General features: G+C 69.0%; 54 protein-coding genes and 1 pseudogene (1 of these 55 running past the window's edge). 23 read left to right on the forward strand and 32 right to left on the reverse strand.

All coding sequences use genetic code 11. The features are described 5' to 3' along the window. Positions 1-748: 748 nt before the first annotated feature. Positions 749-1222 (reverse strand): MerR family transcriptional regulator, encoded by a 474-nt coding sequence (locus A6A06_RS10500; protein WP_338015881.1) that lies wholly within the window; start codon positions 1220-1222, stop codon positions 749-751. A 271-nt stretch (positions 1223-1493) separates the two neighbouring features. Here A6A06_RS10500 and A6A06_RS41540 point away from each other — a divergent pair, with 271 nt between their 5' ends. Both A6A06_RS41540 and A6A06_RS10510 read left to right on the forward strand, forming a co-directional pair. Further along, on the forward strand, positions 1494-1631 hold the full coding sequence (locus A6A06_RS41540) for a hypothetical protein (protein ID WP_199930800.1): 138 nt from the start codon (positions 1494-1496) through the stop codon (positions 1629-1631). Positions 1632-1730: 99 nt separating this feature from the next. After that, positions 1731-2654: an NmrA/HSCARG family protein gene (locus tag A6A06_RS10510; protein WP_073761007.1), complete on the forward strand. Its 924-nt coding sequence runs from the start codon at positions 1731-1733 to the stop codon at positions 2652-2654. A 275-nt stretch (positions 2655-2929) separates the two neighbouring features. Here the strand turns inward: A6A06_RS10510 and A6A06_RS42640 are convergent. The 5 genes and pseudogenes from A6A06_RS42640 to A6A06_RS43710 all read right to left on the reverse strand — a co-directional run. Beyond that, positions 2930-3266 (reverse strand): annotated as a pseudogene (locus tag A6A06_RS42640) (Tn3 family transposase); the annotation flags it as partial. Between the two features lie 835 nt (positions 3267-4101). Next, positions 4102-4278 (reverse strand): hypothetical protein, encoded by a 177-nt coding sequence (locus A6A06_RS42650; protein ID WP_242440665.1) that lies wholly within the window; start codon positions 4276-4278, stop codon positions 4102-4104. Positions 4279-4414: 136 nt separating this feature from the next. Then, complete coding sequence (locus tag A6A06_RS10520) at positions 4415-5005, reverse strand: lytic polysaccharide monooxygenase auxiliary activity family 9 protein (protein WP_031000625.1); 591 nt, start codon at positions 5003-5005, stop codon at positions 4415-4417. Positions 5006-5309: 304 nt separating this feature from the next. Next, positions 5310-6230, reverse strand: a complete 921-nt coding sequence (locus A6A06_RS10525) for an endo-beta-N-acetylglucosaminidase H (protein WP_073760950.1) — start codon at positions 6228-6230, stop codon at positions 5310-5312. Between the two features lie 221 nt (positions 6231-6451). Then, complete coding sequence (locus A6A06_RS43710; protein WP_338015882.1) at positions 6452-6607, reverse strand: hypothetical protein; 156 nt, start codon at positions 6605-6607, stop codon at positions 6452-6454. Between the two features lie 231 nt (positions 6608-6838). Between A6A06_RS43710 and A6A06_RS43480 the strand changes: the two genes are divergently transcribed. Continuing rightward, a complete protein-coding gene (locus A6A06_RS43480; RefSeq protein ID WP_274535876.1) occupies positions 6839-7537 on the forward strand; it encodes a hypothetical protein in 699 nt (232 codons plus the stop codon). Positions 7538-7867: 330 nt separating this feature from the next. Beyond that, positions 7868-8341 carry a hypothetical protein gene (locus tag A6A06_RS10535; protein ID WP_073760952.1) on the forward strand — a complete coding sequence of 158 codons (474 nt, stop codon included), beginning with the start codon at positions 7868-7870 and terminating at the stop codon, positions 8339-8341. 748 nt (positions 8342-9089) lie between these two features. Here A6A06_RS10535 and A6A06_RS41550 read toward each other — a convergent pair. From A6A06_RS41550 to A6A06_RS10560, 7 genes are all read right to left on the reverse strand, one after another. Further along, positions 9090-9332, reverse strand: coding sequence for a hypothetical protein (locus tag A6A06_RS41550; protein ID WP_199930801.1), 243 nt, complete (start codon positions 9330-9332; stop codon positions 9090-9092). 787 nt (positions 9333-10119) lie between these two features. After that, positions 10120-11412, reverse strand: coding sequence for a BlaI/MecI/CopY family transcriptional regulator (locus A6A06_RS10540; protein ID WP_073760953.1), 1293 nt, complete (start codon positions 11410-11412; stop codon positions 10120-10122). 533 nt (positions 11413-11945) lie between these two features. Beyond that, entirely contained in the window at positions 11946-12395 is a 450-nt protein-coding gene (locus A6A06_RS10545; protein WP_073760954.1) for a hypothetical protein, read from the reverse strand. Between the two features lie 7 nt (positions 12396-12402). Beyond that, positions 12403-12921: an integrase gene (locus tag A6A06_RS41555; RefSeq protein ID WP_242440666.1), complete on the reverse strand. Its 519-nt coding sequence runs from the start codon at positions 12919-12921 to the stop codon at positions 12403-12405. A gap of 9 nt (positions 12922-12930) precedes the next feature. Beyond that, complete coding sequence (locus A6A06_RS42655; RefSeq protein ID WP_242440667.1) at positions 12931-13068, reverse strand: hypothetical protein; 138 nt, start codon at positions 13066-13068, stop codon at positions 12931-12933. Continuing rightward, entirely contained in the window at positions 13065-13379 is a 315-nt protein-coding gene (locus tag A6A06_RS10555) for a hypothetical protein (RefSeq protein ID WP_073760956.1), read from the reverse strand. The genes A6A06_RS42655 and A6A06_RS10555 overlap by 4 nt, the downstream gene beginning before the upstream one ends. Before the next feature lie 444 nt (positions 13380-13823). Further along, on the reverse strand, positions 13824-14240 hold the full coding sequence (locus A6A06_RS10560) for a nuclear transport factor 2 family protein (RefSeq protein ID WP_073760957.1): 417 nt from the start codon (positions 14238-14240) through the stop codon (positions 13824-13826). A gap of 250 nt (positions 14241-14490) precedes the next feature. On the opposite strand from A6A06_RS10560, the gene A6A06_RS41560 reads away from it, so the two are divergent. Further along, on the forward strand, positions 14491-14829 hold the full coding sequence (locus tag A6A06_RS41560) for a hypothetical protein (RefSeq protein WP_073760958.1): 339 nt from the start codon (positions 14491-14493) through the stop codon (positions 14827-14829). Between the two features lie 316 nt (positions 14830-15145). Here A6A06_RS41560 and A6A06_RS43485 read toward each other — a convergent pair whose 3' ends face one another. Both A6A06_RS43485 and A6A06_RS10575 read right to left on the reverse strand, forming a co-directional pair. Then, positions 15146-17449 carry an nSTAND1 domain-containing NTPase gene (locus A6A06_RS43485; protein ID WP_199930802.1) on the reverse strand — a complete coding sequence of 768 codons (2304 nt, stop codon included), beginning with the start codon at positions 17447-17449 and terminating at the stop codon, positions 15146-15148. A 299-nt stretch (positions 17450-17748) separates the two neighbouring features. After that, on the reverse strand, positions 17749-18852 hold the full coding sequence (locus A6A06_RS10575; RefSeq protein ID WP_073760960.1) for an RICIN domain-containing protein: 1104 nt from the start codon (positions 18850-18852) through the stop codon (positions 17749-17751). A 205-nt stretch (positions 18853-19057) separates the two neighbouring features. Here A6A06_RS10575 and A6A06_RS10580 point away from each other — a divergent pair, with 205 nt between their 5' ends. Next, positions 19058-20152 (forward strand): Mu transposase domain-containing protein, encoded by a 1095-nt coding sequence (locus tag A6A06_RS10580; protein ID WP_242440668.1) that lies wholly within the window; start codon positions 19058-19060, stop codon positions 20150-20152. On the opposite strand, the gene A6A06_RS10585 is transcribed toward A6A06_RS10580, so the two are convergent. Together A6A06_RS10585 and A6A06_RS10590 are read right to left on the reverse strand one after the other, a co-directional pair. Next, complete coding sequence (locus A6A06_RS10585) at positions 20118-20327, reverse strand: ISAzo13-like element transposase-related protein (protein WP_079193933.1); 210 nt, start codon at positions 20325-20327, stop codon at positions 20118-20120. The genes A6A06_RS10580 and A6A06_RS10585 overlap by 35 nt on opposite strands. A 256-nt stretch (positions 20328-20583) precedes the next feature. After that, positions 20584-21027, reverse strand: coding sequence for a MarR family winged helix-turn-helix transcriptional regulator (locus A6A06_RS10590; protein WP_073760961.1), 444 nt, complete (start codon positions 21025-21027; stop codon positions 20584-20586). A gap of 189 nt (positions 21028-21216) precedes the next feature. Between A6A06_RS10590 and A6A06_RS10595 the strand changes: the two genes are divergently transcribed. Next, the gene (locus A6A06_RS10595) at positions 21217-22455 is read left to right on the forward strand and encodes an MFS transporter (RefSeq protein WP_073760962.1); all 1239 of its coding nucleotides are present in this window, start codon (positions 21217-21219) and stop codon (positions 22453-22455) included. Between the two features lie 138 nt (positions 22456-22593). Here the strand turns inward: A6A06_RS10595 and A6A06_RS10600 are convergent, their stop codons facing one another. From A6A06_RS10600 to A6A06_RS10620, 5 genes are all read right to left on the reverse strand, one after another. Then, positions 22594-23982, reverse strand: coding sequence for a phenylacetate--CoA ligase family protein (locus A6A06_RS10600; RefSeq protein WP_073760963.1), 1389 nt, complete (start codon positions 23980-23982; stop codon positions 22594-22596). Beyond that, a complete protein-coding gene (locus A6A06_RS43490) occupies positions 23979-24635 on the reverse strand; it encodes a TetR/AcrR family transcriptional regulator (RefSeq protein ID WP_199930803.1) in 657 nt (218 codons plus the stop codon). The genes A6A06_RS10600 and A6A06_RS43490 overlap by 4 nt, the downstream gene beginning before the upstream one ends. Before the next feature lie 136 nt (positions 24636-24771). After that, positions 24772-25407 (reverse strand): GNAT family N-acetyltransferase, encoded by a 636-nt coding sequence (locus tag A6A06_RS10610; protein WP_073760964.1) that lies wholly within the window; start codon positions 25405-25407, stop codon positions 24772-24774. A 191-nt stretch (positions 25408-25598) separates the two neighbouring features. After that, positions 25599-26390 (reverse strand): hypothetical protein, encoded by a 792-nt coding sequence (locus A6A06_RS10615; RefSeq protein WP_242440669.1) that lies wholly within the window; start codon positions 26388-26390, stop codon positions 25599-25601. A gap of 331 nt (positions 26391-26721) precedes the next feature. Further along, positions 26722-28002 (reverse strand): glycosyltransferase family 4 protein, encoded by a 1281-nt coding sequence (locus A6A06_RS10620; protein ID WP_073760965.1) that lies wholly within the window; start codon positions 28000-28002, stop codon positions 26722-26724. Between the two features lie 291 nt (positions 28003-28293). On the opposite strand from A6A06_RS10620, the gene A6A06_RS10625 reads away from it, so the two are divergent. Genes A6A06_RS10625 through A6A06_RS10635 form a run of 3 tightly spaced genes read left to right on the forward strand, consistent with a single transcriptional unit; the run spans position 28294 to position 32154 of the window. Further along, the gene (locus A6A06_RS10625) at positions 28294-28986 is read left to right on the forward strand and encodes a response regulator transcription factor (protein WP_073760966.1); all 693 of its coding nucleotides are present in this window, start codon (positions 28294-28296) and stop codon (positions 28984-28986) included. Continuing rightward, positions 28979-30607, forward strand: coding sequence for a sensor histidine kinase (locus tag A6A06_RS43495; RefSeq protein WP_199930804.1), 1629 nt, complete (start codon positions 28979-28981; stop codon positions 30605-30607). Before A6A06_RS10625 ends, A6A06_RS43495 begins: the two co-directional genes overlap by 8 nt. Continuing rightward, a complete protein-coding gene (locus A6A06_RS10635; protein ID WP_073760968.1) occupies positions 30604-32154 on the forward strand; it encodes a glycosyltransferase family 39 protein in 1551 nt (516 codons plus the stop codon). The genes A6A06_RS43495 and A6A06_RS10635 overlap by 4 nt, the downstream gene beginning before the upstream one ends. Before the next feature lie 25 nt (positions 32155-32179). On the opposite strand, the gene A6A06_RS10640 is transcribed toward A6A06_RS10635, so the two are convergent. Continuing rightward, a complete protein-coding gene (locus A6A06_RS10640) occupies positions 32180-33097 on the reverse strand; it encodes an AraC family transcriptional regulator (RefSeq protein ID WP_073760969.1) in 918 nt (305 codons plus the stop codon). Positions 33098-33238: 141 nt separating this feature from the next. On the opposite strand from A6A06_RS10640, the gene A6A06_RS10645 reads away from it, so the two are divergent. After that, on the forward strand, positions 33239-34063 hold the full coding sequence (locus A6A06_RS10645) for an alpha/beta fold hydrolase (protein WP_073760970.1): 825 nt from the start codon (positions 33239-33241) through the stop codon (positions 34061-34063). 160 nt (positions 34064-34223) lie between these two features. Here A6A06_RS10645 and A6A06_RS10650 read toward each other — a convergent pair whose 3' ends face one another. Then, complete coding sequence (locus tag A6A06_RS10650) at positions 34224-35087, reverse strand: poly-gamma-glutamate hydrolase family protein (RefSeq protein WP_242440670.1); 864 nt, start codon at positions 35085-35087, stop codon at positions 34224-34226. Between the two features lie 363 nt (positions 35088-35450). Here A6A06_RS10650 and A6A06_RS10655 point away from each other — a divergent pair, with 363 nt between their 5' ends. The 8 genes from A6A06_RS10655 to A6A06_RS10690 all read left to right on the forward strand — a co-directional run bounded on the left by A6A06_RS10655 (position 35451) and on the right by A6A06_RS10690 (position 45151). Then, complete coding sequence (locus tag A6A06_RS10655) at positions 35451-36029, forward strand: helix-turn-helix transcriptional regulator (RefSeq protein WP_199930805.1); 579 nt, start codon at positions 35451-35453, stop codon at positions 36027-36029. Between the two features lie 41 nt (positions 36030-36070). Continuing rightward, positions 36071-36541: a hemerythrin domain-containing protein gene (locus A6A06_RS10660; RefSeq protein ID WP_073760972.1), complete on the forward strand. Its 471-nt coding sequence runs from the start codon at positions 36071-36073 to the stop codon at positions 36539-36541. 364 nt (positions 36542-36905) lie between these two features. Continuing rightward, positions 36906-37331 carry a hypothetical protein gene (locus A6A06_RS10665; RefSeq protein WP_073760973.1) on the forward strand — a complete coding sequence of 142 codons (426 nt, stop codon included), beginning with the start codon at positions 36906-36908 and terminating at the stop codon, positions 37329-37331. Between the two features lie 292 nt (positions 37332-37623). After that, complete coding sequence (locus A6A06_RS10670) at positions 37624-38682, forward strand: NADH:flavin oxidoreductase/NADH oxidase (protein ID WP_073760974.1); 1059 nt, start codon at positions 37624-37626, stop codon at positions 38680-38682. A 587-nt stretch (positions 38683-39269) separates the two neighbouring features. Next, entirely contained in the window at positions 39270-40547 is a 1278-nt protein-coding gene (locus A6A06_RS10675; protein WP_073760975.1) for an LAETG motif-containing sortase-dependent surface protein, read from the forward strand. Positions 40548-40749: 202 nt separating this feature from the next. After that, positions 40750-42324: a hypothetical protein gene (locus A6A06_RS10680; protein WP_073760976.1), complete on the forward strand. Its 1575-nt coding sequence runs from the start codon at positions 40750-40752 to the stop codon at positions 42322-42324. Between the two features lie 131 nt (positions 42325-42455). Then, on the forward strand, positions 42456-43703 hold the full coding sequence (locus tag A6A06_RS10685) for an AAA family ATPase (protein WP_073761011.1): 1248 nt from the start codon (positions 42456-42458) through the stop codon (positions 43701-43703). Between the two features lie 194 nt (positions 43704-43897). Further along, on the forward strand, positions 43898-45151 hold the full coding sequence (locus A6A06_RS10690) for a vWA domain-containing protein (protein ID WP_073760977.1): 1254 nt from the start codon (positions 43898-43900) through the stop codon (positions 45149-45151). Between the two features lie 116 nt (positions 45152-45267). Here A6A06_RS10690 and A6A06_RS10695 read toward each other — a convergent pair whose 3' ends face one another. The 4 genes from A6A06_RS10695 to A6A06_RS10710 all read right to left on the reverse strand — a co-directional run bounded on the left by A6A06_RS10695 (position 45268) and on the right by A6A06_RS10710 (position 48609). Then, a complete protein-coding gene (locus A6A06_RS10695; RefSeq protein ID WP_242440672.1) occupies positions 45268-46116 on the reverse strand; it encodes a methyltransferase domain-containing protein in 849 nt (282 codons plus the stop codon). Between the two features lie 266 nt (positions 46117-46382). Next, complete coding sequence (locus A6A06_RS10700) at positions 46383-47651, reverse strand: hypothetical protein (RefSeq protein ID WP_242440673.1); 1269 nt, start codon at positions 47649-47651, stop codon at positions 46383-46385. A 61-nt stretch (positions 47652-47712) separates the two neighbouring features. Continuing rightward, positions 47713-48021: a chaplin family protein gene (locus tag A6A06_RS41565; RefSeq protein WP_242440674.1), complete on the reverse strand. Its 309-nt coding sequence runs from the start codon at positions 48019-48021 to the stop codon at positions 47713-47715. 240 nt (positions 48022-48261) lie between these two features. Further along, positions 48262-48609: a MarR family transcriptional regulator gene (locus tag A6A06_RS10710; protein WP_073760979.1), complete on the reverse strand. Its 348-nt coding sequence runs from the start codon at positions 48607-48609 to the stop codon at positions 48262-48264. 400 nt (positions 48610-49009) lie between these two features. Between A6A06_RS10710 and A6A06_RS10715 the strand changes: the two genes are divergently transcribed. After that, on the forward strand, positions 49010-49519 hold the full coding sequence (locus tag A6A06_RS10715) for a hypothetical protein (protein ID WP_073760980.1): 510 nt from the start codon (positions 49010-49012) through the stop codon (positions 49517-49519). A 72-nt stretch (positions 49520-49591) separates the two neighbouring features. Here A6A06_RS10715 and A6A06_RS10720 read toward each other — a convergent pair whose 3' ends face one another. Genes A6A06_RS10720 through A6A06_RS10730 form a run of 3 tightly spaced genes read right to left on the reverse strand, consistent with a single transcriptional unit; the run spans position 49592 to position 51518 of the window. Then, on the reverse strand, positions 49592-50413 hold the full coding sequence (locus tag A6A06_RS10720; protein WP_073760981.1) for a hypothetical protein: 822 nt from the start codon (positions 50411-50413) through the stop codon (positions 49592-49594). Next, the gene (locus tag A6A06_RS10725) at positions 50410-51318 is read right to left on the reverse strand and encodes an RNA polymerase subunit sigma (RefSeq protein ID WP_073760982.1); all 909 of its coding nucleotides are present in this window, start codon (positions 51316-51318) and stop codon (positions 50410-50412) included. Before A6A06_RS10725 ends, A6A06_RS10720 begins: the two co-directional genes overlap by 4 nt. After that, on the reverse strand, positions 51315-51518 hold the full coding sequence (locus A6A06_RS10730; protein WP_242440675.1) for a hypothetical protein: 204 nt from the start codon (positions 51516-51518) through the stop codon (positions 51315-51317). The genes A6A06_RS10725 and A6A06_RS10730 overlap by 4 nt, the downstream gene beginning before the upstream one ends. Positions 51519-52402: 884 nt before the next feature. Here A6A06_RS10730 and A6A06_RS10735 point away from each other — a divergent pair. Continuing rightward, the gene (locus A6A06_RS10735) at positions 52403-53572 is read left to right on the forward strand and encodes an acyltransferase family protein (RefSeq protein WP_073760984.1); all 1170 of its coding nucleotides are present in this window, start codon (positions 52403-52405) and stop codon (positions 53570-53572) included. 286 nt (positions 53573-53858) lie between these two features. Then, complete coding sequence (locus tag A6A06_RS10740; protein ID WP_199930807.1) at positions 53859-54191, forward strand: STAS domain-containing protein; 333 nt, start codon at positions 53859-53861, stop codon at positions 54189-54191. Between the two features lie 69 nt (positions 54192-54260). On the opposite strand, the gene A6A06_RS10745 is transcribed toward A6A06_RS10740, so the two are convergent. Next, positions 54261-55664, reverse strand: coding sequence for a cytochrome P450 (locus tag A6A06_RS10745; RefSeq protein WP_073760986.1), 1404 nt, complete (start codon positions 55662-55664; stop codon positions 54261-54263). A gap of 347 nt (positions 55665-56011) precedes the next feature. Here A6A06_RS10745 and A6A06_RS10750 point away from each other — a divergent pair, with 347 nt between their 5' ends. Further along, a protein-coding gene (locus A6A06_RS10750) for a phosphoenolpyruvate synthase (protein ID WP_073760987.1) crosses the window boundary here: on the forward strand, positions 56012-56714 show its 5' end (the start). It continues 2033 nt past the right edge of the window; 703 of the gene's 2736 nt are visible here — the first part of the coding sequence; its start codon is at positions 56012-56014; its stop codon lies beyond the right edge, outside the window.

Here is a 56714-nt window from a genome sequence, read left to right on the forward strand (position 1 = left end):
TCCGAGAAACAGCGCCTAGGGGGCGGGCGATCTGTGAGGGGGCGCGGGTGCTGGCCAGCCTGGCCTCGTGACCGGGCCCGCGGCAGACGGCAGACGGCAGACGGCAGTGCGGCGTACGGCCAGGCGCTGCCGCCCGGCCCGGCTTGAAGCGCGGCGGGCCCGGCCTCCGGCTTCGGCAGCGCAGTGCGGGATACCGGCTCACCGACCCGGGCGGTCGTCAGCGAGCGCTCATGGGGCCGTCTCCAACGACGATCGCCGGGGACGGGCGATTAACCTCTGAGGCCGTCGCACTCGATGATGCTCTCGGGTCTGGCGGAGGTTGATCCCCTTGGGGGTGAGCGGGTCCCCGGGCCGACGGAAGCGTACGGGCTTGGGCCGCAGGAGTAGGCCGTCATCGGCCGCGGTGGCCTCGGTGGCCGCGACGGCCTCGGTTTCCGCGGTGGCCTCGGTTTCCGCGAGCGCCCGGTAGAGCGAGGCGACCGGCGGGGGCTTGCCCGCGTTCTTCCCCACCTTGCTGATCAGCTTCGTCGCGATCTCGGGGACCGGGATGCCTTGTCCTTGAGCGCGACGGAGAAGGTGAGGATGTCGCCGTCAATGACCTTCGGGCGTCCGCCGTGGTTGCCCTTGGACGCGGCGATGGCCTGGTCTGGCCTGGCGGCCTGGCCATCGAGGGGCTTCTCGCGGATGTAGTTGCGCTCGATCTGACCGGCAACGGCGAGGACTGCCCGCTCGGGCCACCGCCCCTGCCTCAGGCTGGACTTCCCGTTCCGTCACGATTGCGCGCCTCGGTGATGCAGTCGTGCAGCCGGTTGCGCACGTCCCGCAGGTCCGTCATTTGCCGGTCGAGGCGGTCGAGTTCGGCCGCGAGCAGCTCCAGCAGTTCCGGTGACGCGCCACCGGAGTCGACGAACGGCAGCACCTCGCGGATGGTTTTGCTGGGCAAGCCGACGGAGTAGAGCTGTTGGATAAGCCTGACCCGTTCGACGGCGCCGGCCGGATACTGGCGCTGACCACCCGTATTCCGGGTGGAGTGCAGCAAGCCCTGCTGCTCGTAGTAGCGCAGAGCCCTGACGCTGACGCCCGCCTTCGCGGCGGCCTCTCCGATCCGCATCCCGGCCTCCTGACCCGATTCCACGTCCGCCTTGCACCTGACGTTGGCGTCAGGTTTTAGCGTAGCGGACACGTCGCGGGCAGCCCCTTCCGATCTCTGAAGCACGCCCATGACCAGCACGTTTCCGTAGCCGACCGCAATTGGGAGATGTTTGCACGATGTACGAGGCCGCCGACAGCGGTGCGCTCGATCAACTGGGCACATACCTGTCCGACGGCTACCTCCTCACCCGAGCGGCCGACGGCCCTTTGCGCCGGCAGTGGGCGGGAGCTGACGCCGATACCGCCCTAAGTCGGCTGTTTCCGATGGTCGGCCCCCACAGAGTGAGCGTCCGCGAGATCGTCGCCCGAACTGCGTTATCGGCCTGATCGACACCCCTGACGTGATCCCGATCCCGGCCGACGAGTCCTGGACCATGCCCGTCGCTGAGCTCTCCCGGGCCGAAGACACGAAGACCACCGACATCCGCCCCCACTACCAGGGCCCCGCCGAGTTCGGCCGCATCGTCGGCACGGACTGAGCGGCGGCCTGCTCCGACTCACTTCTCAGTACCCCAGGAAGGTTCAGCAATGTTCATCAGGAACACGTCCGTGATCGCCGAGAGCGCAGCGTGGTCGGCATGACCAGTATCAACAAAATCGTCGTCGTCTTGGGCGCCACGGGACAGCAGGGAGGAGCGGTCGCCGCTGCGCTGCGGTCCGACGGCTGGGCGGTGCGCGCGGTCGTGCGGGACCCGTCCGGCCGCCGGGCCCGGTCCCTCTCCGCCACCGGCATCGAAACCTTCCGCGGTGACCTCGGCGATCCGGAGTCGCTCCGCGCGGCCTTCTCCGGCGCCCACGGCGTCTTCAGTGTCCAGCCGAACTCCGGCCAGGCCGGCGCCGGCGTGACCAACGAGGACGAGGTCCGCTTCGGCACGGCGGTGGCCGACATCGCCGAGCGCTGCGGCGTCGCCCACCTCGTCTACAGCTCGGCGATCACGGCGGGCTCGACAACGGGCGTCGACCATCTCGACACCAAGAGCCGTATCGAGGCCCATGTCCGGAGTCTGGACATCGCCAGCACCATCATTCGGCCGGCCACGTTCATGGAACTCCTGCTAACCCCCGAAATGGGGCTCGACCGGGGGCACCTGTCCTTCCTGATGCGCCCCGACCGGGCCATGCAGTTCATCGCGGTACGCGACATCGGCCGCATCGTCGCCGCGGTCTTCGGCTCACCCGGTCGTTACGTCGGCCGCACCATGGAGATTGCCGGTGACGCGCTCACCGGCAAGGCCCTTGCCGAGCATCTGACCCAGGCCGCCGGCCAGCCGATCAGCTACAGCCGCCTGCCGACGACGCAGTCGGCACAGGGCGAGGTCCTCGGCAAGTTGGCAGCACTCGTTGACGATGGCAGGCTGACGGGAAACGCGAACCTCGACGCGTTGCGCGCGGAGTTTCCCTTCTTGCTGCGCTTCGACCGCTGGCTTGCGGGCCCTGGTGCGGGTCTCCTCGATGAGGCGCTCCGTCCCACGGCCAAGGACACGGGCATAGCTCCGCGCTAAACGAGGTTCAGCGTGCGATCCGGGCAGATCCGGGCGGCCGGCTTCACCTCGACCAGCAGTTCGGGGAAAGCCAATCGAGAGATACCGATCGTCGTGCACGCCACCCGCGGACCAGGCCGTGGCGATCTCCCAGGGAGTGGACCGCCGCGGCCTCGAAGCGGGCGGCCCAAGGCGGCCGACCACAAGCTGATGGGCGTTCTGGCCGGCTCCTGACGCCATCAGCCCGCGCCGTCCTCCTCCTCGTCGTCGTCGCGCCCGGCGGCGTCTGGGTCCGGTCACGCAGCGGGGGCCAGGGCGCCGGCGGCCGGAGTTGGAAGCGGCGAAGCTGCAGCGACCGAGCAGGTTGAGATTGCGGTGCTTGAGCGGGGACAGCTGGGCGATGTCCTCGTCCCGGGGCGCGTGACCCTCGGCCTGGAGCCGGGCAACGGCGTCGATGTAGCGCGTCGTCCAGAACACGCTGGCGTTGAGGACCAGGCCGAGCGATCCGAACTGGTCCTCCATCCCGTCGCGGTACGCCTGGTGGATGGTGCCGCGCTTGGTGCCGCGCTTGCCGTGGCAGACGTCGCGGGCGAGCTTGTGGCGGGACTCCTGCACGGTGAGCTGGCGGTCCATCGCCGCCGCCCGCCGGTCGGTGCCGGCGGCTGCACGATGACCTCAGCCGGAGAGCGTCCGCCGCCCCACCCTGCGACCACCGCCGCCCCGAGGAGTACGACTCCCTGGGAGCCTCCTCACGCGGAACCCTCTGCGGCAACGAGCCGGTGGCCACGTCCAGCAGGACGTAGCTGCCTCCAACGGTGATCAGCTCTGCGGAGGGAGCGGCGAGCTGGGCGACGAAGCGGCCGACCGTGTCAGTGAGCAGGTTCGGGGTGATGCGGGTGGGGCGGGTGTCGCCGGGGTGGCGGTAGAAGGTGGGGCGGGGCGGGCGTTCGGGGGGGGCAGGCGAGCATGTACGAGACGGCGTGGCCGCCGGCCAGGACGCGGCCGTGGGCGTCCCCGTTCTCGTGGAGGGTGGGGCGGATCATGCCGGAGGCGAGCATCCAGCCGCTGAGGGTGCAGGTGATGTTGCCGCTGTCGCTGATCTGGACGAGCCAGGAGCGGGGGGATGCAGCGCACAGAGCAGGTGGCCACGATGGCGTCGTATTCGGCTGCGTCCAGGTGCCCGCGCAGGCCGTCGCCCTGGACGAGGGTGGGGGTGTAGCCGGCCGCGTTCAGGTGCTTGGCGGCGCGGCGGGCGATGTCGGTGCGTCATCGATGGCTCGGGAGAGGGCAGTTGGTCCGTACATGGCACTGCCGTGGCCGTCTCGGCCCGGGCGCCGTGCGCTGTTCGCTGTTCGCGCAGTTGCTCCAGCCGCGTCGCGAGCAGGTACTCGGCGGTGCGCTCCCGGGCCGTATCGGCTGCCTTGGTCGCCGACGCTATAGCGTCCGCGCCGTTCGGGTTGTGCCTGTATCAGCGGCGCCCCTGCTCGGTCCTGTACGCACGGTACGCACGGCGGGCCTCCGCTTCGGCATCCTCGGTGCGTCCCAGCCACGCGAGGGCGCTGCTGCGGTACGCCAGCAGGGCCGCCGCCACCGCGTTCTGCGTACGAGGCAGCGGCAGCGGCAGCCCACCGTCGACGTGGTGCACGGCAGTGCACTCACGACCTCATCCGTTGCGGTGGCCTTGAGGCCTTGGCAGAGGCTGGCTAGGCCCCAGGCCGACTACCGGCCCGGGAGGGGCGGGGAGGTGGCCGGCGATGTGTGCGCCCCGGTCCGCGGACGCGTCAGAAGCGCACGTCGGAGCAGGCGTAGAAGGCGTTGCCGGTGTCGGCGATGGTCCAGACGCCGAGGATGAGGTGCCGTCCGGTCTTCTGGGGCAGGACGCCGGCGTGGGTGACCGTGGAGCCGGGCAGACGGCCGCCGAAGGGCACCGTGAGGAACGGCTGCGGGTCCAGGTCGGCTCTGGTCAGCGGCTTGGTGGGGTCCCAGCCGTCCTTGGTGATGTAGTAGCGGAAGTCGGTGGTGGCGTGGCGGGCGGTGATCCGCCAGGTGAAGTTGTGGCTCTGGCCTGCGGTCAGCTTGGTGGCCGGCCAGTTCCCGCCTCGCGGGTCGTCCAGTTCGGAGAAGCGCCCGATGCCACCCGCGCAGATGCGCCCGTCGGCGGGCCCGCGCGCGGGGAATCCCTTGGGCCCCTCCACGCTCGGCGGCTCCCACTGGATCTGCCCGCAATTGCGGACGGTGCCGTTGCCGCACAGCTGCTGACGGCTGACGGGCGAGTCGGTGTAGCCGTGCCCCTGAGCGCTGCCGCTGGTGGCGAGCAGGGCCGTTCCGGCGAGGCCGAGGCCGAGGAGTAACGAGGTGAGCTTCCTACGCATGGCGTGCTCCCGTGGTCCAAGGTTGCGGATGGGACGGGCGCGTACCTCGGATGCGTGGGCGAACGGCGGGGACGAGGTGGCAGTTCGGAAACACCCGGAGGACACACGTCCAATGCGGTCTAGACCAAGTCCGAGACTAGCCCGGCGATTTGAACATGTCCATATCAATGGCGGTCGGGGCCTGCGCCAGCCGCTCGGTGGCCGCGCCCCGGCATCGTTGCCAAGGCGCGGCCTGCGCAAGGCATACCTCTACTGAATGTGGTGGGCCCCGCGGGGGCACCGTATGCCGAGGCGGGCGGTCGCCTTACGGCGTGTATACGGCGTCACTGCCGTACAACTCCCTGGTGAACGCGGAGACATCGGCGCTGCGGTCGGTGCCGTCGAGGTTGTACGTGAGATACACGCCGTACCCTTCGCGGACGGTGCGGCGAGCGAAGCTGGTGACCGTGCTCTGCGAGGTCCGGCCGATCTCGACAGCCGCGGGTGAGAGCTTCGACTTGGGCAGTGCCATGCCGGGGACCTGCCAGGAGCCGTAGTACGGGTTCCAGGCGTAGTCGAACTTGGAGGAGATGTTGACGCCGCCGTAGGAGAGGCTCGACGCGGCCGGACCGATGTTGTAGAGGCTGATGATCTTGTTCGGCATGTTCGCGCGCAGCGCCGTCACCAAGTGCACGAACGAGCTGCTGTTGGGCTGGCCGGTGCCGTTGGTGCCGTACTTGGCGTACTCGTCGTCGAAGTCGATGCCGTCCAGACCGTACTTGCTCACGGCGTCCGACAGTTGTTTCGCGAACGCCGAAGCCGTCTGCTGCGACGCGAAGTTGGCGAAGCCCGCGCCCTGATGGTTGCCGAGCACTGAAAGGACGACCTTGATGCCCTTCCGTTGCAACGGCCGCACTTCGGTAGCAACATTGTCAAGGACGCGCTGCACGTTCTCGTTGAAGTGCAGGTACGCCGTCTTCGTGTCCGTGTTGTAGTTGATGTTCGCTGCGAAGATCACGGCGACGTCGAAGGCGTTGCCGCCGCCGTTGGCAAGGGTGTACTTGCCCACGTTGAGCATGCTGTGGTTGTTCACCTCGACGTAGGCCACCGAGGTCGGTCCCTGCTTCTTGGGAGCGGGGGTGGGGGCCGCAGTCGCGCCGGCCGGGGCGGTCGCACCGAAGGCGAGGGCCGCGATGGTCGAGAGCGCGAGCGCGGCCGTCCGCACTCTGCGCCGTAGATTTAACATGGGTGATCGATCTCCCGTCGTAAGGGCCGGCGCCCGACCTGCTCGATAGCGCCGGGTGAGCCCTGTGAGTCTCACACTCCATTCAGATGTTCCGGTAGAGGCCCTCAGCCACCAGTGAGCTGGCCGTGGGCCGTGTGGCTGGTGAGAGTGGCCGACAACAGCACCACCGGGGCGCCGAACGCGCCGAGCCACTCCAGCAGATGTGACAGCATCTGATGCATCTACGGCACGTACGCATACGCCTCGTCGACCACGAAGGCCTTATCGGACAGGCCGAACAGGCGCAGCGCGTTGTAGGTCAGTGGCAGCGCGGCCCCGAGCGCCTGATCGATCGTGCCCGCGGCGAGCGGCGCGAGCAGCCCCCGCCGGGGCCCCACAGCCAGGCTCCCGCGTCCACCGCGGTGACCGCATCCGCGCTCGCCTCCCCTGCACCGGGTTCCCGGCGTCTGGCTGACCGTTGTAGGCCGGGCTGAGCCACGCCATCGAATACAGCAGCGTCAGCACCCGTTCCCGCTCCCGCTTCCGCTCCCCGGCCAACGTCTCCTGCGCGAACCTCCGCACGGGCGGAGGGTATCGGTGTCTTCCGGTCTCTCGTGCAGGCGGGGACGATGGTGTGGTGGTACGGAGCCTGGTGTTGCGGTGTGTCGGCACCGAGCGGACAGGGCCCGAGCCCGCAGGCCCCGGAGGAGATTCCCAAGGTCCGTACCTGCAGGAATCCCAGCCGAACGGGCACCGCACCGGGACGACGCCCGGTTCCTTCCCTCCCTCTCAGAGCGGCGACGACCTTTGATGTCCGAACCGGACTTCGGGCCGGCTCCGCAAGGAGCGCGCCCAGAAGATCGGCCAACGCGGCTACTTTCACCAGGCCCCACGCCTGCGCAAAGCCTCCGAGGCAGTGCCCCGCGGACGCTACGTCCCTGATCACACAGCTCGACGACCACTCCCCCACCCAGCCCGGACCGGCCACCGGCCTGTTCACCTCCTCCGCCTCATGCAGCTCCATCGTCATCAAGATGCGGCAAGTTCTCGGCCCGCAGCCCGGCGAGCACATCCTCGAAATCGGCACCGGCACCGGCTACACCACCGCCCTGCTGTGCACCCTCGCCGGCGACGCCTCGGTGACGACCTGCGAGATCGGCCCCACCCTCGCCGACACCGCCCGCCACACCCTCACCACTAACGGACACCAGCCCGACATCGTCACCGCGGACGGCGAACACGGCGTCCCGCACCGCGCCCCGCCCCTTCCCTCGTTGACCGGCTGCGTCTCGTACTCTCCGCGCGAGCGAGCGGAGGTGACTCGCTGACGGCGGCGAAGGTGCTGCGGGAGGCTAAGCGTTCTCCGCGCGAGTGGAGGTGAGTCGTCCGTGGGGCGGGCTGTGTACAGCAACACAGACAATGACTGCGAGAAAGCGTAGCCGTCCAAATGAGGAGTCGAGCCTATGACCGAGCGAGCTATCTGATTCGATCCCGATTCGAGTGACTGGAATTCCCGGCAGATCCGCGTCCGGGCTTATCGCTGGTACGTCGCCGTCGCCGTCGCCGTCGAGGTCGACCGCGACGGGCACGTCGACGCCACAACCAGGCTCGGGCACGCCCCCGAACTACCCGCCGCCTACACAGAAGCCGTCAACAGAGTGCGCGGCGCGTCTATCGACCGCATCTGGTACGACGGCTACTCAGGCGACTTCTCCTGGGGGGACAGCCCGCGCTGGGTCATTCTGTACATGCAGTCCCCCATCGAGGCTGCGGTCGAAGCCTTACGCGCCGCTGAACTCGACCAGGACTACAGCGGGCTTCACGCGCTCGCGCACCGGTTGGCCCTCTCCTGCGATGATTGGCTTGCTCGCGGCGAAAGGCAGCTGATCCGCGGAGTCGATTTCGCCCCACCGCCGCACGCGTTTCTGTGTTTCCTGCGAGGCAAGGCCAAGGAGCGCGGAGTACGCCTCAACGGTCGGGCAACCGCCGCAAGGGTGTGGGTTCGCCCGACGCTGCCGCCCACCCAGAAGCAGATGCGCCAAATGTTCCCCGAGCGCTACCCCGGGTGGGTGGACCGCTGGACCGAGCACGCCAAACTAGAGGCGCGACACCTGTCCAGTTCCGTACGGTGAAAACCCCGACCGGCGGCAAGTGTCCCTGCAGCATGAGCCTGCAGAACTCCTGGGGCGACGGCAAGGAACACTTCGCCCACCACGCGAAATGGGCCCTCGGCATCCGGGCACCGAAAAAACCTGGACTGGTGGAACGGCCTGGCTCTCGTGACGCCCCAGTCGCCGATCGCGTGGCGAAAGCTGGCCTACTGGGTGGCGCGAATCCCACAGAAAGAGAACCACTACGACTTCAGCTCCTGGACCCACCTCCATGGGCTTTAAGTGACCCCGGACAACGTACGTATACGTGCCTACCTATACAGGCGAACGGATTCGTCATCGGCTACCTGGCCGCCCACGACACCGGCCGGCACCTCCGCTGGGACCTGAGCGACGAGTCGCAGTACAGCGACGACGAGGACACCACCCTGCGCCCACGCATCAACCTGATTGGGGTGGCAGATACCTACCGCCGCCAGGGCGCCGGCGCCACGCCCGCCGGATCTCCTAGGCAGGCATCTGGGTCAGCTGACCCGCCGACAGGCTACGGACCACGAATCCGACACCTCGGAGAAGATGGGTGGTCGCCGCCGCGAAGCACCACCGCGGCGCCAGAGCTCCCCTGCCAGCCGGTAGGTTGCATCCTTAGGTGTGCTGTCCCGGCACCTTGGCGACAGGACAGCACACCTAGGGCCTGAATCGAGGCGCGGTCGGCTGCGGCGATCTGCTCCCAGACATGTCTGTCATCCCGCCTCGGCCTGGTACGAGATCACGTACCCGACGGGCCTGCCAAGCCCGCGACCGCGGCTGCGAGGGCGGCCGGCTGTGCCAGGAACGGCAAGTGCGAGCTGGCGAGTGCGAGACGGCGGGCTGGAGACGGCGGGCTGGAGACGGCGTCGATTTCGCGTATGAAGCGACGTTGCAGGGCTGCCGGGATCACGTTGTCCTTCGCGCAGACCACGCAGGTGTGCGGCGCATCGGCTTTCGGGCAATCCATAATGCTGTCCAGCACGAAGACCGAGGCAGCCCGCGCCCCCGCCCACTCGCGTCAGCGAATCCCGGCCGTACCGTCATTCGGGCTGGGCCATCCCCTGTGTGGTCCAGCCAGATATTCGGGTGTAGGCCGTGGCTTGCCGCTGCGCACAGCGGGGGCTACCTGGTGGCGGTGGCGCGCGTCCGGTGGCCGGCACAAGTCGCGCAGAAACCACCGGTGCTCCCCGAGTGCAATGGGTGATCTCACTGTCCAGGAAGTGCCGCTGCACAGGCGGGTGTTTCCGTGCCCGATGGTCACGGTAATCCAAAGCATGTGCGGCGTGCTTGCAGAACGTCGGGCAAGTGAGCGGCCCAAAGGTTTGATTGGTCGCGGACTTTTTGGAGTCTGTGTCATTGGTGACCGTCCCTTTTCGCAGAGGGGCAGCCACCGATAGCGCCTGTGCCAACAGGACGGCCACCGGACTTGCACGCGGCGCTCTCCCCCGTGGGCATCGCCGCGTTCCGCTCTCATGTCATTGTGGTCTCCCCCTGAGGTCCGGCCGGCTCGCGCGCTCAGCGGGCCGACCCTTTGGTCGATCTAACGCCGACTGGGTCTGAGTCGACGTTCATGGCGTCACCTCCCAGGCTGGACGGGCGCGGAGCGCGCCTTGCCCTGCCCCCGTTTCAGCTGGGCTGTGTGCGAGGTGGCCGGAACCATCATGGCTGGTCCGGAGCGCTCATGCCACGAAATGGAAGGCAACTTTCTCGTTCGACGATGACGCGTAGTAATCCCGGTTGCTGTGCGTGCTACCGGGTGAGCGGCGTAGTCAGTCGTCGCCCTCATCCTCGTCAACGACGTCGCCCTCGATGATCCAAGTGGCATGCTGCAGCGGACTGCCTGGATGCGCCTCGGTCAGCACCTGGGCCCGCGTGACGCGCCCTTCGCCGCGCGGGTCGAAGAACGGCCGCGGCTCGCTGCTGACGGCGATGTCGCCGTGCTCCCGAATCAATTTTGCGACGCTTTCGTAGGAAGCGTAGAGGCTGGGACATTTTTCGATTTCGTGCAGAATGTATTGCAACTCGGGGTGGTCCCGGTTTTCCTGGTACACCGCCGCAAAGTGAGCCAGGGCGAGCGTGCGCCAGTGCCGGTGGTACGCATCCATGCTCCCGGCGCCCAGGAGTCGGGCAGCGTTCGGGTGTCGAAGCATGTACAGGACGCCGTTCTCCAGCGGCATGACCCTGGGAAATACGGGGATGTGGGGCCCCGGCGAGAAGAGCTCGCGATATGCCTTATTGCAGTACACCACGCGCCATCCAATGCCGTACAGAACAGATGGGCGCTTGATGCTGTCCAGGTAAGCCCGGTAGGCGGGCAGGTCCGAGGAGAGCCAAGGGGCAACAACCTTCCCGGGCGGAGCGACGCGCCCGGCGAGCCGGAAGATGGCGGCCCTGATATCGTCCGGCGTCTCCAGGGCATCGACCAGTTCCCCCAGCACGTCCAGGGGAAGTCCGGCAGCCCGCGCCATTCGGTTCGCGACCGTCTTCTCGTGGATCCCGATATGGTTCGCGACCGCGCGTTTGGTGGTTCTCCGGGCCTTCAGCTGGAGCTCAAGCAGACCGCTGATCAGTACGTTCGGGTCATTCTGGTCCTCACCGTGCCGCTCCCTTCCGCCGGGAGCCGGGGGCAGGAGCCGCCCCGGCGGCGTCAGTTGCTCACTCGCCAACGGCTCCTCTTGCGGGGCAGCGGGGTGTGCGCGCGCGGAGGCGAGAGCGCGCTCGATGCGGCCCAGCTCTTCTTCGGTCATGCCCGACAGGAAGTGCCGCACAGCCGCATCGGGGTCGGGGGCCCGCTTCCACGCCTCTTCCATCCGGTCCCCCGCTCGCGCCTCCAGAGCGTAAACGGGACGGTAGCCGTCGAGCCGGCCGCCAGCATTCTCCACTGCCCCCTTGCCCTTGAGGTTCTGCACCACCGTGGCCACCGTGGTGTAGGCATACGGCTTTTCGCCATCGGAGGCACGAGACTTATTAATTTCCTTCCATAAATCACGAATTCGCACTGATTCATCAGGCTTAAGCCACATATGTTCCAGGATGTCGTCTTCTTGCCCAGTGAGGTTCATGGAAGCAGCGTAATAGGAGGGGGACACGCCATTCCGCTTCACACCCCTCGCCCGGCACCCACTCCCACCTGCACTGATGCATCATTCAACGACTTCTCGCCCGCGGCCCCTGACCCACGCCGCAGGAGCGGCATGAACTCCTGCGTGCCGTTCCCGCCCCATCGCGGCACGTTATGGGCAGACTTGATCGACGGCCTCTCCTGACTTCGGCGTTCAGCGCTGCCAACAGCAAGGACACAGGACGTGACAGTGGACACCGCCTCCTCCGTCGCGGCGAGACCGATACCTCGTGTGCTGGTCGAGTTGGGCGAGCTTGTCCTCGGCGGCAGCGGGGCTGACGCTGAGCCCGTCGGCTTCCCGAGCCGGCCTTCGCGTCCGGTTTCGGCGATCCGCGCGATGAGGTTGACCCGGATCTCGTCGAGGCGGGGCCACTCGTACGTGTCGACGCGGAGCATCGCGCACCGGGCGCAGGCTTCTCTGAACCCGCGGGGATGGTTGGCCGAACGCTTTCGGATGGGGCGAGTGGGCTGTGATCATGTGTTGTCGGATCTGAGCTCCGCGCTCAGAGCCTCCACGGCGTCCACGTATTGATTCCGGTCGAACTGAAACGGACCGAACGCCGTGTAGTCGCGTTTCGTGCGGTAGGGCTGCTCGAAGGAGTCCCATGTCACGAGATCGCCTGTCACGGTGATGCGAGCCTCGAGCGGCCAGCACCCCGACTCGCCGCATTCACAGCCGAGCAGGAGCGTCATCCCCATTGCGTCGGCGGACCGTCCTTGGAAGTAGTCATCCATCGGACCGAAACGAAAAAGCTGCGGGAAAAGACCGCCGTAGGCGTCGCCTGCGGGCTGCATCCCGGCTTCAGTCTCGAACCTGTCGATCAGGTCGGTGAGCGGTATTCCGTCGATGCATGGGATGACCTCAAGCGCGTTGCCATAATCGTCGCGGCGCTGACAGTCGAACTGGATCTCATTGCTGGCCATCCCCTGATTATTCCAGCACCCCCCTTCCCTCCTCCGCCCGGCTCGGTTGAGCTGGGACTATGCGTGGCATGCCAAGGTTGATCGCCGTGCCGCCGTATGCGCGGCGGTCGAGCTGGGCGAGTTTCTCCCCTGCTCCGGCGAGGCTGACCTGGAGTCCTTCGACTGCGCCCAGCCAGCCTTCCCGTTGGGCCTCGGCGATGCGGGCGATCAGGTTGTCTCGGATCTCCTTCAGCTTCAGCCGACCGCGCTGGGCTGGGTCCGGCCGGAGGAGCGAGCAACGATCGCAGGCGTGTTCATGAATACAAGGGCTTGAAGCGGCACGAGAGCAGGTGCCGATGGACACCTTCCGCTTCTCGAAGTGTGCGAGGAAGGCGTCCCATTCCTCCTCGGTCGGCGTCCGGTACTCAACGCTGGGACGGGTGGCCCGGCGACGGGCGATGAAGGCACGGTGGGCCTCGGTTGTCCCGGCTGGGTAGACCGCCTGGCAAACCATCGCCGCATCAAGGCTCTTATGTCCGCAGATCACTTGAGCGATTTACGACGGCAGGCCGTTCATGATGGCGTCGGTCACGAAGAATCTACGGAATTCGTGCGGGGAGAAGATGAGCGGTTCGCCGTCGGCATCGGTCAGCTGGGCGGCCTCGATCACCTCGTTGAGCGCCTTGCGGATCATGTTGACCGACGTTCCAGACCCTCTCTGCCACGTCGTAGCTGGCAGACGATCGCACTCGGAACGTCGGCGAGCTCGGGCGTGACCAGCAGGACGCGCTCCTCGTCGGTCTTCGATGGGGCTATCTGCTGCAGCGGGACGACTTCGCCGGTCGTGGGAAGCCGGTATTGCAGGATGCTGTGGTGGCTGGGCTCCAGCATCTCCTCGATCGTGGCCCAGGCCCAGAAGGCCCGGTTCTCCACAACCCTGAGGTCGATCCACCGGCCGTCGGGCTGGAGGTAGGCGGTGGTGGTGCGGTGCGGGCCTTGCGACAAGTCTCGCCGAGCACGGTGAACTCGGACCCGGCCGGGCTGCTTCGATGGCACCGAGGCGGGTCCGGACATCCTTGAGGTGCTGGTCGGCGGCGCGGACGAGGGCCGGAAGATGTGGGAGCCGTTCACAGGTCTGCTCGTGTGACCAGGACTTCTGCCGCTTCTGGCACTGTGGTCCTCAACACGGTGGTGCTGTGGAACACCCACTACTGGACGCCGCGGCGGCCTGACTGCGAGCCGAAAGCCACGACACCAAGGACGGCGACACCCGCCTCTCCCGCTCAAGAACCGGCACATCAACTTCCCAGGTCACTACCTGTTCAACATCACCACCAGCGGATCCGGCCAGGGCTTACGCCCCTTCCGCGCCCCAGACGTGCCCGAGGGATGGTGCCGAGGAGGGCCGGCAGAGCACGGCCTCTCCCAGCTTCCTCCGGTACCTACGGCTCATGCCGGGGCACCCGGGAAGGACGGCTTGATGACACGACTGCCGAACTTCCACTGCCCGTCCACCCGAACGTATTCGTCCTCATACTTGACGTGGGAGCGGACATAGCCGCCGTCGTTTTTCACCACTTCCACCAGGCAGAAGACAATCCCTGCCGCATGGTCGCCCTCGATGTCCGTAACCAGATGGTTAAACATGACATGGATGACGTGCCGGGCATGGGCGAAGAGTGAATCGCGGAAGAAGACGCGTACCGCATCGCGCCCCTGGAACAGGCCGAAGCCTGTCTCACGCTCGTCCAGAACGCCGTCCTCGGCCCAGCAACCGGAGGACTCATCCAACCGGAAGCTGTCGAATGCCTCCGCGTAACGGGTGTTGAGATCGTGAATGGCGGCACGATCGGCGAGATGGTTCATGAGACAACCCAACTTCGAAAAACGGCGCCATGGGCCCACGCCCTGACAGCCTCGGACAAGACGAGGGGAACGATGTACACAGCTCCGAGCCCTCGTCAAGGCCCGTCAGCCACGTACTGTCCACGACATGCGGAACCGCGGCGAGCACTATGTTGCAGGTCGAGTCCCACCACCCTCTGTGTCCCCTACCCTTTGGGACCCGCACTTTCCTGATCAAGCTCTGAGGCGCGCATCCACGAGACCGCGCCCGGTGGCAGCAGACCGGCGCTCGAATCCGCACATCCTCGACATGCTCAACGTCCTCCACCGCGACCAGGTGACTCTGCGTATCTACGACGGCGCGTTCTCCGCGATGGATCTCACCGCCCGCCACTCGCGCACCGGAGAGCTGCTACCCACCGTGAAGTTCATGGTGCAGTCCCTCGTCGCCGACGAACTCCAGCGCGAGCTGACCTATGACGGGCTGCGGGCCGCCGAGGCCACGGGCAGCAAGGGCCGGCCCCGCCCGGTCGTCCCGGCCGCGACGACCGACACCATGTGTGCTGCGTATCTGGAGGACCGCTCGATCGCCGCCTTGGCCCGCGAGTAAGGCGTCAGTCGCGGCGCCGCCCGCACGGCCGTCGCCGACCTCATGCCCGACCGCGCCGCCATCGAGCACGAGGACATCCCTGCCCTGGGACTGTCGGCCACCCCCCGACGTGCCGGGGCAGGGGCGCTGGCTTCCTCCGCGCGGTGGACCTGAAGCCCGCCCAGAGCGCCGCACTCGACCAGGGCGTCACCATACGGAGCGGCCAGGGTGCCCCGGCCAGCGCAAAGCCCGCCGCGAGTACGAGAACCGCATCAACGCAATCCGAGCTCCTGCCAAACCATGCTCAAGCTCAGCGGCACTTCCTTCTGCGCCGCAACTACGCACGCCCGGACTGCGCCGGATCGCTGCGAGTTGCCCCGGGCGAACTCAATCGTGTTGCGAATGCTTTCGCCGGCGCCGCCTCAGTGGTTGAGCGGAGATCTGATGGGGAGTCCGAGGAGGTTGCCGCCGGCGGAACCGCTGCTCTGGCTGGTGCCGGCCGCAGCAGTGCACCGATCTTCCTATTGGAGCAGGCGGTTCCGACTATAGGTCGCCCACGAGAACGTCGTGTACCGCGTCTACGGCGTCTGCAATGCCACCCTGATGGGGTACGGCCGTCGGGAGAGAATTTCACCGTGTTGACGACGTCGGTGTGGCCGGTCAAGGTCGCCAGGTGACGGTGGGAGCGCGCGTCCCACAGTTTGACGCTGTGGTCGAAGCCGGCTGTGGCCAGGGTGCGGCCGTTCGACGCAAATGCCACGCTTTCCACCGTGTCGGTGTGTCCGGTGAGCTGGTTGGCGTAAACGCGGGAATAGGCGTTCAGGAGACTGCTGCGCGCTTCCGTGGTGGGGGCCTGCCGGTATCCCCGCAGCGCGAGAACCGTGGCCGCCTCGGGCCGCAGTTCACTCATCTTGTCAGCACGGCTGGCGAGTTCACGGGACACGGCCAGGCGTCGCTGCGTATCGGCAGCGGTCGAATTCTGAACGGCGATGGCCGCCGCGGCCAACGCCATCACCAGCAGCACGCTCTGAGCCGCCATGAACTCACGGTTACGGCGGGAGCGCCGCTGCTCGGAACGCGTGGACTCATGGAGGAAATTCCGTTCCAGTTCCGTGAGTTCACCTTGCTGATCGGGGGTTTGGAATGCCTCTTGGGCTTCGGTGAGTTCCATGCCGCGCAGCAGTGCACCGGTGTCGTGGACGCGGTCGTGCCAGTTGCGGGCGGCGTCCGTCAGGCGCCGGTGGCGGCGCAGGCGCTCACGGTTGTCCTCGATCCATCCGAGCAGGCGAGGCCACGCGGTGATCAGTGCCTCGTGGGCAAGGTCGACACTGTCGTCGTCCAACGTGACCAGCCGGGCGTCGGCGAGTCGTTGAAGCACGGTGTCCGGGACCCGGGCGGTTCTTATACCGGTGTCGGCGGCGGTGTCAGTATCGGTATCGGAATCGGTGTCGGTCTCGGTATCGGCGGCGGTGAGTTCGGCCCGGTCGACGGGGCGGCGGGTGTCGGGGGTGGTTCCCTCGCCCGGGGTAATCAAGCGCAGCAGGATGCGGCGGGCTGCTTCGGCGTGGCGCGGGGCGAGTTGGGAGTAGAGAGTTTCGGCGGTTTGGGCGATGGCACCGTGGATGCCGCCGGTCCCTTCGTACCCCTCCAGGGTCAGGGTCCGGCCGCGGCGTCGGCGCCAGGTCTCCAGCAGCGTGTGCGAGATCAGTGGCAGTACGCCGGGCTCCTGGCCGGTCTCTTCGATGAGGCGGGCGGTCAGCGCTCGTCCCACGATGAGCCCCTCGGCGGCTGCGGGTTTGACGATCACCTCTCGCAGTTCGTCCGGGGTCATCGGTCCGATGGGCAGACTGGCCTCCCCGAGGAGCGTCGCCAGACCGCCGTGTTCAAGGCAGCGAGCGTAGAAGTCCGCTCGCACGCCCACCGCTACGCGCAGGCGGCTGCCGGGGCTCCGGGCCGAGAGGAGCAGGTCGATGAATTCCCGCCGCTCCACCGCATCCTGGCAGAGGGTGAATACCTCCTCGAATTGGTCGACGACCAGCCAGGTATCTCCCTCTCCTTCGGCCGGGGCGAATCGCTCTTGATGGTCGTGCACCGGCCGGGGGCCGGGAGTAGGGATCCGGATCGCTGCCGGGCGCAGATCCGGATCCTTGGTGTGCTGCAATCGGGGGACGAGTCCGGCACGTAAAAGGGAGGATTTACCGCTGCCGGAGGGGCCGAGCACCAAGACGCACCGGCGGGTTGCGGTCAGGGCCATGAGTGCGTCCGTGAGGCGGGTACGGCCGAAGAAACGGGCATGGTCGCCTGGTTCGAAACGGGCCAGACCACGGTACGGCGGTTCCGTCGATTCTTCATCCATCGCCTGCTGGCGCTGCACGGCCTCTTTGCCGCGGGCTGCGTTCCAGCGCTGCTCCCACTCTGCGAGGTTTGCGCCGCAGGCTTTCACATAAGCGAGTGTCAGGCTCAGGGACGGCAGCGTCCCCCCGGACGCCGCCCGTGCCAGAGCGGCATTCGAGTAACCCGCTCCCTTGGCCATCTCCCGGTACGTGGGGCTGCCCGCCTTCTTGCGCAACTTGCGCAACTCCAGGGCGAACCGCTGCACCGGCCCGGCCATGGAATCGATCGGTTTCTCACGACGCCCCACCGCAGTTCCCAGCCCCTCCCCCTCGATCGTGGTACCCGCCCAGGGCAACACATCCCCACAGCAGCAACAAGCACCCTCAGGCCGGCGCCCACTTGCCGGCCCGGGTCGCACCTCTTGACTGCCAGCACGAACGTGGGGTGCGAGACCCTGAGCAGCCTGCCATTGAAATGGACAGGGCGCAGCCGGAATCATCGCTTCTGAGATTTCATGACGGACACGCCCAGGCCGTGGCCGGTGACGATTCCCATACGGCCGGGCGCATGGTGCCCCTCGGGGGTTTGCCGGGTGGCGGGTCAGTGTCAGTCGGTGGCCCAGGTGACGTCGCGTGCGTCGATGAAGTAGCGGCCGCCGTCGAAGGAAAGGAATACCTTGGGGGCGGTGTCCTTGTCGGCGATCCAGCTCTTGTTCCAGGCGTCGACGGTGCCGGCCCCGTCGCGCTTGGCGTAGTAATGGCCCTCGCGACGTTCGGGCTGGTTGTAGAAGGGGTGGCCGTTGTCGTAGCGGTGGTTGGTCCGCAGCAGTTGCTCGCTGCCTCCGACGGGCAGGAATAGGGGGGTGCGGAAATTGGTGCGGGCGACGACCTTGGGCTCGGCGTAGTGCACATCGACCTCGTCGGCGTCGACGTAAAAGGCCGGATCGCCGGTGAGCCGGTGGAAGGTCTTGCGGACCCGGCCCGGGGCTTCGAACCCTTCGGTGTAAGCGGCCAGGCCGCTCTCCTGCTCCTGCCGGTACCAGGCGGGGCGGGAGAATTCGTCGAACGCGAAGGACTCCAGGATCGTCCCGGCGGGCAGGGTGCGGCCTGCAACCTGGAGAAGGTAGGGCTCATCGACGGACTCGATCACCCGCGACCGCCGCTCGTACAGCCGTGCCGTCACCCGTACCCGCCCGGTACCCGGCGTCAGACCGGCTGCCCGGCCGCTCTGCGAGGCCGATTCGGTCACGTCGGCGACGGTGGGCGCCCAGGCCGTGCAGATCCGGTCCTGGGCGCCGCTGGTGATCTCCAGCACCACCGGCCGACCGCCCGCAGCGGGAGAGCCGAGGCCGAGCACGCAGCCCGACAGGTCGTTGACGGCCATCAGGCGCCCGTTCTCACGCTGGGCGAACGCCCGCCACGCCTGACGCCAGTACGAGGTGTCGGCGCCACTGTCGGAGAACTTCGGGCGCAGCGTCACCGCCGCCCCGGCACGGGCCTCCTGCGCCGTCAGGTACAGGCCGGTGGCTGCGTGCCGAAGCCGCGCGTGGACGGCCCGGAAGCGCTCCGCCACCCACTCCTGCCGCCCGCCCCCGTCTTCCGGGGCAAGCACCACCGCGCCGTCCTCCGCCGCCACGGCAGGCCGCGCCACCATCCCCGGATCACCGTGCAGACGTAAGACGAACGTTTCGGTGGGCCAGTCGACCAGCATCTCAACACCCCTTCGTCAGGCAGGCGACGACGTGTCGCCACAGGTTCGCCCCAGCGCCGTCCGCGCACCGGAGCACGCAAAATCGCACCGCTCCAGCAGCCGATTCGCAAGACCGCAAACCCCACCCCGGCAACCCGTTGCGCCACGCCGGGTGCTGAGGCTGGCTTTGTTCGTGAGTAGTGAGAGCACGTGTTGCTCAGACGACATGCTCCGGGCTGATCTGGAAGCGCCGCGCAAGCAGCCGCACACGGTGAAGCGCATCTTCGAGCGGCTCCTGGACGAACACGGCGCCGTCGACACCTCCTATCCGATGGTCCGCGCCTACGTCACTGTCCGCCGACCTGAGATCCGCGTCGGGGCTGGCCGGTGGCCGGTTGAGGCCTTCGTCCCGCAGACGCACACCCACCTGCCCGGGGCACAGGCCGAGGTCGACTTCGGGGACGTGACCGTGCGGCTCGGCGGCGAGTTGGTGGTCTGCTACCTGTTCGCGTTCCGCCTGCCCTGCTCCGGGAAGGCGGTCCACCGGATTTTCACCTCCTCCGGGCAGGAGGCGTTCTTCGAGGGCCACGTCCACGCTCTCAACACGCTAGGCGGGGTGCCGACCGGGAAAGTCCGCTACGACAGCCTTAGGGCCACGGTCTCCCAAGTCCTGGGCTTCTCCCGGCAGCGCGTGGAAGCCGAACGCTGGGTTGTGTTCCGCTCCCACTACGGTCTGAACGCCCTCTACCGCCAGCCCGGCATCCGCGGCGCCCACGAGAAAGGCGGCGTGGAAGGCCAGATCGGCTGGTTCCGCCGCAACCACCCCGTTCCCGTCCCCGACGTCACCACGATCGCCAAGCTCAACGAGATGATCGATCAGTGGGACCTGCAGGACGAGGTCCGCCGGATCCGGTCCCGGCCACGGACCGTGGGCCAGTGCTTCGCCGCCGAGCAACCGCTGCTCGCGGTGCTGCCGGACGAACCGTTCGAGACGGGCTGGCTGTTCACCCCGCGGGTCGACCGCTACAGCCAGATCTGCGTCCGCACCAACCGCTACTCGGTCCCGGTCCGGCTGATCGGCCGCACGGTCCGCGCGAAGCTGCACGCCTCCGAGCTGGTCGTCTACAACAGCCGCGAGGAAGTCGCCCGCCACGAGCGGCTGATCGAGAAGTCCGGCACCCGCCCGGAACTGGACCACTACCTCGAAGCCCTCATTCGCAAGCCCGGTGCCCTCCCCGGCGCCACCGCACTCGATCAGGCCCGAGCTGGGGCGGAACGGTGCAGTTTCACCCCCCGTGGAAGCGGTCGGGACGGATCGTGAGGGCGGCTATGTGCTGTTCGCTGATCTCGATTCCGGTGAGGTAGCTGCCGGTGTCCAGGCGGACGGTCACCGGCAATTCCGTGCAGGTGATGGTCGCCGAGATCAGGTTCAGGGCAGTCTCGTAGCTGGTCAGCGGGTGGGCACGCCAGTTGAGGGAGAGGGTCCGGAGGGGCAGCCGGTCGCCAAGGAGGCGGCGAGTGCGGTGGCCGCTGCGAGGCCGGCCAGGCGCTGTGCGCGAAGGCGGCCCCGGCGGACTGTCACTGTCATGGTCACGGCCGGGTCACCCGTTGCGGCGGTGTCGGCGTACCACGACCAGGCTTACCAGGTCGGCCGCACCGAGAGCGGCGACGCCGACGCCCAGAGCAATGGCGGTGTCGTTCGTACTGTCGGCGCCTTGGGCCCTACCGGTGTTGACGGACCGGGTGTCTGGCTCAGGCCGGGTCCTCCAGGGCTTCGATGAGGAGATGAGACAGACGGCGGAACTCCTCGGTGTCGGCCCTGCCGAACTTCTCCAGTACCGGAGCCAGTCGGGCCTCGATCTGGAGGAAGGTCTCATCCATCACCTTGTGCCCCTTGGCCGTGAGATGGTTGTCCATCATCCGGCCCCGGGCCGGAGAGCGCTCCACCAGTCCCTCCTCCTGCAGGGTCCGGACGAGACGGCTGACGGCCTGCGGCGTGTGGACCGCGGCGCGCGCGAGCTCCGAGGCGGAGGCGCCGGGTGTCCGCTTCAGCTCCCGCAGCACCGTCCACTGTCCGAGGGTGAGTCCCAGAGGGTGGATGACCTGCTCGATCCGGTCGGCGAAGTGGTGCCGAATGATCCTGGACAGTGCACCGATTTCGATCCCCTGGGGCAGCGGGTCGCCCGAGTTCTTCATGTTTGACATGCTACCCGTCGCGTTCTACGTTGAACTGAAGTTCAATATGGAACCCTGATTCTATATCGGTCGGCTGCTCGCTGGAGCGATCGAGGTCTCCGTTTCAGGCCGGGGCACAGGTCCTGGGCCGGCCGATCCGTGGAGTCGACTCGGCTTCCGCCCCTCCACACGTCCGTACGGAGATGGATCATGCCCGTGCCCACAGCCGCCCGTGCCACACCGGAGTCAAACGCGCGACAGCAGGCTCTGCCCGGCCGGCTGGTCGTACTCCTGGCCACTTCCTGCGGGCTGACCGTCGCCAACCTCTACTACGCCCAGCCGCTCCTGGAGATGCTGCGCCGGGCCTTCCAGCTCCAGGACTCGACCGCCGGCCTGCTGATCACCCTGACCCAGCTCGGCTACGCCGCCGGCATGGTGTTCCTGGTCCCCCTCGGCGACCGCATCGAGAACTCCCGTCTGGTCTCCGTCCTGCTCACCGTCACGGCCCTGGCCATGGCTGCCGGCGGCCTCGCCCCCACCTTCACCGTCCTGCTCATCGCCGCGCTCGTCGCGGGGGCCACCTCCGTCGTCGCACAAATCCTCGTCCCCTACGCCGCCGACCTCGCCCCCGATCACCTGCGCGGCGCCATGGTGGGCAAGGTCATGAGCGGACTGCTCGCCGGGATCCTGCTCTCCCGCACCGTCGGCAGCCTGCTCGCGGACGTCGCAGGCTGGCGCACCGTCTACCTGGTCTCCGCCGCCCTGATGGCGATCCTGGCCCTCGTTCTGCGCCGCGCGCTGCCCCACCGGGCCCCTACCAGCACCGATTCCTACACCGCGCTGCTGCGCTCCACGGCCCGCCTGATCCGCGTGCACCCGCAGCTGCGCCGCCGGTCCCTCTACCACGCCTGCATGTTCGCCGCCTTCAGTGCGTTCTGGACGACCATCTCCTACGTCCTGACCACCGCGCCGTACCGCTACTCCCAGCTCCAGGTCGGCCTGTTCGCCCTCGTCGGCGCCGCCGGCGCGCTCGTCGCCCCTCTCGCGGGCCGCCTCGCCGACCGAGGGCTCGCCCACCGGCTCACCCCCGTGACCTGCCTGCTCGCCTCCGCCACCCTCATCTGGGCCGGCCTGGCCGCCCACCAGATCCTCGTCCTCGCCGCCGCCGCAGTCCTCCTGGACTGCGCCGTGCAGTGCTCCCTGATCTTCGGACAGCACGCCATCTACCAACTCGACGCAGACGCCCGCGCCCGGATCACCAGCGTCTACATCGCCACCTTCTTCATCGGCGGCGCCATCGGCGCCCAACTCGGCACCCTCGCCTACCACGTGGGTAACTGGCATACGGTCACCCTCGCCGCGGCAGCCTTCCCCGTCATCGCCGCGCTCGCCTGGACCACCGACCGCACCCACACCAGCAGGAAGCGCCGGGCAACAGGCACCATATGAAGCCTGCTCCGCCGGCCCTCGGCCTTCGAGTCCTTGGCGCGGTTGGCGAGCCGTGGAGACAGGGCCGAGGTGACCGTGATGGGTACGGCGACGACTGTGTCCGCGGCGAAAAGAGTCTCGGCCGCGTACCGCTGCTGCTCAGAGGCGGGTGTCCGACGGGTCGAAGGGGATGACGGTTCGGTACTTGCCGCCCGCCGCCTGGCGGGGTGGTTCCTCGGCGCGCTGGATCGTGACGTGGTCGAGTTCGTTGTCGGCGAGGAGGTGGGTCAGCTCCAGGTGGGCGGTCTGCCACACGCGGTCCGGGTCGGCGCCGGCGGCCGGCAGGAGACGTACGCGCAGTGTCGAGGGGGCGGTCTGCTCGACCTGGAACAGCTCGACTCCAGGGGTGCGGTCGAAGAGGGTGCCGAAGGCCAGGGGGGCGAGCTGCACGGGGTCGGCGCTGCGGGTGGGGAAGGTGAGGATGTCGCCTGAGCGCCCTTGCACACGGATTGCGGGGAGCGGGTTGCCGCACGGGCACGGGTCGGGCCGGAGCATGACGCTGTCGCCGAGGTCGTAGCGCAGGAACGGCTGCACGCGGTTGGCGAGGTTGCTGATCAGCACGGTGTGCGAGAACTGGCCGGGCGGGGTGGGGCGGTGGTCGGCGTCGACCGGTTCGAGTACGGCCCAGTCGCTGTTGACGTGGTACCAGCCGTGGGCGCAGCTGTGGCTGAGGTAGGTGCACTCGGTGGCGCTGTACATCGCGCGGACCGTGGTGCGGAAGGCGCGGGCGATCCGGTCGGTGTCGTCCGTGGTCATCGTCTCGCCGGCCGGCTGGACGAGCACCGGGTTGATGCGCAGGCGGCCGGCTTCCTGCTCGGCGGTGAGCAGCATGATCGTGCTGGCGTATCCGATGATGAAGGCGGGGCGGTAGTCGTTGAGTTCGGCCACCAGCTGCGGCATCGGTGTGTGCACCGGGAGTGCCCGGAGCAGTTTGCTGCGCCATCCGCCCGCCAGGAGCGTGCGGGAGTACGCGGCGAAACCGACGTAGTGCCCGCCGGTGGCCACGAGTTGGGCGAAGCGACCGCCCTGGGCGGCTGCCCGGAGGAGGCCGGCGGGGCCCAGCCACGAGGCGAGCGCGCGGGAGGTGAGTGCGGCGCCCACGTCCATGTACCGGTCGTCGAGGACGAAGAGGCCGCGTCGGCCGCTGGTGCCCGAGGTGGTGGCCACCATGTGCTTGCCGAGGAACCGCTGTCCGATCCGGTCGGAATCGTCGGTGAAGGCGCGGACCTTCTCGTAGGTGATGGCGCGGTCGGTGGCCCAGTCGTCGAAGTGCCCCATCAGTGTCTTCTTGTCGGTGACCGGCAGCAGGGTCGGGTCCTCCACCCGTTCGGGCAGGCCGTGGTAGAGGGCGCGGTAGTACGGGGAGGCGGTCCGGGCATGGGTGACCATGTCGGCCAACCGCTCGCGCTGCCGCCGCGTGACGGCGGGCATGCCCTCCTTGCGGGCCTTGCGGGCGTCCCGTCCGAGCCACGCTGCGTTCTCGGTCATCGTGCCGTGCTCCTTCGGGGTACGGGGGTGGTGTGCAGCCCGACCTGTTCCAGGACGGCGAGGAAGTAGGTTTTGACCTCCTGCGCGCCGGTGGTGTCGGGGTGTGCGGCGAGGTGTTGCAGGGCCGCACCGCTGAGCATGTGCTGAAGGATTTCCGGGTCGCTGTGCGGGGGGAGCTGCCCGGCTGCGCGGGCCCGCTCCAGGGTGGTGCGCACCGCGAGGCCGCGGTGGCTGCCGTGGGCCTTGTGGTAGGCGTGCAGCAGTTCGGGGAGGTCGTCGACCGTGCCGTAGAGGCGGCGGATCAGCCTGCGTGCGCGGGGCGTTCCGAGGTGCTCGGCCCAGGCCGTGACCATGCTGTCGATGTCCGGCCAGTCCATCGAGCCGGGATCCACGTCCCGGTATTCCCATTCGACCGCGCTCACCAGCAGGTCGGTCAGGGTCGGGAAGCGCCGGTACACGGTGGCGCGGGTGACTCCGGCGCGGCGCGCCACCTGCTCGATGCTGGCCCAGCCGACGCCCCGCTCGATGAGCAGTTCGAGCGCGGCCGCGAGGATTGCCTCGTCCGCCTCCCGACTGCGCGGCCGGCCGGGCGATTTCAGGGATGGACCCGGGGCTGGGGTGGGATGGCTCTCGGGGTCTTCATCAATCTTCACACCAATACAATACAGCTCTGCTCTGTATTGTATTGGTGTGAAGCGGCTCACTCCCGCTCCGGCATCGTGGCCGGTCGGTACGCCGGAGACTCAGCGTTCCGGGTTGGCGGCCCTCGTGCGGCTGACGCTTCGGGCTTCAGGGTCGGTAGACGCACTCCGCCAGGGGCGCGTGCTTCTTCCAGCCCAGCGTCTCGTACAGTGCGTGCCCGGCGTCGGTCGCTCCGAGGACGCCGAGGTTGGCGCCCTCGTCCAGGGCCCGGTCGGCGAGCGTACGCATCACGAACTGCCCCAGCCCGCACCGTCGGTGGGCTCGCTCCGTCACCACCCGGTCCGCGACCGCGGCCTCGCCGAGCAACGCCATCTGCCCCTTGGCCGCCTGCACGCCCGCCACGTCCAGCACTCGGACACAGATGACGGATCCGCGGGTCTCCACGGTCGCGGTGTACCCCGCGGGCTCGACCGGGTTCGTGGCCATGAGGTCGGTTGCCATCAGGTGCCCGGTCTCCTCGTAGGCCACCGTCCAGCCCGGGAGCAGCCAGGGCTCGATCTCTTCCGGTTCCGCGGGCATCTTCAGCCAGGTCCGCGGCACGGTCACCGAGGCAGCCGCGCTGCGGACCAGCGTCTCGTCGACCTCGGGCAGGACATGGCGGCCCACTTCGTCGGAGTTGTCGCCCACCGCGACGTAAAGCCCCCAGGGCTTCTCGACGGGCGGCGGCGTCCGCCGCGATATGGCCCAGCCCGCCACCCAGGTCCTGACCGTGTCCAAAACCATCGAGCCCTCTCACTCCGTCAGCCGTAGCAGCGATGCGTAGTAGGTAGATGCGCGCATGGGGAGCCGTAATGGGCGCATGCTGAGCGTGCATGTTACGTCGCCATGGGGCGTTCAGCATCCCGGTTTCGGTGCAGAGCCCGGCTACTGAAGAGATGCGGTGCGGCGGCTCCGGGGCGACGCCATGGGTGTCGTCACACCGCGAGGGCAGGTGCCGGCCGTCGGTGTCGGTAGAGCAGCCAAGCCGTGCACGCGACGACCGGTACGGCGAGGGAGGGAACGATCCACCACGGGGCGCCGAGCAGCAGGGCAGGGAAACCCACAGCAAGGCACGTGATCGTCATGGCGATGAGCAGCGGTCTGCCGTACGGGCGCCAGCCGTAGATCTCGCGACTACGGGGCCGGACCAGCCGCACCGAACCGGAGCCGAGCATCAGCGCCGCCAAGAGACCCGCGAAGGTGCCGAGGGCCGCTGTCATCTGCGGTTCGTCGCGGGGTTCGTCGGAGGACTGCTGCCGTACGCCCTCTCTGCTGAGCGCCATGACGTTGCCGCGCCAGACGGTGCCGGTGACCTGGTCCCCCGGCCGGAGCAGTTCCAGCAGCGGGCCGGAATCGCCGAAGGACAGGACACCGTTCCCGACCGGCGCGCCGGACAGGGTCGCCTTGAAGCGGGAGTTCCGTCCGCCGTGCACCTCCGTGGCGTCGACGGTGAAACGGACCTCGCGCAGGCAGTCCTCCCACTGGCGTGCCGTCGTGTGGGCGGGGCACGGCGCGGCCGCCACGTGGTCCTGGTATCGCCTGACGTCGGTGGGCAGCCACACCGAGAACGTGAAGTAGCAGGCCACGGCCGGGAGGAGAGCCAGCATGATCAGGCAGGCGCCCCGGAGCCGCGTCCGGATCAGGGAGCGCGGGGCAGCCTGCCCGGTGTCCGGGGGCGGCAGCGGCCCGTTCGGCTGGTGGGTCGTATCCGCCCTCGTCGCTGTCATTTCCGTTCTCCTTGCCGGTCCGGAAAAGTGCGCCTCTTGCGCAGCGCTCCCGGTCCTTTCGCCACGGTTTCATCGTGCGGGAGGCGGCGAAAAGGGGCGCTACCGGAAACCGGGGTGGTCTTTGCCTTCCGTACTCCGGCAAGGTCAAGGGAACATCGTGGAGGGGGATTTGCTCTCTGGGATGAGGTCTGGTTCGGCTGGCGGGGAGTGTGGTGGCTGAATTCGTTCGCGTACGCGGACCGGGCTACCGGGAGAGGGCGGAGTCCGAAGCCGCGCAGGGCAGGCGGGTGCGGTACCGATTTCGACGGTTCCGTGTCCGGGCTTGGCGTGCTCAGGGAGCACCGAGCTTGCTCGCCACAGCACGCGTCATGGAGCGCACAGCGTGCGCCGTATCGATGGCGCGGGTGCGTGCCTGGAAGCCGGCCTTCCGTCGGAAGCCGACCGAACGGCGGCCGGGTCCGCGCCGGAGCAGGTCCTGATAGAGGTCCTGATGCCGCTCGGCTATGAGCGAGGGGTCGAAGCGGGCCGAGTTCTTCAGCGCCGCCTCGCCCATGCGTCGGCGCAGACGGTCGTCGCCGACAAGTTCGAGCAGCGCCGCGGCCATGCCGCCGACGTGACCGGTCGGCACCAGATAGCCGTCCACACCGTCCTCGATGATCTCACGGGGTCCGACGGGGCAGTCCGTGGAGACTACGGGCAGACCGCACCGCATCGCCTCGACGATGGTCATGCCGAACGACTCGCGATCAGAAGCCGAGGCGGCGATCGAACCTTTTATCCATTCCGGTTCGAGTGGGTCGACCTTTCCCATGAGATGCACCTTGCGACTCAGGTCGAGTTCACCGATCAGACTGGTGAGGGATTCTCTCTCATTGCCCGTGGTGTCACCTTCGCCGAAGATCCGAAGGTGCCAGTCCGGGTGCGCTTCGGCCACTTCGGCGAACGCCTTGATCAGGATCTCGTACCGCTTGAGCGGGATCAGCCGTCCCGCTGCGACGATGACCTTTCCGCTGCCATCGGCGGGCTCGCCGGAAACCCGGGGAACACTGTTCGGTATCGCCTCCACCCGTACTCCGGGCAGATGGAGCTGCCGATACGATCGGGCGTCGGACTCGGACACCGTGGTGATGGCGTCCAGCAACTGATAGCGATGACGTATCTCATGCCGCAGCCGGAAACCATGCCCCGAGAACGTCAGATGCTCCTGCCCCACGCGGATGCCGACCGCGCGTGCCTGGCGGGCGATGTGCGTGTTGAGGCCAGGCCGGGTCCCGACGATCACGTCGGCCTCCGACCGCGACAGGTAGGAGCCGATACGGGAATCCGTGAGACGGCTGTACTGCCTGTGCCGTCCGTCCGCGCGGGGGAAAATTCCGGCGGGTTCCGCATGACGGGGGTCATCGCCCTCGAAATCGGCAGACGCGGCACGCAGATCCACCAGATGCGTCAGACGCACCTTCGCCGGTACATCCATGACCGGGACATCGCGATGCCGGAAAACCGAGGCGATCTCCACATCATGCTGCTCGGCCAGAACCGAAGCGAGGTTGTACGTGGCCCGAATCGTGCCGCCGATGCCGTAGGCATTGTGAATGAGAAAGACCATGTGCATGGGCCGTCTGACCTTCAGAAACGTCGTGAGTTCGCATCAGCCGACCGGCGTGTCACCGACTGGGCGGCATCACCGGTCCGGCCGACTTCCCTCCCGCTGCGGCATGACCGGCGGAACGGCACCGGCACGCATAACGGGACTTCCCGGCACGGCGCCGGATGGGCTGGACGACCGCATTCTGCGCACACCGACCCGAAGAAAAACTGAAGATCCGACGTCGGCGTCCGGCCCTGTCGGGAGCCTGAAGTTTTCTTAAGAAACCCGGACGAATGGTGTGACACGCTTAATGGCGTGCACCGCATTCTGCTCGTCGAAGACGATCCCCAGGTCGGCCCCGCCATTCGGCGGGGCCTGACCGCCGAGGGTTACTCCGTGGACGTCGCCACCGACGGCGTCACCGGCCTGGCATTCGCGCTCGCCGGGGACCACGACATCATCGTCCTGGACGTCATGCTGCCCCGCCTCCACGGCTACGGCGTGTGCGGCCGGCTGCGGGCCGCCGGCGTCACCACACCCGTACTGATGCTGACCGCGAAGGACGGCGAGCACGATGAGGCCGAGGGGCTGGACACCGGAGCCGACGACTATCTCACCAAGCCGTTTTCGTACGTCGTCCTCCTCTCCCGGCTGCGGGCCCTCCTGCGCCGCGGCGGCCGCACCGGCACCTCCCCCGTGCTGAGCCACGGGGATGTGTGGGTCGACCTGGCCACCCGCCGGGCCGGACGCGGTGCCACGGCCGTCCACCTCACCGGCAAACAGTTCGGCGTACTCGCCGCGCTGATCCGCGCCGAGGGCCGGGTGCTGTCGAAGGGCGAGATCCTCGACGAGGTGTGGGACCCGGCCTTCCGCGGCGACGCCTCGATCGTCGAGGTCTATGTCTCCGCTCTCCGCCGCAAGATCGACACCCCTTATGGGACACGCTCGATCGAGACCGTCCGCGGCTACGGTTACCGCCTCGCCCCCATCGGGAGCACCGGTGACTGAGCGCGCCGTTCCTCCGGGGCGCCCGGACCGTACGGCGGCGCATCGGCCGCGGGCCGGGGTGCTGCGGCGGGTACCGACCGAGGCACGGGCCGCGCTTCTCGCGGGGCTTGCCGCCTGCGTCGTCTTCACGGCCGGCGCATGGTGGCTGCGGGGCCATGTCCACGACGAGACCCTCGAACAGACCGCTCGCCTCGCCGCGGTCCAAGCCCGTACCACCGCGGCAACGGAGGCGACCACGGACCGGAGTCACGTCTTCGAGCAGGGCTTCTGGCCCAAGGTCGAGATCGACGACAGTGGCCGTATCCACCCTGCCCTCGGCATCGCCGTCGCCCTGGACGGTCTCGATGAACTACTGCCGCCCGCCCCGCCCGACGCCGGACCCAACTGGACCCGTACCGTCGCCATCAGCGCCGAGCGGACCCGCGGTCTCGCGCAGAGGTGGCGCGCCCAGCTGGAGCCCGCCCTCCCCCAGGGCGACGATCCCGCCGACGCGACCGTTCGGGCGCAGGCCCGCCAGCGCGTCGAACGCCTGCTCCACCGTGACCTCACCGCCGTCGCCGCCCGCTACACCCTCCCCGACCAGCGCTGCACCGACCCCGCCGACGCGCCCGGAAGATGCCGACGCACCGTCTACCACCTGGTCCCGCCCGACGACGCTGACGCCGCCGTCGCCACCCTCGATGCGCCCCTGAAGGCCGGCGTCCCCGCTGCCGCACTGATCGTGGCGGCCACCGCCTGGATCACCACCCGCCGGTCCCTGAAACCCGTCGAGGCCGTACGCGCCCAGGTGGCGGACATCACCGACACCACCGACCTGCACCGACGGGTCCCGGTCCCTGTCGCCCGCGACCGGATCCGCGCGCTGGCCGAGACGACGAACACCACCTTGAACCACCTCGAAGAAGCCTCCGAACGGCAACGCCGATTCGTCGCCGACGCCTCCCACGAACTCCGCTCCCCCCTCACGGCCCTGCACACGCAACTTGAGGTCGCCCTCGCCCACCCCGAACACCTCACCGACGCCGTCCACGACGCGCTCAAGGCCACCGACCGGCTCCGCCGCATCACCGACGACCTCCTCTACCTCGCCCGCCCCGACTCGACCGAGCCCCGGGACGTCGTCGACCTGGCCGAGATCGCCCATGAACTCGCCCACGAGTACGGCCACCACGGTCGCCCGGTCGTCCTCGGCCCCTTCCCCGAGGAAGCGCCCGCAAGAGGTGACGCCCTCCAACTCCACCGACTCCTGCGCAACCTCCTCGACAACGCGCACCGACACGCCACCGACCGCGTCACGCTCACCGTCTCCCCCTACGAACACGGGTGGGACATCTCCGTACACAACGACGGCGCCCCGCTCGCTCCCCAAGACCTGGAACGAGTCTTCGAACGCTTCACCCGCCTCGACGAGGCCCGCGCCCGCGACACCAGCGGCATCGACGGCAGCGGCGACGCCGACAGCGCCAGCGATGCCCGCGGCAGCGGCGGCAGCGGTCTGGGCCTGGCCATCGCCCGCGACATCGCCCACCGCCACCACGGCACCCTCACCGCCCACACCCACCACCCCCGCCCCGGCACCACCTTCACCCTCCACCTCCCGGCGACGAAAGCATCACCGTGACAGCCACCTCGCCCCACCCCGCCATGGCTGTCATGCCCGGCGCGTCCGTCGTCCGTGCGCTGGGGGTGCGCGTGGCCGGGTGGGTGCCACCGTTCGTCGCACTCGCTCTGGGCATATGGGGGAACTGGAACCCCTCCGCGTGGACCGACGAGATCGTCACCATTGATGTGGCGCGGCGGTCCTGGCCGCAGATGAGGGAGTTGCTGGGGCAGGTCGACGCCGTACACGGCCTCCATTACGTGCTGATGCACCTGGTCGGGCAGGCGAACGGGGGGCTCAACGAGTTCACGGCGCGGGTGCCCTCCGCGGTGGCGGTGGCCGTCGCGGCAGCCGGTCTGGGGTGGCTGGGGCGGCTGCTCGGCGGTCCGCGTCTCGGGCTGTACGCGGGGCTGCTGCTCGCCGTTCTGCCGACCGCGTCGCGGTACGCGCAGGAGGCCCGCTCGTTCGCCTTCGTCATGGCGGTGGCGGTGCTGGCCACGGGCGTCCTGGTGAAGATCTTGTCCGGCCGTTCGCGGGGGCGGTGGCTGGTCGCCTATGCCGTACTGATAGCCCTGCTGGGCTGGTTCAACCTGCTGGGACTGATGCTGCTGGCCGCCCACGCCGTCACCGTGGCCCTCCTGCGCCCCGGCCGCCGCGTCGTCGTACGTCTCCTGCCGAGCCTGGCTGCGGGCCTCGCCGCCGTCGCCCCGCTGCTGATACTCGCCTCCGCCCAGAGCTCCGCCGTCGGCGAAGCCGCACCGGTCACCGCCGGAACACCGTTCAACTACTTCACCTGGCTCCTCACTCCCGGCCAGGGCACCCTCCCCACAGCACTGAAACTCCTGCTCACCCTCACTGCCCTCGCCGCCCTGACCCTCCTCGTGGTGCGCCGCCGCAAGGCCCCGCCCCTGGCCCTCGCGGTCGGCGTGCCCTGGCTGGTCGTGCCTCCGTGGCTCCTCATGGCCGTCTCCCTCGGCCACCCCCTCTTCGCCTACCGCTACCTGCTGTTCTGTCTGCCGGCTCTGGCCCTGCTGCTCGCGCTGGCCGCCACCGTCGTCCCCCCGTACCAGCAGCTGCTGCTCGTGCTCCTGACGGCCGTTCCCATCGCCGCGTCCCACCTGTCCATCCGCCAGGAGGACAGCCGCCCATGGGACACCCGCGCCGTGATCAGAACCCTGCGCATCCACGACGCCCCCGGCGACGCCGTCCTCTTCAGCGGCGCGCGGTGCGGCCTGATCGCCACCGCCTTCAAGGAGGCCTTCACGGGCCGCCCCGACCTGGGTACGGCCCAGACGGCCGCCACACTCGGCGCCCTGGACAACCTGCCCACCGACCCAGCTCGCCTACAACAACGCCTGGCCCACGCGCCCCGCGTATGGCACATCACCTGCAACCATCTCTCCTCCGGCGCCCGCCAAGCCGCCACCCGCACTGCGGCATCCCAGGAACAGGCCCTCACCCGCGCCGGCTTCGCCCCTGCCTTCCACCACAGCGCCCATGGCGTGGACATCACCCTCGAACAACGAGCCACCATCGGGCGACGGCCTGCCGACGAGTCCGCACGCTGAACCCGGAACGGGCACGTATGGCGCTCTAGCGAGGTTGAAGGTCGGCGGCCCACGTGGTGGGGGCGAGGCCGGTCTGCCGTCGGAAGAAGGTGGTGAAGTTGCCGGTGTCGCGGAATCCGAGGCGGCGTGCGCAACTGCCGACCGGCAGGCCGGTGTGGGCGAGCAGCCGTTTCGCTTCGAGCAGGATGCGCTGGTCGAGGAAGGCCTTGGCTCCGATTCCGGTGACGGCACGCGTAGCACGGGTGAGTGTGCGTGTGTCGTAACCGATCTCCTGTGCGTAGTCGGCGACTTGATGCCACTCGACGAAGTGCTCCTCGACCGCGGTGCGGTAGGCATGGAAGATTTCGAGCGACCGGTTCCCGGTTGAGGTTGCAGTTGTGGTTCCGGTTCCGGTTGCGGTTGCGTGGGGCGGTGGTGCGGATGTGTCGGGAAGGACGCGCAGGACCAGTGCCGCCAGCAGGTGGGACAGCAGTGCGGACGATGCCAGGCGCGGCGATTGCGCTGCCGTGCGGTGCTCGCGGTCGAGATGTTCGGCGGCCAGCACGGCCAGGGGAAAGGATTCGGACGACAAGCGCCGGCAGACAGTCGAGACGGCGCCCGCGACGCCCACGGTTTCCAGACCGGGATCGGGCAGAAAGCCCGGCTGGAACAGGATCAGGAACCCGTCGAGACGATCCACGTCGCTCCACCGGTGCACCACACCGGGCCTGATCCACACGACGCTGCCTTCGTGCAACTGGTGGTGCCGGAAGTCCGCTTCATGAGCACCGCTTCCTTCGGTGATCAGAGCGAGGACGTGGAAGTCCGGGCGTTGCAGTTGGGCACGGCGTCGCTCGGTGTCCGTCTTGCGCAGCCTGGCAAAGCTGAGGACCTCCACCCCGTAGGCGGCGCCGACAGCAGGGAGGTAGCGCAGCTGCCGGACGACAGTGTGTCCGTTTTCCACAACAGGTCAGTCTCTTGTCGACAGGGGGAGCGTGTCTCGCCGCGTAGCGTCATTCACGTACGAAATGCACGGTGATGCCGCGGCGGGGCGAGTGTCTCACGGGGGTGACCACCTGCCACGGCAGTGAGGAGAGGCGCGAAGATGTCGAATAGCACAAAGACTGTGACCCTGGCGGGAGGCTGCCTGGAGGCGTATGTCGGGGGCCGGGGCAGCGGGCCCACGTTGGTGTTCACGCACTACTGGGGTGGCTCAGCGGGCACGTGGGACGAGGTTGTCCGTCGCCTGCCGTCGGAGCAGGCGACGGTCCGCTTCGACCAGCGTGGGTGGGGCACGTCGCGTGAGCTTCCGGGGCCGTACGCCCTCGGCCAACTCGCCGACGACCTCCTCCGGGTGATCGAGGAGTGCGTCGCAGGACCTTTCGTTCTCGTCGGTCACTCGATGGGCGGCAAGGTCAGCCAACTGGTGGCGGCCCGCCGTCCTGCCGGGCTGGCCGGGATGGTGCTGATCGCACCCGCTCCCGCGCTGCCGGCCGCGGTCGTCACAGAGGAGTACCGGCAGGGCTTGTCGCACGCCTACGACTCGGCCGGGACCGTAGGAAACGCCCTCGATCACGTTCTGACGGCTGTCGCCCTGTCGCCGCGGGTACGTGACGCAGTCATACGGGACAGCCTCGCCGCCCCGGCCGACGCCCGTACGGAGTGGCCGCTGCGCGGGATCGCGCAGGACATCACCGAGCAAGCCCAGCTCATCGACACCCCGGTGACCGTGCTGGCGGGAGAACGCGACAAGGTCGAGCCGCCCGAAGTGCTTCGCGAGTGCCTGCTGCCCTACGTTCCGCACGCGACCATGACCAGCGTCCCCGGCGCCGGGCACCTGCTGCCTCTGGAGGCACCCCAAGCGGTCGCCGACGCCATAGGCGGCTTTCTGGCGTCCCTCCGCGGTCGAGAGGAGACGGTGGATCGGTAGGGCGCTCTTCGGGCGCGCTCCCCTCCGTTCAATGAGCGCGGTGCCGGACAGTGCCCACGCCCCGCCGCGAGGCTGCGGCCGGTGGAGAGGGAATGGGGACCATCCGGCCGGCCGTAGCGGCTCGCGCGAGGGCTTACAGGGCTTACAGGGCTTACAGGGCTTACAGGATCTTCTGGCCCGCTTCCAGGCGCTGGAGGGCGGCGCGGGTGGCGTCGACGAAGTCCCGGAACACCTGCGTCTGATCCTTCTTGCGCCCGTCAGGGGTGTTGACCTGGAACATCGACTCACGCAGAGGCGTGGTGATTTCCAGCTGGGCGCCCTTGCCGAGCATCGTGCGGTTGACGATGTTGTCCGGGGCGGTACCGGAAAGGTCGGAGATGCCGGTGGCGTCCTGGGCTCGTATACCCACCGCCTTGAACTCGGCGAGCAGGTACGAGCGCAGCGTGGCGTTGAGGCCGCCGACGAGGACGGCCGGGGTGCCGCTCGGCAGGTCGGCCTGCTCGGGCTTGCAGCCGTGCAGGCTCAGGGCGTTCAGACTTGAGGCGCACAGCGAGCGGGCGACGTGGTCGTCGCAGTTGGTGGAGGTGACGTGGAGGTAGCCGTTGTCCTTCTTACGGACGCCTTCGAACATCCAGTAGTCGTAGACCGGGCCCTGGGGCGAGGTGGGCGCGAGGCTCTCGGGGTCGTACCCGGCGATGGCGAGGCACAGCTCGGAGGTGCCGATCTCGATGCCGCCACCGTGCAGGGCAAGGATCACCGACTTGGCGAAGCCGTGGCGCTCGGTGCGGTCGTCGTCGAACATCGCGTGGCGGCGGTAGCGGCGGGCGTAGTCCGTGCCCTCGACGACCGAGGGGTCCGCGTACAGGGCGGTATTGGTCAGAAAGTTGTCTTTCTTCGCGGCGGCCGTCGCGGCGTATGCGTCCTGCGCCGCGAGCCCGGCGAGAAAGGGCGCCGCGGCGGTGGCCGTCGCGGCGGTCAGCAGGGTGCGTCTACTGGGAGCGGGCATGGCAGACATGGCGGGCATGGTGGGTCCTTTCCCCGTTGAATTGCATTGAAGGATACAGATACGACATACGAGCCCCGGCTCATGCTGTGACCTCGGCTCCGACGGGTCGCATGCTGGGCCGATCGCCGGGCGGCGCGGCGAAGTTGTCACAGCCGGAGTCGGCCTCCAAACCTTCAGCGGTTCTACGTCCAGGAGTTCGGGCTACCGCGCAGGCGCCCGACAGAAACCGGACCACGATGACGGGTGAGCGCTGCAGTTGGACCAGCACTGCGCCTGAGCCCGACGCCCCACCCACGACGACCTGAGCCCGACGCCCCACCCACGACGACGTGGCCGTTCCGGACGCTTGTGGGCGAGAACTACTCTTGCGAGAATAGTCTCGTGTCATCGATTCGCATCTTCATCCTCGGCGCACTGTCCGGACGTGGCCCCATGCACGGCCACCAGCTACGACACCTGTCCGAGGAGGAGCACCTGGACCAGTGGACCGACATCACGATCGGCGGGCTCTACGGGGCCATCAAGCGCCTCGCGGCAGAGGGGCTGATCGAGGAGGCGCGGCGAGAGCAGGTGGGCTCGTACCCGGAGCGCAAGGTCTGGCGGATCACCGATGCCGGCTCGCAGGTCCTGTCAACGCTGCGGCTGAGCGGGCTCAGCGAGATCGCTCATCATCCCGACCCTTTCGACCTCGTCCTCACACGCCTGGACCCGGACCATCTCGATCATCTGCCGGCCATCATCGAGGCCCGGATCACGTCACTGAAGGCGACGCTGACCGAGTACGAGGCACGTGCCGAGGCAATCGCCCGCTACCTGTCCTTGGCGGAGTCACTCGCCATGCAGCACCGGGCAGTCCGGCTGCGAGCAGAAATCGCCTGGCACGAGCAACTCAACGCACAGCTCCCCGAGTTGATCGACGATGAGAAAGCTCGGAGCCGCCGACGCGGCTCAACGGAGTGAAGCACCGGTTGACAACCGAGACCTAGGACGAGGAACTCACCATGTCACGTGACCGTATCTTTGCCTGGCACCTCGAATTACAAAGCGTTCATCACCGCCTGGAGAAGTCCCTGGAGGAGGCCCGAGGGGCCATCCGCTCCGGCAAGCGCATCGAGTCCCTCTCCCCCGATCTTCGGTACTTTTGCTACAACTTCTGCTCCGCATTGGGGACCCACCACAAGAGCGAGGACGCAGAATTCTTTCCGGTCCTGCTGAAGCAGGTGCCACAACTGGCACCGGCGATCACACAACTGACCCGCCAGCACCAGGTCCTGGCAGACCTCCTCGACAGCTTCAGAGCAGCCCTGGATTCTTCACAGTCATCACCGCGGCAGCTGCTCCAGCAGATCAACACCATCAAGTCCGTCATGAAGACGCATTTCGCCGCCGAGGAACGCTCACTGAATTACGCTCTTCGCGTCCTGGATGCTCCAGAAAGCGACAAGGGCCGGATGTTCGGCGACATCCGGTAATTCGGGGCCGCCCTCTGAAGGCGAGGCCGCGATCCCGACTGCGTCCGATGCGTCGGCCCGTCGGCCGCCTACCGCCCGCAGCATGTCCTGGGCCGTGGCGCTGGCCGTAGCACTCTTCGAACGCAGTGCGGGGAAGCGCTCAGCCGACCCGGTCATCAGCCGGCCCGGTCGGCTGGTACGTGGAGACGGGCAGACACCTCCTCACTAGGCGGTGTTTGCGTAATGCGCTACGTAGACCGCATATGAACAGCCCCGGCCGGCCGCGCCCGGACGTAGCGTCGGCGACGGCAGGCAAGCGCTCTTCTGAGCGAAACCCTCCCAACGTGAAGACCGACCAAGAAATACGTATGCGCGAAGGAAGCCCATGAGCAAAATGAAGAAGACCGGAATGAAGGCGCGGAGCGGCCGCGTGGCCGTGATCGGCGCGCTGGGTCTGGCCTCGGTGGCTCTGGCCGCCGCGCCGGCGTTCGCCAAGGGCGGTGTGGACATCACGGCACCGCACTCGGCGCAGACTGGCGAGACCTTCACGGTCACGGCCCACGGGGACGACGACGCTTCCAGCTACCTGCAAATATGCCTGGAGAACCGCAGCGGCGGGCAAGCGTGGCACCGGCTGACCTGCGGCGCCGTCGTCGACACAGGCACTGATGCGCAGGTCACCGCGCGCGTCAAGGCCACGCACAGCGGTGTCCAGCAGTACCGCGCGGTGGTGTACGGCCTGACCAGCCCGAACGACCACCACCCCGTCCGCCAGAGGACCTCCGGCCCGGCGACGGTGAACGTCCACTGATCCAGCGGCGCGGGCACGGATAGCCGGCGCAACCACAGCGTGGGCCCCGGGGGCGTTACGGCTGGCCCCCGGGGCCAGCGGGCCGACCGCACGCGGAAGCCAGTTCGCGGGCTGCGGCGCGAGCGCCCGTAGCGGGCACCCATCCAGTATCGCATCGAACGCTGCTTTTTTAACGCAGTGATCAATGCGCTTGTGGTACGTTGGGGACTGTAAACGCAACGATCACTGCGAGGCGCGCACGCCTCAGGAAGTGAGTTCAGCTGTGTCCAGCCGAGAGTTCGCGGGACCCGAAATGCGGCCGCTGCAACTGCGAGAGCTCACGGTTCCCAACCGTGTATGGATGTCCCCGATGGCCCAGTACTCCGCCGGGCCGGACGGGAAACCGACCGACTGGCACCTCGTGCACTACGGCGCACGAGCCATCGGCGGCGTGGGTCTGGTCATGGTCGAGGCCACGGCCGTGGGGGCATCACACCGGACCACGTCGGCCGACCTCGGGATATGGAACGAAGAGCAGGTCGCTGCGCACCGGCGCCTGACCTCGTTCATCGCCGGACGCGGCGCGGTCCCCGCGATCCAGCTGCTGGCTGCGGGCAGGAAGGGGTCACACCAGGTGCCCTGGGAAGGCGACGGGCAGAACGGCCCGGTGAGCGTGGCCGACGGCGGCTGGGAGACGATCGGGCCCTCGGCGATTCGGTTCGGCAACTTGAACGTTCCCCGGGAAGCCGACCAGGCCGACATCGACGAGGTCGTCGAGGCGTACGCCCAGGCGGCCCGACTGTCCCACCTGGCGGGGTACGAGGCTGTCGAGATCCACGCCGCGCACGGATACATCGTGCACCAGTTCCTCTCCCCCCTGTCCAACCACCGGACGGACGAGTACGGCGGGAGCCTGCAGAACCGGATGCGCCTTCCGCTACGCGTGGCTCGCGCCGTCCGTGAAGCCTTCCCGGCGGAGAAGCCCGTCTTCGTCCGTATCACCGCCACGGACTGGGTCTCCGGTGGTGTCTCCGTCGACGAGGCAGCGACGTTCGCCAAGGAACTGGCGGCCGTGGGCATCGACCTCCTGGACGTCTCGTCCGGTGGGGTGGTGCGAAACCGGGAGGCCCGCCCGCCCGTGCGAGACGGGGTCCACGTCGAGTTCGCGGACACGCTCAAGAAGGCCTCGGGACTCGCGGTCGCCCCGGTCGGACCGATCGGCGACCTGTCACAGGTCGGCGAGCTCGTGGCCGACGGCCGGGCGGACGCGGCGCTGATGGGACGCGCTCTGCTCCGCGACCCGTACCTCGCCCTGCGCGACCGGAGCGGCGACAAGGCGGCCTGGCCGAGCCAGTATCACCGCGCGCTGTGAAGAAGGCCCCCAAGGCCGCCCGCCTGCACCGGGGTTCACGCGGCGGACGGCCCCAGCGCGGGGTCAGGCCTCGGTGGCGTCCGTACGGCTTGGAGGTCGGCGAGGGCTCGGGCGCGCGGCCCCGAAGGCGATGAGCCGCGCTTGGCTTCTTGCGGCGTGGGGTCGGTGAACTGCTGGTGTTCTGCGGGCGCGTGGGTCCGGCGCCGGCCGGAGCGGTGGATCACGGCAGTCGGTTCTCCTCGGAAAGGCCGCTGGGGATGAGGGGTTGGCCGAACGCGCCGGGCGGCCAGGCACCCGGGCGGACAGGTGGACAGGTGGACAAGCGGACAGAGGGGTGGGCGGACAGAGCGGGTGGAAGGAAGCTGGAAAGTCGCTGTTCGTTAGATCACAGAGAAACCTGCCGTAAGTAGAGCAACTGCGCGCTTTGTCCCGACTTGCCCACGGGTGTCACGTGCGAGACCACTCCTGCGAGCCGGATTTTCATTACCGTCGCCCCTCAACGCGGCCATACCATCCGATGGTTCCACCGCCTGAGCCCTGTCGCGGGCGTGGCGCATCGCTTTCTCTCTGACCAGGAAAAGGCCTCAGTGAATCTTCGACGTACTCTCGCGACCGCCGTCGTCGCTGTCTCCACTCCCGCAGTCCTGCTCAGCGCGGGCTCCGCGGCCCTGGCCGACACCACGCCCGCCGTGCAGCAGCACAAGCCGAGCTACGCGGACCTCAAGAAGGCCGCAGCCGAAGCGGAGCAGGCGTACAAGGACGCAGTGGCGGCCAAGGCGGCCTCGCAGCAGAAGCTGGACGACACGCTGGCTGCCCAGGAGTCGGTGAACCACCCGCTCAGGGTGGCCATCGCGGCTGCGGAGAAGGCGTTGACGGCTGCCGACGCCGACAAGGCGGCCGCGGACAAGGGCGTCGCGGACGCCAAGGCCAAGCTGGCTGCGGCCGAGGACGAGGCCGGGAAGGCCGCGGCCCAGAAGGCGCTGGCCGCGGCCGAGGCCACGGCCGAGAAGGCCGCCCAGGCCAAGACAGAAGCGGAGGCCGAGCGCGCGGCGGCCTGGAAGGCGGCCGGCGACGCCCGGCTCAAGGCGGTTCAGGAGTTCAGCAAGGCCCAGGACGCTCCGGCCGAGGCCCTCAAGGTCAAGAACGCGGCCGACAAGGCGGTCACCGGCGCCTCGGACTGCGTACGCGAGCAGGGCCTGACCGTCCTCGCCAACGGCCTGCCCTCGAAGGCCGTGACCGGAAAGACCGTCGACTTCTCGTTCACGGTGGCCAACGGCACCGACCGCACCCTTGACGTGAGGCCGCTGGTCTTCTTCCGCCTGGAGGCCAAGAACCAGTTCCAGCACTTCATGAAGGTGCAGTGGTCCGACGGCACCGAATGGAAGGAGCTGGACTCGCACCTCAACTCCCACACCGCGACCGTCAAGGCCATGCAGCCCGGTGCGCGCACCGACGTGAAGATGCGGATGACGATCGAGAAGGGGGCTCCGGCGGAGACCGGCTACGCCCTGTTCGCCGGTGACGCCTCCGATCAGTACAACCCCTGCGTGTCCGGCCCCATGAAGCGCTACAACTTCGAGGTGCTCGCCGCCGACAGCAAGCCCGGCAAGGTCGACGACGCCAAGCCCGCCACCGTCGACGACAAGAACCGCCCCGAGACCGGAAAGCCGGCGCAGGACGCCACTGCCGTCAAGCCGGCGATGTCCAACGTCTCCGCCAAGCAGGCCGACGCCGGCGGCAGTCTCGCCAGCACCGGCTCGTCGTCCGCCACCCCGCAGCTCGCCCTCGCGAGCGGTGCCGCCGTGCTGCTCGGCGCCGGGGCGGTCTTCGCCGTCCGCCGTCGCGGGAGCAAGGGCACCAACTGACCCGACCCCGGCCAGGGCCCGCGTCCGATCAACGGATGCGGGCCCTCGTGTCGTGCTCTTCGCACAGGTAGCGCTCAGGGAGCGCAGGTTTGCGCAGGAAGGAAGAGGCCTGACAAAACAGCGTCGTGGTGATTATGATGTTGTGGATGAATAACTCCTCCTCGTACGGAATGGGGGAATCGTCCGCGCAAGGTGAGTGCTGATGGCACATCACTTCGCGAACACGATTCCGACCCGCCTGTTGATGTGGCAGCGCGTACGTGAGTACGCCGTGCCACCGTCCATGATCGAGACCGCGACCGCACGGCGTGTCGTCGGAGACTGGGCCGGTGCCTGCGCCGCCGCCCGGATCGACATTGATCTCGATCTGCGCGCCGTGCGCCATCGCCACGGCATCGAACTCGTCACCCGCCTCCGTGCGGATCTGCGCAGGCTTGCGCCGGATCTGCTCCGATGGCACATGCCCCGGATCGCCCCCGCCGGGCGGCTCCGGCCCGGCCTCACCATCTCGCTGGCCCATTACCGGACTCCCGGCGCCACAACGCTGCAACTGGTGGTGCGGACACCGCCGGCCTGGACGGATGCCGGGCAGCGGATGTCCCTGGCTCTGTGGGAGGGGCAAGGGGAGAAATCAGGGGACGGAGTTCCCGGGTACCGCTCGCACCCGCATCCTCATCCCGACCGGCGTTTCCGGCTCGACCTGCACCGGCACCTCTGGGACGCCGGTCGGAGCGGCGAACTGGCGCGGCGGTGTGGTGCGGGCGGGACAGTGGCCGTGGCACCGCCACCACCGCCTGGCCCGCCCCGTGCACCCGGTCTGTCGCCATGGGCGGTGGCACGTTGGGCCGCCGAGGCAGAGTTGCTGTTGCGGGCCGAGGGCCGCCCCCGCGGGGCCTTCGCCGTACGGCTCGGTGAGCGGAGCCGCACCGTACTCGAACTCGTCGCCCCCGACGACAGCCACGCCCCGACACTGCGACCGCTGCGAGAAACGCCGGCGCCGCAGGACATCGCGGCGCTTCCTCTGCTGCCGGAGGCGGCGGCCCGGGTCCCTCCGGATCTGGAGCTGCTGCGGGCCGGCCTGGTCGCAGCCGAGCGGTTGCATCCGCTCGTCGCCGCAGCACTGGCGGCGTACGGGCCGACAGCCGCGTACGGGCCGACGACCGCGTACGGGCCGACGGCCGCGTACGAATCGGTGGTGGCGTTCGGACGGGTGGCGGCGGCGTCCGGACCCGTACCCGAGCCCGGCGATCCGCATCGGGTGGAGTGCCGAGGGCAGGTCCACCGGATCGCGCTGCGGGACGGGGTACTGACTGCGGTCGACCACGACCCGGACCAACTCCACCGGGAAGAGCTGCTGGTGGCACTCGGCGGGCCACCATTGCCCTGCTTGCGGGCGATCGACACCGTGCACCGCACCCCGGAGGCGCTGCCTGCGGTCCGGGAGCGGCTCGACCACGGTGACGTCGCCGGAGCGCTGGCCGTGGTCGAAGGGCTGCTCGGTCCCGGTGCGGTCCTGCGCGACGGGCCGCTTCGGGAGGAACTGGAGTCCGCCGCGGCTCGCCGCATCGACCACGGACTCTTCCGCTCGGGGCTCTTCCGTTCGGGGCTGGTCGTCGGCCGCACGGGGGTCAGTGCCGGTGCGGTAGAGGGCGGAAACGCCGCGGGCACGGGGCACGCCGGCGCGGGCCGTCGTCCCCGGATCGACCGGCATACGCCTCCCGCGGCACGCCTCAAGCGAAGCAGGCGGGCCCGGCCCCGTAACGGCCAGATCGACTGACCGGCCGCCTGCCCAGCGGCCCCATCAACCTCTCTGTTCCCACTGCGCACAGCGCACACACGCCGCCCCACGGCCCCACAACCATCTGGGACGGATCCTCCCGTTCCCTTACCCATTCCCTGGTGATGCCCATGTCTTCCAGCACCCTCATGCCCGGCCAGCTCGCGGTCGCCGCCGACCTCTTGGCCCGCCTGCGCACGACCACCACCGAACCGCGCTCCGACGAGCAGCTCGAAGCGCTCACCCTGGCCGTCGCGGCCGACTTGCCCGTGCTGCTGTGGGGCGAGCCGGGCATCGGCAAGACCGCGGCCCTGACACAGCTCGCCGCGTCCCTCGACCTGCCGCTGACGACCGTGATAGCCAGCGTCCACGAACCGTCCGACTTCTCCGGACTGCCCATCGTGGGAGACGATCCGGCCGTACAGGGGGTGCCGATGGCGCCACCGCAGTGGGCCGTGGAACTCGTACGGGCCGGGCGGGGGCTGCTCTTCCTGGACGAACTCTCCACCGCCACCCCGGCCGTTCAGGCCGCGCTGCTCCGGGTCGTCCTGGACCGGAGGGTGGGTGCGCTGCAACTGCCGCCGGGGGTACGGATCGTGGCCGCCGCCAATCCGCGCGCTTCGGCGGCGGACGGGTGGGAGCTGAGTCCGCCGCTGGCCAACCGGTTCGTGCATCTGCACTGGGTACACGACCGGGAGGTGGTGGTGCGCGGGCTGGGCGGGGTCTGGCCCCGGGCCGAGCTGCCCCGGCTGGTGCCGGAGAGGCTGCCGGAGGCGGTGGCTTTCGCGCGGCGCGCGGTCTGCGGCTTCCTGGAAGCCCGGCCTACGCTGATCCACCGGCTGCCGAGCACCGAGACGCGGCGCGGCGGTGCCTGGCCCTCGCCCCGGAGCTGGGAGGCCGCACTGACCCTGCTGGCTTTCGGTACGGCTGCCTCCGCATCCCGGGAGGTCCTGGCCCTGCTCGTGCGGGGCACGGTGGGAGACGGGCCGGGGCTCGAACTCCTCGCGCACCTGGACCGGATGGACCTGCCGGACCCGGAAACGCTGTTGGCCGATCCGGCCTCCGCCGAACTGCCCGTACGAGGCGATCTGCGTCAGGCGGCGCTGGAGGCAGTGGTAGCCGCAATCGGGGCGCGACCAGTACGTGAGCGGTGGGACGCGGGCTGGGCAGTGCTGGTCCGGGCGCTGGAGGCCGGCGCCCCTGACCTGCTGGTGGCTCCGGCGGCGACGTTGGCCGCGCTGCGGCGCGACGACTGGGAGGTGCCCGAGGCTGTGGAGCGGCTGGCCGCGGTGGTCGGTCTCGCCCGGCGGGCGGACCGGTCGGTGGAGCGGGCTGCGGCGGCGGCCGACGCCGGGCGCGGGGCGGAGGCATGCCGATGACGGGGGCGGCGAAACGTCCGGGGGCGCACCCGGTGACCGAGCCCGCACCGCCGCGTCCGACGGCTCGGCCTGCACTGCCGAGCCCGACGCCCCGGCCCGTACCACCGCACCCGACGCCGGCCACCGCGCCAAGGCCGTCGGCCGGTCCCGACGGGCCGGTCGGGCCGGCCGGGCGGCCCGGACTCCCGCTGGACATGGAGAAGTTGCTGGCCGCCCGTCTGCACGCGGTGAAGGTCCGGCCCTACCTTGCGGACGCGCTCTTCGCACTGCACGTGGTGGACGACCCGTCGGTGCCGACCATGGCGGTGGACGCGCACTGGCGCTGCTACGTCTCCCCCGGCTTCGTGGCGCAGACCCCGGTGGAGGAACTGGCGGGGATCTGGGTGCACGAGGTTTCCCACCTGCTCCGGGACCACCACGGGCGGGGCGAGCGGTATGCGCGGGAGCACGAGGAGCGCGGTCCGGGCGAGCGCGACGGGAGGGGAACCTCCCCGGAGGACCGGGCCGATCGCTGGGGGAGGCTGCGGCGGAACATTGCCGCTGATTTCGAGATCAACGATGATATCTACGGTGATGGTCTGCCCCATCCTGCAGGAGCCGTTCTGCCGTCGCTGCTGCAACTGCCCGACGGGCTGCTGATGGAGGAGTATCTCCGGACGGCGTCGATGTCCGGGCTCACCGCCGACCTGGCCTGGCTGGACTGCGGCAGCGGTGCGGACGGGCAGGCCCGGCCGTGGGAGCTGGGACCCGACGGGGCTCATGGGCTCAGCAGGCAGCAGCGGGACGCGGTCCGCTTCCGCGTCGCGGAAGGGATCAAGGGCCGGCCCGGCAACGCGTCGCAGGGGTGGCGCCGGTGGGCGGACGAGGCGTTCCATCCGCCGCAGCCGTGGCGGCAGTTGCTGGGAGCGGCGGTCCGCTCGGCGGCGTCCGCGCCGGGGGTGGGCGAGGACCACAGCTACCGGCGGCCGTCCCGGCGCTCGGCCGGTCTCCCCGGGGTGCTGCTGCCGAGCCTGCGCCGTACACCGCCGCGAGTCTGCGTCGTGATCGACACCTCCGGGTCGGTGAGCGACGCCGAGCTGGGCAGCGCACTGCTGGAAGTGGCGGCGATCTCCCGTGCGGTGGGCAGGCAGCGCGATCTGGTCTCGGTGATCTCCTGTGACGCGGCGGCCGGAGTCGCCGTCCCGCTCTGCCACGCCGAGAACATCGAACTGATCGGCGGCGGGGGAACGGATCTGCGCTCCGGTTTCGCGCGGGCGCTCCGCTCCCGACCTCGCCCGAACGTGATCGTCGCGCTGACGGACGGACAGACGCCGTGGCCCTCCGCACCACCGCCCTGCCGCACGGTCGTCGGTCTCTTCCCCCGCCCCGTCCGCGCCGCGGACGAGGAGGACCCCGACTACGTTCCGGACACGCCGCCGCCCTGGGCGCGTGTCGTCACCATCAGCTGAGGGAGCGCGGCGGCGCGGCATGGCTCGTCACCGTTACGAACGGGCGTCGCGTCGTCCGCCCGGCGGGGGCATCACCTGACGGTACGGGTCATGGGGTGCGAGTCATGGGGTGTGGGTCATGTGGTGCGGATGTGCTGGCCGTCGGGGCCGATGGTGACGTGGTGGTCGGTCCATCCGGGCCAGCCGAGGTCTTCGTACGAACGGCGGGGGCGTTGGGCACGGGTCTTCATGAAGGAGACGGCTTTGATGAGGTGGCCGGTGGCGTTGCCGTGCCCGTCGCAGACGAGTTTGAGCAGGGCGTCGGTGGCGTAGGGGGTGTCGAGCGGGGTGACGATGACTCCGCCGGGGCGCACCTGCTTCGGCCAGGCGGCGGGGATGTCACGGACGGCGGCCGTGGACAGGATCCGGTCGTACGGCGCGGCCGCGGCGTAACCGGCTTCGCCGTCCCCGACGACGGTGCGCGGGGTGAGGTCGAGTGCGGTGAGGTTGCCGGCGGCCCGCTCGGCCAGGCCGTCGTCGATCTCCATGGTGACGACGTTGCCGGCGCCGACGCGGTGGGCGAGCAGCGCGGTGGTGTAGCCGCTGCCCGTGCCGATCTCCAGGACCTTCTCGTACGGCTGCGGGCCGAGGTGGTGCAGCATGTCGACGATGACGGCACTGCAGGAGATGGAACTGGTGAAGCTCCCGCCGGTGGCGGGCCCGTCCTCGGGCCGTACCCGGCCGTCGTCTATCTGGGTGATCAGCGCGGCCAGCGGGCGGTAGACGGCCTTGAGCCACTGGCGCGGCCGTTCGGTGCGGTCCAGCAGCGGGTAGTGCCCGTCCTGCGGGTTGGGCCACCACACCCGGTCGGGTACGAAATGCTCCCGCGGCACCTCCATGAATGCCGCGCGCAGCCAGTCACACCCGTGGAAGTACCCGCCGTCGTACCCGTCGATCGCGGCCGCACACGCCTGCCGCAACGACACCGCGTCCACCGTCCCGGCTCCAGGCCGCGCTACTCGTCGTCCTCGGCCTGCGGCGGCGTGTCGTCCTTCGGCATCGGGCTGCCCGGGTCCCCCGGACTCGCATGCTCCCCGCCGACCTGACCGTTCTGCTCCTGCCGATGTTCCACCACAGCCCCCTCCGTACGACCGGACCCGTCGCCACCAGTGTCCTGTGTCCGCCCGTCGAATACCACCTCTTCGCCGCAGGCCGCGCGACGAGTTCGGATGCACTCCGCGCGAGCGGAGAGTCAACCGGTGACGCCGGTGACACCGGTGACACCAGTGACACCGGTGATCGCGTCCGCGATGGTCGCATCCGCGGTCCGGGCGGTCTCCGTGAGGAGCAGGTCCTCGTAGGTGTGGTGGTGGCGGGTGGTGGTGCGGTGGTGCAGCAGGTCGGCGGCGCGGGTGTGGTCGCCGGTGTCGACGAGGGCTCTGGCAAGGGTGTCCTGGATGATCTCTCGCTCGACCCGTACTCCGCCGATCCGCTGCACTTGCCCGCCCAGGCCGGTCAGCAGGTCGACCGCTGCCCCGGGGCGGCCGGCGGTGATCTGGGCCAGGGCCCGGACCACGGGGGCCAGGACTTCGCGGAAGTCGGGGCGTTCGTCGGCGGCGGCGCGGCGGGCCAGGGCTTCGAGGTCTTCGGTGGAGGCCTCCACCGCCAGGGCCAGGGCGAGGTTGAAGGTGTGGAAGATCTCTGCCGTGCCGCCCGGTGCGGCGAGCAGTTCCCGTACGTGCTGCGGGTCGCTCCTGTTGGCCGGTGCCTGTCCGACGAGCAGGAGACGCCAGTTCGTCGCGGCCCGCATGCCGACGTCGGCCCGCGGCAGCGCCTCGTCCGCGCGCCTGCGCGCGTCGGTGAAGTCGCCGCAGGCGATCGACTGCAGGGCGGCATGCCAGCTCAGGTGCCGTACCTGAAGCGACTGCGGGTCCACCGCGAGCCATTGGTCGAGGAACTCGACACCGGCGTGCCCGGAGCCCAGCTCGTGTTCGGCGTGGGCGAGGGCATGCGCGGCCACCCCGGAGCGTGGGTGCAGGGCCAGTGCCTGCTCTGCCAGGGCGTGTGCCTGGCGGGCCCGGCCCTGCTCCGCCCTGGTCGCGGCCAGCCAGCTTGTCCAGGGCCAGTTTTCCGGTCCGGCCAGCGCGGCCTGCCGTTCCACCAGAGCCTCGCCGTGAGCACGGTAGGTGATGTCCTCGCAGGAGGAGAAGGCGTCCAGCATGAGCCCGGCCTGCTCATCGGTCGGCCATCGGGCGAAGTGCGCCACAAGGTGATCCGCCGTCATCCGGTACTGCCGATGCGTATGCAGGAACACGCCGTGGACCAGGCTCGCCTCCCGCTCGCCGACGGCCCGCGCGTCGCGGTGGGCAATCGCCAGCTGCTCTTTGAGCGCGTTGTCGTCCAGGCGGTCGCCGGTCGCCAGCGTCCACAGCGCCCGCGCCACCCCACAGCCGGGGTCCGACACCACCCACTCGCGCAGCAGGGGCAGCGCCCGCCCGCTCAGGGACAGCAGCTCCGTCACCGCCCGGTCTCCCACCGGCACATCCACCATCGCGCCCACGCCCCGCCGCTCGACGATCCTTTTAGACCGCGGCCCTGAACAGGGCGACGCAGACGATGCCGCTGTTGCCGCACTCGTTACGCGGCAGGTCCAACGGCAGTCCGGCCTCGTTGGCCGCGGCCACTCCGGTGCCGGCCACCATGGAGCCCGCCGCACGCGTACCGTCCTGGCCTGCACACGTGTTACCGAACGCCGCGTTACCGATTCCGATGACGTTCGCCTGAGCCGCACCGGCAGGGAGCAACGCCACCCCGGCCACCGCACTCAGCACCGCGGCCCGCGCACCTGCCCGAACCGCCCCGCTGCCGATTCCCCACGTCTCCACTCCCACCGAGCTCCTCCTTCGCCAGGACCGGATGATTGGCCTGTGACTGACCACATCAGACCAGGCCGGACAAAACCGGCCACACCCCCTCAACGACCCAACAGGCTCTCCGACACCCCGACCCCCTAACGGGAACGAGGCGGCACGTGCCCGGCAGACCATGGCGCCGGGAACAGCTCGGCAGGGAAGCGGACCCCGGCGGTGACGGTCAGCCCTGAACGATGGGCGTCGCCCCGCCGCCTGACGTCAGGCCATGCCGTCGCGGCGGTGCGCGTCGGGGAGCAAGGTGCGGTCCGCTTCGTCCTGGACGAGCAGGGAGAGCAGCGAGGTCACGGTCAGGCCGGCTTCGGCCGGGTGCCGCAGGATTTTGCCGGGTTCGATCCGGTAGGTGTTGGCGCGCCCCTCCCGGGTGTGGGAGAGGTAGCCGTCGCCCTCAAGGTCAGCGATGATCTTCTGGACGGCACGTTCGGTCAGCCGGCAGTGCGCGGCGATGTCACGGATCCGGGCGTGGTGGTTGTCGGCGATGGCGGCCAGCACCCGGGCGTGGTTGGTCACGAACGTCCATCCGGTGTGCGGCTCGGGCACGTCATTCATGTGCCGATCCTACCGATCGCTGATTCGCGCACCCCTGTGCACGTAATGATATTCGTGTATTGATCGACGTGCATGCATGGACCGGATAGACCGGATGGACCAGATGAACCGGTGGGCGAGTCCGACGACCGACCGGGTACCGCGGTGGCCCGATGTCCGAAATTCGCCCGAACGGGGCCGAGGGAGCGCCGACTGCGTCTGCCGCCTCCCGGACTGCGGGACTGCGGGATCTCAATGTCCCGCGCGTGATGCCTTACCGCGCCCCGGGCGGCGCGCGGAGGCGGGACGACGTGGCCAGGTGCCGGTTTCGGCCGTAGTCGGACGAACCGACATTCTTCGTGGCAGTGGCGGGCAGAGATCGTGTCGACCAAGTGACCTTGAAACAGAGCAAGGAACGATCATGATGCGTACCCACCGGACGATGGCCACCACTCTCGCCGCCGTTGCGCTCGCGGGCGCCGCCGGCGCGGGAGTCGCGCAGGCCGCACCGGCAACGGCCGGTAGCGCCGCCCCTTCCGCCTGCCGTCCGGCCAACCACATCGCGAAGGTCGCTCAAGTGCCCGGCAACACCGGGCACCTGCACTACCGCGTGACCCTGACCGCACCGCGCGGGTACGAGTCGTGCGAGCTGGCCGGTTCGCCCACCGACGTCCGGTTCTCGCACCACGGATCGCAGGTCGCAGCCACCACCGACGCCTACGGTGACCAGAAGACCGTGGTGACCTTCGGGCCGGGGCACCCTGTGCACTACGACATCCTGGTGCGCGGCAGCAGCCGCGCCACCCCCGCCGACGAGGTGTCGTTCACGCTCCAGGCACCGGACGGGGAGATCCCCGGCACGTCCTTCGCCGAGGGCAGTCTCAAGGTGGCCGATGGCACCCTCATCGGCCCGATCGCGCCCGGAGCCTGATCTTCTCGCAGGCCCCTCCCCCTCGACCTGGTTTTCGCTCCCCGGTGGTGTCCGGGGAGCAGTGGGTTCCCCTCACCGGTGGCCACGGGTCGACGGCCCGGAAGTGCAGCGCCTCGCGCGGGTGACGGTGCGGCCGGGAAGCCGTGGCTCGCCGCGTCGTGGCCGTGTCTCCAGCCAGGCCGTGGCAGCCGAGGTGACGGCCAGGAGGATGGTGATGTGGTCGGCGAAGTCGCTGGGCAGGGGGAGTTCGAAGTCCGGGTTGTCGATGTAGCCGAGGGCGACGGCGCCGGGGACGTAGTGCATGACGGCGTCGACGGCCTCGGTCCTCGGCCGGTCGGCACGGGCGAGGCGGGTCAGCACCCGCAGTACGGTCGGGAAGCTGGCGTCCAGGTTTCTGATCGGTTCGGGGCTGCCGGGAAGGTGTGAGACGGCTTCCGGAGCGGGACGGGCGCCGAGCGGGGTCTGCCGGCGCCACCAGGCGGCCGCTTCGGTGTCGCCGAGTGTCAGGTGCTGGAGGTAGAGGCAGTACGAAGCGGTGTCGTCCCCGGCGCCGGCGGCGTACTGCCACCAGGCGCGAGCGCTGTCCTCGTCGTCCGTCAGCTGGAGAATGCAGCCCAGCACCCGGGCTCCCGGGGGTTCCGGCAGGTGATCGGTGACGAACCCTTGCAGGCAAGCGGTCGTGGTGTGGGCCAGCACCGTCTCGCACAGGGTCCGCAGGTCCCGGGCCGCCATCCGGTCCGCCCCGTTACGGCTGTGGACATCCGGCGCGACCCGGGTTTCCGCGGCCTCCGGCAGGAAGGCCGCGCCGGGGTCCTTCCGGGGCACGATGTCGCGGGGCACGGTCGGGGTGTCGAGGAGCAGGGCACGGGCGAGGAGTTGTTCGATCGAAGTCATGCGGTCGTGCCTCCTGGGGCGTTCTTGGGGCAGAGAACGGAGGTCAGATGCTGCTGTGCGTACCGGTCGGCGAAGCGCACCGAGGCGAGGGGGATGCCCAGCACGTCGGCCACGGCGGTGAAGTCCATGCCGCGCAGGTGCTTGAGGATCATGACGTCGAGTTGCTGGGCCGGCAGTCGGCCCATGGCCTGGAACAGGGCCATGGACTCCTCGACCTGGATGAACCGGGCTTCGCGGCAGGCCATCTCGCTCAGGACGACCGTGTTGAAGGCGGCCGTGGTCAGGTCGGGGCAGCCGTCGAGGTGGCGGGCGCGGGTCATCACGCCGTGCCGCAGCACGTTCCAGGCGAACCGCATGACGTCCGGGCTGTTCAGGGCCTCCTGCCACCGTAGCCACAGAATGTCGAACGTTTCGGTGACCACCTCGTGTGCCTCGTCGTCGCTGGTCAGGAAGGCCTGGGCATAGGCGAGGTAGGCGGGCCGGTTGAGTTCTTCGAAGGCCCGGTGGTCCAGGGGCGGGTCGGAAGGGCCCGTGGTGAGTGCCGCCTTTTGCAGGCATCCGTCGATCCAGTCGTCCTTCTTGTGCGCCTCACGCGCCGCGGCCATCCACAGCCGCCGTACCGGCCAGGCGGGAATTCCCAGGACCCGCAGCAGGCTGTAGGTGATTTCCCAGCGCGGGTAGAGGCCGGTGCCGCGCAGCAGCTCGGAGACCTTCGACTTCGCCCAGCCGGACCGTTCGCTCAGCTCGGTGACGGTCAGGCCGCTCGCGGTGAACTTGGCCCGGAGCGGCTCCAGCCAGGCGCGGTGGGCGACGCCGACGCCGTCGGCGATCGGGCCCGGCTTGCGTCCGGGCTTGCCGGGGGGAACGCCTTCGGACGGCTGGGGCGGGGCGGGGTACGGAGTCATCGGACGCGCTTCTCGTCCCGGGCCACGGCCGGCGCGGGCGCAGCGGCGCGTCGACTGCCGGCGCTGTCGGCGCTGTTCAGGGCTTTGACGGCCTGTTGGGTGCCGAGGACGAGGGACGGTATGAGAGCGCTGATCGCCGCGACCTGTCCGATCACGACCATCACCACGCTCCAGGTGAAAACGGTCATCAGCGCGATCACAGCAAGAGGTTGCTTTCTGGACATCGGGCACCTTTCCACTGGCATGTGTCCGGGCAGCTCCTCTCGGCGGTGCCGACGCGTCACGGAGGAGCCGGACGCCAGAATGGAATGGAACCAAGTGATCACGCCACGTGATCAGCGGATCGCGGAACAATGGCCGGGCCGCGAGGGCGGGGTACCGTACCGCTCCGCCCCCGATCGGGCCGCGGTGAGGCCCTATTGCACGCCCGTAGGGGGCAAAGTTCCGGGTTCTCCTTGCAATCGCACGCCCGGCTCCCGCCAATGGGTCAGCAGGCGCCTCTGGCGTCGGAACCCTTCCTGTCCGGAAGGTGCGCCCCTCGTGCCGCAGTCCTGGAGGGGCGCCCCGCTCTCGCCTGACCTGTGCTCAGGGTCAGGCGGGGGCGGGCCGCGCGGGTCCTCGGCACGAACGGCAGTGTTTACGTGCTGAGCAACGGGGCGGGCCGCGCGCGTGCGGGTCTTCGCGTCTGTCGTCAGTCTCGTCGCGTCGCTCGGTCTCTTCGTGGACCGTCAGCTCGTTCCGCCGGTCGGGGGCCGGGAGGGGAGTTGCGCCACCGAGCATGAGCAACGGCGGGCCGGACCGTGGCGGAGGCGTGGACCAACTGGCGGGGGCATGCGAATACCCCGCTGTCCGGGACGTGTGAAAATCCACCGCGCCGAGGCGAGTTCGCCTCCGCTCGTCCGCGTCCTCATCTAAGGATTCCCCTAGCGACCGGTAATCCGTGAAGCGGTGGCCGCCCGTTCCATGGCTAGGATCTCCGTAAGCCCACACCCCACTTCCTGTAGCCGCACACATTGTCCTCCCGGACCCCACGGCTCTCCGGCTCTCCTGGGCCCGCCCAGGAGCCTCCGAAGGAAGCGAACTTGTGAAAGCAGCTCCCGCTCAGAACCGTCTGCAGTCGCTCACCGGATTACGGGCCCTGGCCGCGCTCACCGTGTTCGGCGCCCATGCCGTCTACACGTCCGGTCTGCTCCAGGACAAAAAGCTCCTCAACTCCCTCGGGATCGCCGTGGCGTTCGCCTGCGCCGCGGTCTCGCTCTTCTTCGTGCTCAGCGGTTTCGTCCTGACCTGGTCCGCTCAGCCGAACGACACCGCGTGGGGATTCTGGCGCCGCCGCTATCTGCGGATTTTCCCCAATCACCTGGTGATCTTCGCGCTGACCATGGTCTTCCTCGCCCGCTACGGTGCTTCGGGCCAGTCCCCCATGCCGGGGTACGACCAGTCCCCGCACGCGGGGCCGGCCATCTCCCAGATGTTCCTCGTGCACGTCTGGATACCCCGCGTCGACCACTTCAGCGCCGAGAACGTCGTCACCTGGTCCCTGGCCTGTGAGGCGTTCTTCTACCTGTGCTTCCCCGTACTGCTCCGGCTGCTGCGCAGGATTCCCGCGGACCGCCTCTGGGCCTGCGCCGTCGGCACCATCCTGGTCGGCTTGGCCGTTCCGGCTCTCGCCCAGTTCATCAAGGGGCCCGACGCGCTGCCGATGCTGCCCGTGTCGGAGAATGCGTTCTGGCTCTCCTACGTCTTTCCCCCCAGCCGTCTTCCCGAATTCTTCCTCGGGATGCTGCTCGCCCGCATCGTCCGCGAAGGCCGCTGGATTGCGCTACGTCCTCGGCTCACGGCCTGGCTGCCGTTCGTCACGATCGGTGTCACCCCCGCGCTGCCCCGCACTTTCATGTTCGGCAGCATCTATGCCACCTCGTGCGCGCTCCTCGTCGCCTCCATCGCGGCACGGGACGCCGGTTCCGCCCCGTCCTGGCTGCGCACCCGCGTGATGGTTCATCTCGGTGAACGGTCCTTCGCCTTCTACGTCGTGCACTACTTCATGATCGCGCTGGCTCTTCAATTCCTCATCGGGAATCACTCGCAATTCGGCGTGCTGGGGCTCGCCGGGATCGTCTGCCTGGTGTTGCTCCCCCTGTCGGCCGGGGCCGCGTATCTGCTCCATCGCTACGTCGAAGCCCCCCTCACGCGGAAGTTCTCCCGCCCCAGAAGCCGTTTGCGGGCCCCGTCGCCGGATGCCGTCGTCGGCTGAGCCTGTCATCGCGCGACAGGGTCAGGTGCATTCGAGCGCCAGCCGCCCCCGCAGGCCGCGAGGCCGGGTACGAACGGGGGCCGGCGGCCGGGCCGCTCCACCAGCCGCCCCGCGGCCGCGCCATTCCACCAACCGCCCGCACGATGGCCGAGCGACAGGCCGGATGTGGCCGAAAACCATCTTCAAGCACGGGACATCAGTCGGCTACACAGGTGGGTGTTGATGAAGTGATGGGTGCGGTCAGACAGTCGGCCCACCTGAGGTGCAGTCCGCTCAGGAGCTGATCGTGACACGGCCGACCTATCAGGCCGCGGGATGTCTCGTGGTGCCGGTCCGCGAGATCGTCGACATCGCCAACGCCGCCCGCGTCCGTGGTGACCTCACCACCGTCATCCGCCGGTGCACACCGCTCAGGGTCGTCGTCGACCTGCACGCGGCGGTGTTGACCAGGGCCGGTGTCGAGGTGCTCGAAGCGGCCCACGCCGTCGCCGTCGAGGACGGCAAGCGGCTGCGCGTCAGCGCGCGCCATCCGCTGGCCCGCGAGGTTCTGCGGATCACCGGGGCCGATCTGCTGCTGCTCGTCCACGCCGACCTGCCGGCCGCTTTGAACGCGCCCTGACGCCCGGCGGCCGGTGCTGCGGACGAGGATCATTCCGCAACACCGGCCCGCTCCCGACGGTTTCGGGATTCAGCGCCCGGGTTCCGAGGGGGCCGGGTGCACCGGGCACTTCGCCTCCTGGGCCGGCAGCTGCCGGTCCAACGGCTTTTCACGGGCCACCGCGACGGCGTGCTTGCCCGGAATGAGGGTGGCGTGCCACATGCGCTGGGCTTCCGGAGCGGGGTCGACGGGAGTCAGCCGTACGAGCCGGAGAATCTCGCGGGTGATGACCTTCATCTCCATCGTGGCGAGCTGCGCGCCGACGCAGTAGCGGCGGCCACCGCCGAACGGCAGGAACGACTTCTGTGCCGCTTTGGCGTTCTCGTCGAGGAAGCGCTCCGGCCGGAACTCCTTGGGGTTCGCATAGACCGCGCTGTCGTGGAGGATGAGCGAGAACATCGGGATGGCCACCCAGCCGGCGGGCACCTCGTAGCCGCCGAGCCGTAACGGCTTGGTCAGCAAGCGGCCCAAGCCGAAGATCACTGGGCGGGACCGCAGCGATTCCTTGATGACCGCGTCGAGGTAGACGTCCTCGTCGCCCTGTTCCATCTCCTCCTGGAGCCGGGCGAGGACCTCCGGGTGGCGCATCAGCCGCTCGAAGGTCCACGACAGGCCGGTGGCCGTGGTCTCCAGACCGGCTTCCAGCAGGGTGAGCAGTTCGTCGCGGATCTCCTGGTCGCTGAGGGGGCGGCCCTGGTCGTCCCGGGCCCGGACCAACCGCGCCAGCACATCGGTGGCTTCGGCGTCCTCCTCGTCCCGGCGCCTGGCGATCTCGGCGAACACGATGTCGTCCACCGCCTGGGAGGCCTGGGCGGCGCGGGTCGTCGGCAGGAAGGACAGGCGCATCGCCAGCGGCGACGTCTGTGCCCATTTGCGCAGTGGTGCGGGTGTCAGGAACAGCGCCGGGGAGCCGCTGGCCTGGGACAGGTCCATGAGCGCGGTCCGCAGCCGGCTCGCCTGCTCGGTGTCGCCGACTCCGAAGACCAGCCGCAGGATGACCTCCAGCGTGATGGCCTGCATGTGCTCGCGCAGTGCGAACGGCTTGCCGAGCGGCCACGTCTTGACGTCGTCCGCGGTGATCTCGGCGATCAGTTCGGGGTAGCTCGCGATGGACCGGCCGTGCAGGGCGGGGCTGAGCAGTTTGCGGTGGCGCCACCATTCCTCGCCGTCGTTCGTGAGCAGCGAATGCTGTCCGAGCCACGGCACGTACCCCGCGCGCAGTGCTCCGGTGAGGTTGCCCTCGCCGTCCACGCGGTAGATGTCCGCGGCCAGTTCCGCGGTCGAGACCACGACTTGGGGCGGGAAGCCGAGCAATTTCATACGGAACACCGGACCGTGGCGCCGCCGCAGGGCCTCGAAGTAGCGCACCGGATTGCGCATGTGGAAGGTCTGCAGGAAGGCAGGCTGCCGCGATCCGGGGGGAAGCGGAGGCATCTTTTTCTCCATTCTCCAGCGTCTGCCCAGTTCAGAAGCTGCGGGGCAGTGGCCGTGCGGGCCGACTCGCCGGGGAACCACCGACAGCTGGGGAGAACAGTGGGTATGGGAACAGGAAGCAGGGGCGGGAGCTGACAGAGATTCTAGACGCGTACCAACCGGCCGCCGCTCCATGCGTTACCGGTCGCTAGGGAAACCCTTAGTTGCGGAGTCAGCCGAGCAGAGTTTGCCTGGAGTCCTGCTACGGTCTGCGACATCTTCATTGAAGTCCTGCTCGGGCACGTGACATCTTCACTGCCGCACGGATTGCAGTTCAGACCATAGAGTCTCGGAGATCTTGGGGTTTCATGCGAGCCATATTCGCCGAAAGTCCTCCAGGTGAGATCGCGCGCTTAGCGGGCGGCAAGGGGAAAAATCTCTACGAACTGTCGGGGAGAGGGCTCGACATCCCACGGTGGTCGGTAGTGGGGCTTGATGTCTTCCAGGAATTCATCGCCGCCCTCGACGAGTCGGGACGCATAGAAGCCCTGCTCGCCGAAGTCACCCAGGACACCGCAGGACACGTTTCGGAGCAGCTGGCCGGACTCATCGAGTCGGCGGAGCTGAACGAACAGGCCGCCTCCGTGATCGAGGACGCGTACACCCGGGCGGGGTGCGGCCGGGTCGCGGTCCGCTCCTCCGGGGCCGAGGAGGACGGTGCGCAGCACTCCTTCGCCGGGCAGTTCGCCACCTCCTTGAACGTCTCCGGGCTCGACGAGGTCAAGTCGCACGTCAAGAAGTGCTGGGCGTCGGTCTTCTGCGAGCGGTCACTGCACTACCGGCTGCGCCACGGGCTGCCCCTGCGCGGCGCCGGCATCGCCGTCGTCGTGCAGGAGATGGTGGATTCCGAGCGCAGCGGCGTCATGTTCACCGCCGATCCGGTGACCGGCGACCGGCGGCGGTACGTGGTCAGTTCGGTCTACGGGCTGGGCGAGGGCCTGGTCTCGGGGGCGGTCGACGCCGACACCGTGACCCTCGACGCCGCCACGGGCGCGGTGGCCGACACCGTGC

The organism is Streptomyces sp. CB02923, assembly GCF_001905005.1.
Taxonomy (GTDB): domain Bacteria; phylum Actinomycetota; class Actinomycetes; order Streptomycetales; family Streptomycetaceae; genus Streptomyces.

Excerpts from the sequence above, each read along its gene's own strand:
- A6A06_RS10500 (WP_338015881.1), bottom strand. The coding sequence starts at position 1,222 with ATGGGCGTGCTTCAGAGATCGGAAGGGGCTGCCCGCGACGTGTCCGCT.
- A6A06_RS10510 (WP_073761007.1), top strand. The coding sequence starts at position 1,731 with ATGACCAGTATCAACAAAATCGTCGTCGTCTTGGGCGCCACGGGACAG.
- A6A06_RS10520 (WP_031000625.1), bottom strand. The coding sequence starts at position 5,005 with ATGCGTAGGAAGCTCACCTCGTTACTCCTCGGCCTCGGCCTCGCCGGA.
- A6A06_RS10525 (WP_073760950.1), bottom strand. The coding sequence starts at position 6,230 with ATGTTAAATCTACGGCGCAGAGTGCGGACGGCCGCGCTCGCGCTCTCG.
- A6A06_RS43480 (WP_274535876.1), top strand. The coding sequence starts at position 6,839 with ATGGTGTGGTGGTACGGAGCCTGGTGTTGCGGTGTGTCGGCACCGAGC.
- A6A06_RS10540 (WP_073760953.1), bottom strand. The coding sequence starts at position 11,412 with ATGAACCTCACTGGGCAAGAAGACGACATCCTGGAACATATGTGGCTT.
- A6A06_RS10545 (WP_073760954.1), bottom strand. The coding sequence starts at position 12,395 with ATGGCCAGCAATGAGATCCAGTTCGACTGTCAGCGCCGCGACGATTAT.
- A6A06_RS42655 (WP_242440667.1), bottom strand. The coding sequence starts at position 13,068 with ATGATCCGCAAGGCGCTCAACGAGGTGATCGAGGCCGCCCAGCTGACC.
- A6A06_RS10560 (WP_073760957.1), bottom strand. The coding sequence starts at position 14,240 with ATGAACCATCTCGCCGATCGTGCCGCCATTCACGATCTCAACACCCGT.
- A6A06_RS10575 (WP_073760960.1), bottom strand. The coding sequence starts at position 18,852 with ATGCTGGTCGACTGGCCCACCGAAACGTTCGTCTTACGTCTGCACGGT.
- A6A06_RS10580 (WP_242440668.1), top strand. The coding sequence starts at position 19,058 with ATGCTCCGGGCTGATCTGGAAGCGCCGCGCAAGCAGCCGCACACGGTG.
- A6A06_RS10590 (WP_073760961.1), bottom strand. The coding sequence starts at position 21,027 with ATGAAGAACTCGGGCGACCCGCTGCCCCAGGGGATCGAAATCGGTGCA.
- A6A06_RS10595 (WP_073760962.1), top strand. The coding sequence starts at position 21,217 with ATGCCCGTGCCCACAGCCGCCCGTGCCACACCGGAGTCAAACGCGCGA.
- A6A06_RS10600 (WP_073760963.1), bottom strand. The coding sequence starts at position 23,982 with ATGACCGAGAACGCAGCGTGGCTCGGACGGGACGCCCGCAAGGCCCGC.
- A6A06_RS10610 (WP_073760964.1), bottom strand. The coding sequence starts at position 25,407 with ATGGTTTTGGACACGGTCAGGACCTGGGTGGCGGGCTGGGCCATATCG.
- A6A06_RS10615 (WP_242440669.1), bottom strand. The coding sequence starts at position 26,390 with ATGACAGCGACGAGGGCGGATACGACCCACCAGCCGAACGGGCCGCTG.
- A6A06_RS10620 (WP_073760965.1), bottom strand. The coding sequence starts at position 28,002 with ATGCACATGGTCTTTCTCATTCACAATGCCTACGGCATCGGCGGCACG.
- A6A06_RS10645 (WP_073760970.1), top strand. The coding sequence starts at position 33,239 with ATGTCGAATAGCACAAAGACTGTGACCCTGGCGGGAGGCTGCCTGGAG.
- A6A06_RS10650 (WP_242440670.1), bottom strand. The coding sequence starts at position 35,087 with ATGCCCGCCATGTCTGCCATGCCCGCTCCCAGTAGACGCACCCTGCTG.
- A6A06_RS10660 (WP_073760972.1), top strand. The coding sequence starts at position 36,071 with ATGTCACGTGACCGTATCTTTGCCTGGCACCTCGAATTACAAAGCGTT.
- A6A06_RS10665 (WP_073760973.1), top strand. The coding sequence starts at position 36,906 with ATGAGCAAAATGAAGAAGACCGGAATGAAGGCGCGGAGCGGCCGCGTG.
- A6A06_RS10670 (WP_073760974.1), top strand. The coding sequence starts at position 37,624 with ATGCGGCCGCTGCAACTGCGAGAGCTCACGGTTCCCAACCGTGTATGG.
- A6A06_RS10680 (WP_073760976.1), top strand. The coding sequence starts at position 40,750 with ATGGCACATCACTTCGCGAACACGATTCCGACCCGCCTGTTGATGTGG.
- A6A06_RS10685 (WP_073761011.1), top strand. The coding sequence starts at position 42,456 with ATGTCTTCCAGCACCCTCATGCCCGGCCAGCTCGCGGTCGCCGCCGAC.
- A6A06_RS10690 (WP_073760977.1), top strand. The coding sequence starts at position 43,898 with ATGGAGAAGTTGCTGGCCGCCCGTCTGCACGCGGTGAAGGTCCGGCCC.
- A6A06_RS10710 (WP_073760979.1), bottom strand. The coding sequence starts at position 48,609 with ATGAATGACGTGCCCGAGCCGCACACCGGATGGACGTTCGTGACCAAC.
- A6A06_RS10715 (WP_073760980.1), top strand. The coding sequence starts at position 49,010 with ATGATGCGTACCCACCGGACGATGGCCACCACTCTCGCCGCCGTTGCG.
- A6A06_RS10720 (WP_073760981.1), bottom strand. The coding sequence starts at position 50,413 with ATGACTTCGATCGAACAACTCCTCGCCCGTGCCCTGCTCCTCGACACC.
- A6A06_RS10725 (WP_073760982.1), bottom strand. The coding sequence starts at position 51,318 with ATGACTCCGTACCCCGCCCCGCCCCAGCCGTCCGAAGGCGTTCCCCCC.
- A6A06_RS10745 (WP_073760986.1), bottom strand. The coding sequence starts at position 55,664 with ATGCCTCCGCTTCCCCCCGGATCGCGGCAGCCTGCCTTCCTGCAGACC.